The sequence below is a fragment of the Sphingobacterium sp. genome (assembly GCF_039596235.1).
Taxonomy (GTDB): Bacteria; Bacteroidota; Bacteroidia; order Sphingobacteriales; family Sphingobacteriaceae; genus Sphingobacterium.
In genome coordinates this window covers 230687-288357 of record NZ_JBCNKE010000003.1, presented here as the reverse complement: position 1 = coordinate 288357, position 57671 = coordinate 230687, and the positions used below count along the sequence as shown (strand labels likewise).

Here is a 57671-nt window from a genome sequence, read left to right as displayed (position 1 = left end):
TGCGTTAGTAATAAGTCCAGTCTTTTCCCTCAGACTCTTGTCGATCGCCTATTTTCAGATCATTAAAATTCTTTCTGTTTCCGTCGAGCTATCTGACTAAAGCTTGATTATGGACCGGTACAATAGGATTTGGCCTATTCCACAATAAAAATCTAAAATTATGAAACGATCTGGGACTATTTACTGTTATTCAACATAATTGCTATTAACAATAAAATTATAAGAGATTTTTTGAACGTAATTCACAATCCTATTTAATCCAAATTTGGGCAATTAGCATTTGTCATCAAAGCCATCAGGTTAGCATAAGCGCGCTTGTCGAACAAATAAAACAACACGAGAAATGACATTCCAGAATAAGATAAATCAACGGAACAAAAAATATACTGACGTAGGCGCGATTAATGCTAGCCAAAGAATTCTGGAAACGATGTGCAGTCATATCCAAATGAGGTATGGGTTGATCCGCAAAAAAAGGGGGGACAAATGGGACAATTGCTGTGTTTATGACTACCATTCCCAACAGGTCATCATTCAGGACAGTGATACCTATGTAAAAATCTATCAGGAAATAAGAAAAGGTTTTGAACCAATTTATATTGATAATGTAGATCGATGCACAAAACAGCAATGGGGTGAACTCCTTCAGGAATTCGGATTAAAAAGCTATATTTCCTATCCCATACTCAATAAAAATAACCGTATTGTTGGCCACTTAAGTTTTATGAACGATGAACCAGTTGAATTTGACCGGTCTAAATTAGAGACACTATTTCCATTCTGCAGTGATCTTATTGCTACTGACTTTAGTACAACAACTGAAACGCTACATCTCAAAAATATCCTCGAGCAGGAACGCATGTATTCCAAAAACAGAGATCTTATTTTGTTTTCTTTAGCCCATGACTTAAACAATCCTGTAAGTATCATAAAGCTATTATCTCAATATCTCGGACAACATCTAGAAAATGGAACACAAAAAATTCTGGCAAAAAAAATAGAAAATACTTCTAGCCGTATGAAAGGGGTAATCGATGATATTCTAGATTTTAGCAATACGCGATTTGGGCGTGAAGGTGAAAGCCATACCGAGCTAGTGAATATGGAACAGTTAATCAAACAGGTTTTGTCCGAATTTGAAGTGATACATGACAAAACAGTCTTAACAAATATGAGACTTCCGCTAAATGTGCACAGTGATAAAAACAAAATGGGACGAGCTTTTGTCAACCTGATCAGTAATGCGATAAAGCATGGAGCACCCCATAAAGAAATCGAAATAAATGCTTTTATAGAAAAGGACAATTTTATTTTCAGCGTAACAAATTATTTCTCAGCCACCCGTTTACCAAATACTTCGGATCTATTTAAGCCATTTTTACGGGGTTCGGGTAGCAAGGGGCTCGGTCTGGGACTGTATGTGACCAAAGAAATAGCGAAATTCCATCATGGGGATATTGAAGTAGTCATAGAGGACACGAAAATCACATTCAAACTCTTGATACCTGTAAAATAGTATTTTTTTCTAATGTGGCTCTAGTAGTACTGGATGTACTTGCCAAGAATCATACGATTCCTGACAAGTCTCCAAATAAAATAATTTAATGTATTATATCAAAAAAATGTTGTAGATGTCCATAACCGATTCTAAAGAAACAAGTTACCTCCAACCTAACAGTTCACTGAGTTTGATCTCCAATTCATGACCATGGAAATCCTTTCCGATAATGATGCCATTTGGATCCAATAATAGATTGGAAGGAATAGCCCGTATACCGTACTGCTTTGCAACAGTATTATTCCAACCCTGCAGATCAGAAACATGTGTCCAAACAAGCCCATCATCTTTTATAGCTTTCAACCACCATTTTTTTCCCTTTATATCGTCCAACGAGACGCCTAGAATGGTAAATCCCCTGCTGTTGAACTTATGGTAGGCTTTAACCAAATTGGGGTTTTCCTTGCGGCAAGGTCCACACCAGCTCGCCCAGAAATCGATCAGTACATACTTCCCCCGGAACTGTTGTAAGCTAACAGGAATACCCAAAGTATCAAGCTGTGTAAAATCGGGCGCTATATTACCTATTTTGGTTAATTGAAAGGCATCGACACGCTGCTTCATTTTTTTATAGCATGCATTTTCACGGGCGGTCGCCGTAAGTTGATTTATATCTTGCTCCAATTTTGCTACATCAGCTTCATGCACGTAGTAAGATAACACCATCGCACTGACAGGTGATGAAGGATGCGCAGCAGCCCATTGGCGATAAAGTGCAATATTTATCGGTTCCAGCTCTTGATAGCGAGGTCTAAGTTTTTTGTTCAATAGCGTGTCTTTCGCTAGTGTTGCTGCAGTCATAGCGGCAAATAAGCTGTTGGATTCCGCTACTGTTGGCGCTGATTTTTTGAAATTCGCCAGGTCATTCAGGGCATCTGCATATGGGCTGCCCTTGTAAACAACATCTTTTAACCAGTGCTTTTCTCCGACCAGTTGCAGCCGTCCCGGTTCCAAATAAAATAGTTGCCTACTGCCTTCGGCCATTGGGTTTCTCCCGATAAACAGCATATAAGTATTTCCTTCATCGACGCGCAGATCGATTCGAAACTGACCGTCCTCAGAAGCAATAGAATCGATATGTTCAAAATCATCTATAGCACTTAGGTAAACCATGGTTCCAGCCTTAAGACCGGCGAGTTTACCGGTTACAATGGTATTATGCTGCGCCTTCACCTGCGATAAGCCGGCAAATAGCAAGATCAGTATTAAATGTTTATATAGTCGCATTGGTCAGCTCCTTAAATTATCTATGGATTATTCTGCATGCCTGGATTTTCATCCATTACTTTTTGTGGGAAACGCATCACTAACCGCTCAGGTTTCATTTGATAGGTATCCTTTACGGCGCCTGCAGCCGTATATAATTTATGCGTATAGGATTGCGCTCCGAAAAGTGGGTCGACCGAAAGGCGTCTCATATCAAACCAACGATAGCCAAGCAGCGCAAATTCGCGTATACGTTCATCAATAATAAATTTTAATAAAGAAATTTTCTGCGCAGCTATACCATCGGGAACAATAGCATTGGTCGAAGGCATTCTATTTTTACGAAGAATTTCCAAATCTGATTTCGCTCCCGCGAGGTCATCTAACCTTGCTTTACATTCGGCGCGGAGTAAATAGAGATCAGGCAGTGAAACCCCGTATTGTACCCCTGCCGGCATGGTTTTCCGCATCAGGCCATTTGGATAGGCCGGTCCGGAAAATGCCTTCGCAGAATAAAATTTCAGTCTCATATCCGCAGGATCGAATAAGTCGGCCGCTTCCTTGGTCAGGACCAGCATATTATCGAACAAAGTCCATGGTAGGGAGGCTTGTTTTAGATATAGTACCTCTTCATTGGCCTGTGGAAGCGGATAATTAGGGCCAAAAAACATCATCGGAAAAAAAGCACCCCCACTTGAAAAATTGGTATTGTAATCATATAATCGTGCCGGAAGGCCAAGGCTGTTCAAGCCTGTCAAAGCAGCTGTTAACAATGGTAATGCTTTACCGCTTTCTCCCATAAAAAGATAAACTTTTCCAAGCAACCCTTCTGCCGCCCCCTTAGACATCCTCAACCGATGCCTTATCCCTGTGGGCAAGTTTGGAATAGCAGCAGTCAGGTCCTTGATAATGAAATCGTAAACCTCCTTCACGCTCGCACGGGTAAAACTATTGTGTGTTACATCCGCCTCCGTTACAATCGGAAACCCTGGGTCATTGGCAGCTGTTGCTGATTGAAAAGGTTTTCCATAATAATTAATCAGTAAAAAATAAGTCCATGCTCGACCAGCCCTGGCCTCTGCTTCAATAGATTTCTTCTGTTCTTCAGAGCCATCAATTGCCCCGGATACTTCATTAATGATCTTATTATACAAGTAAATATTCCGCATAGGCACAATCATCTCGTCTGCATATTGGCTGGGTTCATACACAATATCTTCCCAGCGAAAAAGACGCTGTATACGCAGATCTGTACCGCTAAAATAGGGATCAACAGCAGCCACTTCATCGCCCATTGGTCCTTCACCATTGGCGTCAATATTTAAAACACTCAAGTTGTTAAGCAGTTGATCGTAATCGACTACTTTCTGGGCGATCAATTTCCCTTTTGGACTTACTTCAAGAAATGACTTCTTACAGGCAAACAAAAAACTGCTCAGACTCACTACAATGAGAACTGTTTTTAAGCTATATATAGTTTTCATATCTTTTTCAATTAAAATTTAGCATTTACTCCAAATGACAGCGTACTTTGATTCATAAGCATACTCCTACGGCCAGTCACGGCATTTATAAATTCGGGATCAATCCCTTTGTTATTGGCCTTCCAAAGCATAATATTGGATAGTTGTACACGAAAACTGATCTGATCGGCCTTTAATTTTTGGGTTAAAAAAGTCGGCAGGCTATACCCCAGTGTAATATCTCTCATTTTGATGTAGGAGGCATTTAGCACATTCGTGTTCGCATATTGATAATAACCAACATCCCGCCGTGTCGAGCTCACAGAGTTGCTCGAAACATAGGATGGAATACTGGTATGATTTTCGTCGCCAGCCTGTTTCCAACGATCAGCAAAGTCGGCATGAAGATTACCTGTGGTAAAACCGAATATGCCGGTATGCCTGATCCTTCCCGAATAAAAGGTATTGATATCATCGCGCATAACATGACCTAGATTGAAAACCGCATTAGCGCTAAGACTAAAACTCTTGTAACCGAAGGTATTGCTCAAGCCCCCATTCCATACAGGCTGATATGTCCCTTTAAACTGCACATCATTCACAGTAGCAACATTCGGCGTCTTGGTAATCGTCCCGTCGGCAAGCCGAATCCTTGGATCGCCCATTTCGTCCAATCCTACAAAATCATAGGCAAAGACGGCAAATGCGGCATAGCCTTCTACATATTGCTGACGCACTCTTTCTCGAGCTGTTGTCACCGGTGCGCCCAAATTGAGCTTGCTGATTGTATTCTTGTTATAACTGATATTAAAAATAGTATTCCATCTGAAATTATCTTTTCGAACATTGACCGTATTCAGGCTAAGCTCTATTCCTTTATTTTCCAAATCACCCAGATTACCTAATATGGTTGAATAGCCCGTGAATGAATTGGTCGGCATATACCCTAGAAGATCTGTCGTTTTTTTACGGTATATATCAATAGCACCCGTAATCCTATTATAGAGTAAGCGGAAATCGAGACCGAGATTTACGGTTTTGGTACTTTCCCAGGTCATCTTTTTATTGGATGCTGTAGCAATCTCCAATCCGGTATTATCAGGCAATAAACTATGGTTGAATGCGGTAAGAATATCATAAGACGCTGCTGTTCCCGGCGCCGGGGAATTGCCTGTCAGTCCGTAAGTAGCACGTACTGCAAGATGATCTAGCCATGATAAATTTTTCATAAATTCTTCAGAGGTCATAATCCATTTTCCACCGACACTCCAGATGGGTCTGTTTTGCGCGGATTTATCCAGCCCGAACAGGTTGCTTTTATCGACGCGCAAGCTTCCATTAATGGAATACTTGCGCGCGTAGGTATAAGCTAAATTGGAGTAGTAGGATGTAAAACGTGTACGCTGTTCGGATTGGTTAAAACTATCGTTACGCAATACACTGGTTGAAACACTGGTCGGCATAATCGTATTAGGAACTCCCGTCAATAATCTATTATAGTCTACGGATCCATAGGTCTGGAGCATTTCGTTATAACCCCGCACCAGACTGCCATTGACATTCTGTACTTGTTCCTGCGCTTCTTGTCCAAGTAAAACATTTAATTGATGTTTATCTTCGGACCAGCTGTTGTTGTAGCTCAATTGATTCCTAACCGTCCAGTATTGTTGATTTATATTATTGATACCATAACGACCTCCTTTGTTTGGTAAATAATAAACCGGTGTCGAAGTCGTCGTGGGTGCAACTGTAAACTGTACAAGTTCCCGTCTCACCCTGTAGCTTAATGCATCGTCGTAGTTTTCTTCTTTACCATGCCCTTTTACATAACCATAGTTCCCTTCAAACCGCAGTCCATCAAGTAGCTTAACGTTTATACCCAAAATATTGCGGCTCAACAAGCTGTTGTTTTTTGTATAGCCATAATTGAATTCATCCAAAGGATTGTAATCCAGGCTCACACGACTACGTTTTTCGAAATCCTGTCTTGTCGGATCAATAAGTCCCCACATATAGGGCATGGATATATTATTCCCATTTGCATCCTTAAACAGTTGATAAGGGTAATAATTATTATTGATATCAACATTGCGCTTGGTGCCGAGAACATTGTTGCTAAGGTCTGTAATCAAATTTAATTGAACATATTTTCCTACTGATAAATCCTGACGTATATTGATTTTATAGGAGTCGTTCTTTTCCCCGGGTCTATTGCTGACAGTTTTGGTATAAGCTGTAGATCCGTAAACAGCATATTTGCTCGTACCGGTCGAAAAGGATAACGAATGGTTCATCAAAGAAGCATTGCGATACCATAGATCCCGGATCTGCTTTCTATTATCGATATTCGCCAAACTATCCAAGCTCATTTTGGCTTGCTCAGCGGAGATCAATCCTCTGTATAAGTCATACTGAATCATATCGTGGGGCGCAGGAGCAACTCCTTCAGAACCATAGCTATAAGCCGATACTGTAGCCCAGGGATAGATCACGGGATCGAAAACCTCCTGGGCTGCCTGTATAAATTGTTTACTATCCAGGGTTTTCATATTGTCTAAATCCGGTCGTCCCTGGAAATTGACAAAGGCATCGTAATTGATTTTTAGTTTTCCTTCGGTCGTTCCTTTCTTTGTCGTTATGACGATCACGCCATTGGATGCCCTAGCCCCCCAAATAGAGGCTGCCGTAGCGTCTTTAAGTACAGTGACATCCTCTACGTCTTGCGGATTGATGGAGGAGACATCATCCATGGCTATACCATCTACAACAAATAGGGGATTTCGGTTTGTGCCCGTTACAGTTCCGTTAACATCAACGAGGCCAATGGTTGTCACACCGCGCACCAAAAAACGGTTTTGACTTGCGGCAGCAGCATTATTTACGGTCAAGCCGGGAATAAGTCCATCCAGTCGTTGCAAGATATTCATGCTACTGGTGCGATTGGCAAGAATATTTTTATCGGGCTTTGCAAATGAACCTGCACTTCTTTCCTTGGACAAGGTTTGATAACCTGTTCGCACAATATTCAGTTCTTCCAGTTCTGCAGTAGCAATTTCCAGTATAATATTCAGTGTACTTTGTCCATTAAGGGTAAGTTCTCGCCCCGTATAGCCGATAAAGGATACTTGAATTGTCGCGTCCTGTGCAACAGCTTTTAGTTGAAATTCTCCTGTTTCATCTGTCACAGCTGTCCTGTCGCTTCCTTTGACTTTAATTGTTGCACCCACCAAGGGCTTACCAGCAGGATCAGTTACCCTACCACGGACATCAATCACATTATTTGATTTAGTAGTCTGCCTTTGAACCAATGGTCCTGATCGTTGTTTTAATACAACTGTTTTCGCCTTTATTTCATAGTCAAAAGGTTGATTGGCAAAAATCTTTTGCAGCACTGATCTTAAATCTTCGTCTTTTACATTGATATTGACCGGCCGGGCATTTTTCATAAGGTCCCCCGTATAAAAAAAGTGATAACCGCTTTGGCCTTTAAGTTCCTTAAATGTAGATTTAAGTGGTTGGTTTGTTCTTGATAGCGTGATCTTCTGCGCAAAACTGGATGCACTTACCAGTAAAGGCGATGCTATAAAAACAACCGAAGCTATTCTTCTAAGCATTGACATCTTAGGGCGTGACAACAAAGGCACACCATCTCTGTTGGTATCAGTTCTATACATTAGCGTATAAATTTGGTTAAGCTAAGCATCCAAATTTGTGGGACGTGGAGCTTGCTGGATTAACAATTGGTTTTGATTCATAGGCACTTACTGCATCAGATCATCGATGCTGCAGTTGATGTTAAAAAATTGGTTAAGGTTTCTTCATCGTGTTTGTTTAAGTTCAGTAATCGTTTATTTTGAGACGTAAATTCTACGTCCTTCTACTTTGAAATGTACCGCATCAGTGGCCGAAATAACCGCCAGCACATCGTTTATTTTATTAAACCGTGATATGCTACCATTAAATTTTTGCCGCGGTCTACTTCCAACATAAATGACCTCTGCATTATACCAGCGTTCGATCACTTTCATCACTTCTTCGATCTGTTGATCCTCAAAATTAAATTCGTTATTTTTCCAGGCGACAGCGAGATCGGTATCGACATTGCTAACGGACACTTTTAGGTCCTCCACTTTACCTTGTTGGCCGGGCTTCAGTACCGCCGAACTACCGGGAGTTCCGATTTTCACGCTTCCCTCGAGTAAAACAGTCTTCTCTCCCTGATCTCCAGCATAGGCATTAACGTTAAAATGTGTACCGAGTACTTCGATCTGTTGCTTATTGGTTTTGACAATAAAGGGATGACTTTTATCCTTTGCAATTTCAAAATACGCCTCACCGCTCAAGGTGACAGCCCGTTTTCCATTTTCATAAAGCGAACCACTATATGTTAAACTAGACGCAGCATTGAGCCAAACCTTTGACTTGTCAGGCAGTGTGATCATGTAAGTCTCTCCTCTGGCGGTCGAGAGAGTGTTTACTTTATAACTTTGATCGGCTCTATTCTCGATCACATAAATCAGTTGTCCTTCTTCATTTTTTGAGATGGAAATCCCGGCTTCCTGCGCGAGTTTTCCTTTATTAGCCGCGGATAAATTTATCTTTCGACCATCTGCAAGTGTTAAGGTAGCCCCAATTTTACCGGGAGACAGTTGACTATCGGTTGCTATAGCTATGTCCGTATGTTTATCTGAGTTCGTATAGTAATCTGATATACCATAAAAAATACCAATAGTGAATATGATGGAGGCGGCAATGCTGATTTTCTTCCAGAGTTTAGCTTCCTTTGGTTTAGTAAGTGCCAGAATTTCCATGCGCATTGATTCAGACATTTCAATATAATCCGTTTCATCGATTTCAGCCGAACCAGCCGTTGCTAGATGGATAAGCCAGTATTGGATCAGCAGTACCTCTGCTTCGCTCGCCTGACCGCGATTATATTTTTCTATAAGTAGTTCTGCTTCCTTGGTATCCATATCTTTTATTCAGTAGGATTGATCCTGATGTATAGATATTATCCTTGAACAGGCAAAGAGTACCGATTTTATAGGATGTTTTTTTAAAAAAAAACATAAAACACTATATATCAGCAATATATTTTTTTAAAAATTTCTATCCAACAAAACGATGATGAGCAAAGTACCAGCTTTATGAGGCCCGATTTTGTCTTTTAGGATTTTTAGTGCGATACTTACCTGATTTTTGACAGTCTGTTCGGCAATACCAAGCTGAACTGCAATCTCACGATAAGATAAATTAGCCTGCCGGCTTAATTCAAATATTATTCTGGTCTTTTCCGGGAGTTGACCAATATATCCATTGAGCAAGGTTCGCAATTCCTTTTCGTCAAGAGATTCACTTGTACTATTTTCAAGCTCAGTGCTAAAGCGGGCAAGCGATGCTAGGTAATCGTTCTGAAATTTGTTCCGTTGGATATATTTTAAGATTAAATTTTGAGCAGCCACGTAAAGATATCCTCCTATTTTTGCATCTAGCCGAATATGGTCCAGCCTTCGCCAAATTGTTAAAAAAAGTTCCTGTACCAGATCCTTGGCAGCATCGGAGTCTCTCAGCATCCGATTTGTCTGCGCCAAAATTTTGGGCGAATATCGATTGTAAATTTCAGTAAAAGCGCTATGATCCTTTTGCTTAAGCAAGGAAACCAGTTCTTCTTCTGAATATTCACTGTAGTTCTTCATAATTAAGTTGGTCGATCAAATTCTTAATTTCCTCACAAATATAGTTATTCGTCTGAGGTTCATCGAAAAACTTATAAATTCAGTGTTCTGGTAAGAGATGTTATCTTAAAACAGATTCCCCAGATTTCAATATTGTTCTGATTTGATCAGCTGTTAGATACTTGATCATAAATAAACTTATGATAAACGATTTGAGCAAAAGAATAGATAGATCGGCGGCTATCGCGGATATACCGAAAATTCGAGAATTGCCATACTCCAGCAAAAACACATCAATGGCCAAGTGTATTCGGAAAATTCCCGTCTGTTTGAGGGATTGATCCTTGCATTCATGATAGCCCTTTCTTGCCGCGCTATGCATCGGTATCAGTGTCGTGATCGTACGTGCCACTTTCAAAAAGGACAATCATAAACAGGAGTGATCTGTACGCTCCTGGATTTGTATAAATAAATTAAGGGTGCAAATTTCAAACCCTTATTTTAAACTATTATGCTTTTGGTACCGGTGCATTCGCTGCAATTAATTTTTCGTGCTTTAATTCTTCCCAAAAATCGGCGGGAATTTTAGCCTTGAAAGACTCGGCATTTTGTACAGCCTGCGCTACGGTATGTGCTCCGGGTATAACCCCTGAAACTTCACTTGGTGCAGCAGCAAATTGTAATGCTGCTGTCCGTAGGTCTACGGCATGATCGTCTGCCACCCTTTGTAAAGCATTCAATTTTTCTTTAACCCCAGCAGGAAACTTGCCATCATACAGATAGCGGTCTTTGCCAGACAGAAATCCAGCACACAAGGGTGCACCTACAACAATGGACAAGCCTCTTTCAGCAATTTTTGGGAACACCTTATTCAGATCATCATCATGTTTGATTAATGAATATTGGCAGGCTGAGAGAAAAATATCGGGGTCCGCCACATCTAATGTTTGCAAAATTGGTTCGATGGTATTGACACCTAGTCCCCATCCTTTTATTATCCCCTCCTGCCTCATTTTAGTCAGCTCAGGCATGGCTCCTTTCGCCGCTTGCTCGAAATAACTGGCATAGGTATCTTTCATATCGCCATTGTCGGGTGAAAGATCATGGATATATACGACATCTATGGATGATACCCCCAGTCGCTGTAAGCTATCCTCTACGCTTTTTCTGACACCGGCAGCACTGTAATCATATCGATAACTAAAATTCATCTTACCCTTCCATAGCAACTGCTCCATTGTAAAACCCTCTTTTGGCTCCAAGATTCGTCCTACTTTAGTCGACAGCGTAAAACTGTCCCGTGGCTGATCTTTTAAAAATAGGCCCATCCTACGTTCGCTGATGCCTAATCCATACCAAGGGGAAGTATCAAATAATCGTATCCCTGCATTCCATGCGGCTTCCACTGCTTGGAGGCATTCCAGATCTGAGTTTTGCTGAAAACCGTTCCCTAATGCCACTCCGCCAAACCCGGCTTTATCACTGGGACGAAACCGTTTATGTTGATCTAAATTTTCAGGTTTTACCATACTATGTTCTTTAATTGTTGTTGTCAAAATATCTGGTGCTGCTGCGCCCAAGATCAATCCCGATCCTGCAAGGCCTGTTTGCACTAAAAATTTTCTTCTTTTCATACCCTTCACATTATCTAAATCCGCTTGCCTGTAATAAAGATTCTTTGCTGCAGCCGGACAGGTCAAAAATTTAGTATGTACAGTGCAATCAGGAATCTTGCATAAAAAACCAATCTCAAGCCTGCTTTGTTTTAAAAGATTAGTAGTGGGACAGCAAGCGCTTCAGCTATTACCCGAATTCGATCCTATCCGCCATACTTGAGGCTGTATTTTGGTCGAAAATAGCGAATCGGGTCACGGTGAAGAGAAAGTTTATGCCCCTAATCATATCTCAGGTGAGCATTAATGATAGACAGTCCAACTTAGTCTAAGGCGGGTTCATATTCAATGCCATTTATTCCATCAAGTACACCATAATTGATTTTGGCAGTAATCGTACAAATTTCGTTAAATCTATTTTTCACTTCTAGATCAATGTATACCTTGGTCAGAAAACGCCCATTGACATCCCTAAAACTCCAATAATCCTTAAACCAGTGTTTTCTATGTTCAAAATTGCCTAATGACCGGGTTAAAACCTGATGTGCTAACAACTCGAGCTTTTGCTGTTCTAAATCAAAGCTTATGTATTCGTCCATCGCAATACGAACAATTTTCTTTCGCTGAAAATGGCCGTAAACCGACCAAGTCCCTGCTGTAATAGCCAAGAAAAAAACTAATATGTCCATAATCCGTCGTATAGATGATAGGACGAAAGGTAGCAAATTGTATGATTGAAAAAGAAAACACTGGTTCTATTTTTTGAAAGTGTATTTCTGGTTCGAGCACCTATATTATAAAAAAATCTTATTTTTAATCTGTATTTTTCTAACGATAAGAAAACAAAAAATAATAATCTAAATCTATAAAACTAAATGTTAAACATGATCAAATCTATGAATCCGGGACAGTGGATGTTAATCCTATTGATTTTTATAAGTAGTCAATCCAGCAGTTTTGCCCGCGCAGCAACCACTTATTTTCAATTGAAAGTTTATCACTTTCAGACTACAGAACAAGAGCAGGTGATCGATCGTTTTCTTGAGAAAGCCTACTTGCCGGCGATGCACAAATTAGGATTTAAAGAGATTGCCGTATTCAAACCAATTGACAATAAGGATAAAGCAGATAAATTGGTTTACGTCCTCAGTTCATCAACTAAACTTGAAAAATATGCAAGTCTTGACGTCGATATCTTAAAAGATAAGCGGTATTTAGAGTCTGGAAAGGAATACCTGGATGCCACACATACACATCCACCTTATTCAAGGATTGAAACGATTTTAATGAAAGCCTTTGAGGGTATGCCATTTCTTTCTCTCCCCAAATTAAACACAGATAAAAGTGAACGCGTTTACGAATTGAGGAGCTATGAAGCTCCAACAGAAAAGTTATCTGCAAATAAAATCTCCATGTTCAATAATGGTGAGATCGATATCTTCAACAAGTTAAAATTTAATGCCGTTTTCTATGGTCAGGTTATAGCAGGCAGTACGATGCCTAATTTGATTTATCTCACGACTTTCGAAAACATGACCGACCGCGATGCACACTGGAAAGCTTTTGGCCCTTTATATAAACCAATGGCCGATCTGCCCCAGTACCAGAATAATGTTTCTAAAAACGTAACCACTCTTTGTAGGCCAACGGAGTATTCAGATATTTAATCAAATTAAGTCCCACTGAGATTTGTTATCAGGTAAAAGATTTCATTTTTTTTTCATAATCGGGGTTTAGCTTTGATTAACAAATTATAAAAAATGAAAATTTTGGGATTACTCGCCATAGGCTTGTTGCTAGGTACAACAGGGATGGCACAGGAAACAAAGGCAAAAGTTCATTCATCACAGAACGTTGAGACTACCTTGCAGAACAATAAATCGAAGAAAACTGCAACGTTGAAAGCGGAAGGAAATGGGGTGGCCGAACAAGAAATCAAGGGTAAACAAGAAGTTGCGAGATCATTAGATGCTGCTGAAACAAAAGGCAAAACAGCAGTAAGCCAACTGACAAAAACGGTATCTGGAGCTGAAACAGGCAAAGCTGTCAGCGAATTGGCCACAGCTGGTAAAGTAGATGCAAAAACCGAGCATCCGGATAATCATGGTGCTGCTGTAAGCACTGTCGCTAAATCAGATATTGCAGCGGATGTTAAAGGAAGTACAATAAGCACTGTCGCCTCTTCTGTAGGGCAGGCTCACGCTACAGTAAAAACAGTGGATGTTGCTACGCAGGCGGCGGTAAAAAGCACGCCAAATGTAAAGGCAAACGTTAATGCCAAAACAAAAATTGACGTAAACTCAACCAATGTGCGTACCAATACAAAAATTCGTACCGGGGTAGGCATTAAATAAGCAGATAAAATCTAACTTTGAACTGAAGTAACTAGTTCAAAGTTAGATTGATCAGAATGAGCGGTATGTTTCACAAGGCATGGTTTACAGCTTTAATAATTTTCGTTATACGGATCAGCGTCGCTGCTGCGGCTATCCCGCAGGATACTATTGCACGGTCGGCATCCTCAAAACAAAAGAACGAGGAAACTAACCGGCCAGCCAGTCAGGCTAAAGAAACTGTTAGCCAAATGAAGGAAAAAGTGATAAAGTCTGTACCAAAAGCGCGAAATCAACAGATCCCCCGTCCTGTAATACCTCGAATTAATTCGGTAACCCCTGATGTTAGGGTAAAAGTGAAAACAAAGATCAACACAAAAATTAGAATAAAACTTTAAGCATCTATTTCCATGAAAACGCTATATTTTTTGATAGCAGCTTTTGCCATTACTCAACTATTCGGCAGCGTAACTTGTTTTGCCCAAGAGCCTGACAGTACAGCCAAGAAAACCACGTTTACCTGGACTAGCCTGCTAAGCAACAATGCCAATTATTATGGTCAAACTGCTTCGGAGAAACTTCCCTTTGCCTATACAGACCTACGCATGCTGACGACTTCAGGATGGCATATATCTGCAGGTGGCTACCAGCTGCTGAAAGAAAACTCCGCTCCTTCCGAGCTTCATGTGGGGACGGGATTTGAATTTAAACTGAACAAAGCCTTGTCGCTGGACATTGGTTATACGCGTTCTTTTTATAAGAAAGAATCTCCCCTGTTGCAGGCCTCCAATCCAAACAATGTTTCAGCTGAACTGGGATTCAGCCATATCTTTCAAACAGATCTGGAAGGAGATTACAATTTTGGCAAAGAGAACGATGTGTTTGTAACGCTTACTAATAGCAAAATTGTAAATATTCACAGTTTTACATCAAAAGATCTCCTCTATATCAAACCGAATATCGCATTGACCGCCGGTACACAACGCTATTATACGACATATTTGGAGGAGAAAAAACGGAGGCTTGGCCTTCCAGGATTTTTAGAAAACAAGTTGCCACCTGTCAATCAAAAACCGGAATATGAGGAAACGACTGTTGAGTCAACCGGATTTAAAATGCTGTCTTATAATTTCCAGCTCCCCTTGATCTGGCAATATGGTAATGGAGCATTCTTGGTCTCCTATCAACTCTCTGTACTGGGAAAGAATGCCGCCGCGGAGCAAAAGCATAATTCGTTTTTTAATGTGGGATATTTTTATCAATTTTAATTGACAGCTATTTTGCAAAGGGTATGAAGGTACTTATCGTAGAGGACGAACCGGAATTGGCCCGGGAGATTACCGATTTTCTCCGGCTTGAACAATACGATTGTCAGATTTGCACAACCATAGCAGATGCGATACGCGTTCTTGGGGATCGTTTCTTTGATGCCATAGTCCTCGACCTAAGCCTGCCGGATGGAAATGGCATGAACCTATTGGATATGATTAGAACCGATCATCCGGATAGTGCTGTCGTGATCGCCTCGGCGCGTGGTGCACTAGAAGACCGCATACTGGGATTAAAGAATGGCGCCGACGACTACCTTCCCAAACCTTTTTCTTTGGCCGAATTACACATACGCCTATTCGCTATCTATCGACGCCGTTTGGGCCATACCGCTCAGCCGCTACAGGTGGGTGAATTTAGTATTGATATTGAGAATAGGGCTGTCTATTACCAGGATCAAGAAATCGTTCTCTTCAAAAAGGAATTTGATATTCTGACTTATCTTCTACTAAACAAGAATCGTCCATTGAGCCGCTCGCAATTGTACGAACATGTGTGGGGAGACCTGAGCTTCCCGAATACGGACTCAAATTATATTGATGTCCATATCAAAAATATCAGAAAAAAAATGTCGGTTTTTGCACCTGTTCCCTGGCTACAGTCGGTTCGGGGAATCGGCTATAAAATTGTATTGCCGTGAAACTGAATACTAAATTTACGCTCTATTTTGCTTTTTCGAAACTGCTGATCTTTGGCTTTTTCTTATGCATCTTGCCGATAGTCTTCAGTTGGTACACGCAATACTCCATCGATAAATTCCTACATGGCCAGGAGAATAAAGTATTTGACAAGATCCGTGAAAACGGCATGGAATACTATCTGCAAGGGGAACAGAACTACGGCAGTTATACCATGCTCAAAGAAGATTATATTGCCATTCAGACGACCAGGGCTGACTCTTCCGATTTGGGCCCGTCACATATAGACAATCAGCGACGCATCGTGGAAAGCGACACCTTAAACTACCGGATTTTGCATCGTTTTTTTGAAGCTGATGGAAAAATGTACTTATTGGAAATCGGCAGATCGCAACATAGTATCTCGCTTTATGCGGCTATCCTGCAACAGGTCGCACTCGTTATTTTAATGGTATTGTTTTTACTGACCATCTCCGTGGATTATTTTTATGGACGCCATCTGCTGAGTCCGTTACAACGAATCATTCGCTATCGGCTTTCCGAGCAACAGTTTCCATTTGACTTGGAATTTAAAGCAATCCCAACGACGACAACAGACTTCCGCCTACTGGATGAACACCTTTGCGACCTGATGCAAAGGGCTACACACGCTTATACACGTGAAAAGGATTTTACTGCCAATGCTTCTCACGAACTGCTGACACCAATCAGCATACTGCGAGGTAAAATAGAGAATATGCTGATCCAGCCGGACCTTAACCTGGAATTGCAAGAAAAGCTACTTTCATCGCTACAAACTCTGGATCGTCTGAATGGAATCGTCAAGACACTGCTCTTTTTGGCGCGGGTCGATAGCGGTCAGTACCCGCGTACTCAGGAAGTTTTTATAAGGTCTTTGCTAACAAGGGTAACCGAAGAACTTGAACCACTCATGGGCGAAAAACAGATTCATCTGTCTATTGAGGTTCCTAAAGATCTTGCCCTAGCCCATCAACACGAAGAACTTCTTTTCCATTTGTTCCATAATTTGATCAATAACGCAATTGTATATAACCGGCCCCAAGGCTGGATCAATATTAGCCATAATTGTGATGGAACAAATCATCAAATAATAATTTCGGATAGTGGCGTGGGAATGACGGCTAACGAATTGGAAAACCTTTTCCAACGTTTCAGAAGTAAATATTCAAAAGGAAATGGGCTAGGTATGTCGATCGTAAAAAGCATTGCGGATTTCTTGCAGATCAACATACAAATAGATTCTAAACCCGAGGATGGCACCACGGTTTATCTTCACTTTCCTTCAAAAGAACCAATCAATTAGATTCCCTCAATTACAAACTTATCCGCGCCCAGAATCATCATTTTTATCCTATTTTCCGGCAGATGAACTTTGTTAGCTATATAGAAGTTAATTACGTCGCCATCGGAAGCGTTGGTTATACAAGAATACAATAAAAAACAAGGAATGAAAAATGGAGTTTGGTTATACCCTTATAATTGAACCCCAGTTTTTATTTGAATTCTTATAGTTGGGAAATTGAAAGCCCTCGATCGAAGGCGGAGGTTTTCAATTGACCAGCAATGCCACAATGTAACTTATCTCAAGGAAAAAATTCGTGAATACTTACTTCAGTCGGCGCTAGTTACGACTATCGGATATAGATTAACGGTCTGGCCAAAACTATTGTAGAAGCTTCTTCTGAAAGCCAAAACGAACTAGGTCAGCGGTATTTCTAGTATTTGTTTTTTCCATAAGATGTTGGCGGTGCCCCTCTACCGTTCTTTTGCTCAAAAATACTTTATTGGCAATCTCCGCATTTGTATATCCTTCAGAGATCATTTTCAATACTTCCAATTCTCTTTCCGAAATATCATAACGCTGCAGGAGTTCAGCTGGATCTACAGTAACAGGACAATGATCGAGATAGTCTTCTAAAAAGCGTAAACTTAGTGACGCTGTAACATATTTATGTCCTTTAGCGATCTGTAAAACCCCAAATAAAAGCTCGTCATAATCTGTTCCCTTTGATAAATAGCCATCTGCGCCCGCAACAAAGGCTTCGGTTACTTTAGCCTTATCTTCTATCATTGATAATATCGCCACTTTTATTTCGGGATAGATTTTTTTTACGATACGTACAAAAGAGATACCATCCATCCTATCCATAACAATATCAGTCAAAATAAGCTCTGGTTTTTTATTTTCTTCAAGATATTCCAACGCTTTTTCAGCACTGCCCAATTCGGTTACAATGGATAACCTAGGATGGGAATCCAGTAATAAACAAAGCCCCTCCCGCACCAGATGGTGATCATCGATTAACAATATTTCTATCATTCATTCTCCATATATAAAAAAATAACGCCGTTTAGATAAAAATATTATTCAATAAATATATTATTTTGTAATAATAATTAAGTTTAAACATGTAATTATCACAGTAATTTAATATCCATTTTAAGTTCTCGCTTATTTTTGCATCTGACTCATTCTCACATATCTTTCTTGCTCGCTTATCAAACTGTTTGTTAGTGGCCAGGGTTATATAATAATAATGGATCAAAAACACTTTGGTGATCAAATATTCAATATCTTTAATAAAGCAACAATATTCTCACCTTTAAATCCATCGAAAAATGACATCTCAGGAGGCTCAAATACACTTAAAACGGGAGAATGCCCAGCTCAAGCAACGGGTGTCCGAACTTTCGGAATTTATTGAAAATGCATCCATGCCCCTGCATTGGGTAAATGGAGATGGTATCATTATCTGGGCAAATAAAGCCGAGCTTGATCTGCTCGGTTACACGAAAGAGGAATATATAGGCGCTTCGATTTACGATTTTCATAGCGATCAGGATAAAATTACGGCAATCCTTCATATGTTGGCGAATAATGAAAAAGTAAATGATTATCCTGCGACGCTAAAATGCAAAAATGGATCATTTAAACATGTTATTATCAACTCAAGTGCCTTAATGAAAGGCGGCGAATTCGTTCATTCGATGTGTTTCACAAAAGATATTACGGAATCACTTATCGCCGAAAAAAGAAGAGCTAGCCTGACAGCCATGCTGGCGGAAAAAGAAGAACGGCTACGCCTGGCACTTGCTACCACAGAACTCGGCACCTGGGATTGGGATTCAAACGGCGAAATCGTACAGCTTTCTGATCGATCGCGACAGATACTAGGTCTAAAATCTGATGAAGAATTTGCAAACGTATTATTAGATCTCGTTTATCCTGATGATAGAACATATGTTTTCCAGCAAGTAAAACAGAGAAGTGATAGCAACTCGGATGGACACTTTGAGTTCACTTGTAGAATTATTAAGAAAGGTTCAAATTCCCTTATCTGGATAAAGGTACAAGGCGCTGCTTATTTCAGTAATGCTCAAAAATCAAGACGAATAATAGGTACGATCATGGATATAACAGACCAAAAAAAAGCGATCGCAAAAAGTGCTGAATTGGTCGCCATCATTGATTCCTCTTATGATGCGATTATAGGAAAAACCCTGGAAGGAATCATAACGAGCTGGAATAAGGCGGCAGAAAATCTATTCGGATATACCGCCGAAGAAATAATCGGTCGATCTATTTTAACCCTAATTCCGAAGGATAGACAACAAGAAGAAGACTATATCCTTGGCCGAATGCGCCAGGGAAACTCGATTAAACATTTTGAAACAATCCGTCGCACTAAGACAGGCAAATTAATTGATTTATCACTAACAATTTCCCCAATAAAAAACGATGCAGGAGAAATAATCGGGGTATCTAAAATCGCTAGAGATATTACAGAGAAAAAACAGGAAGAAAGAAGAAAAAATGCTTTTATTTCAATGGCAAGCCACGAATTAAAGACTCCTCTCACAACAATACTACTCAGTGCTCAGGTCATGCAGCAACACAAGGAGACCTTTGGTCAACCCGGCGCAACCCTAGGTGCAAAAATTGAATCGCAAGTCAAAAAAATGATGACAATGATCCAGGACTTCCTGAGTATGGCCGAGGTAGAGGGTGGAACATTACGACTCCACAAGTCGTCCTTCAAACTGGAAGCATTAATACAAGAATGCATAAACGATCTCCATCCGACCGGTTCAAACCATCCCATCGTTAATAACTGTGATCCTTCTATCACGATCTTTGCTGACAGAAATAAAATGGGTCAAGTATTGACCAACTTGTTGAGTAATGCCGTCAAATACTCGCCCACCGGCGGAACGATAACAACCGGCTGCATTATAAGTGGTGAAAAGGTAAAAATATATGTCCAAGACGAAGGACTAGGAATAGACAAAAAGCATCAGAAAAAATTGTTCAAACCTTTTTATCGGGTAGATAATTTAAATACAACAAATATTTCCGGCTTTGGGATTGGCTTATACCTAGTAGCAGAAATATTACGATGCCACGATACGCAAATCGAATTGGACAGTACAAAAGGAAAGGGATCGACCTTTTACTTTGAACTTCCCATAGACTCCCCAGCCCCTGAATCAAAAACTTTATTTACAATGGATAATAGCTCATTCATCTCAAAGGGTTTAGCAAGAAAATGATCTGCCCCAGCATCAAGCGCTATATCCCTCCCATCATAGGAGGCAGATATGCATAAAATAAACATGTCATCAAATGCTTTATGATGCCGAATTTGTCTAATCAGTTTGTCACCATTTAGTTCGGGCATCCACAAATCACAAATAAAAATATCGGGCTTCTCTCTCGAAATATAGTCAAAGGCTCGAGAACTTTTGCTTTCACTTACAATAGTTGCATCTGACATACTCAAAACCAACTCTAAGGTTTCTAAAATCGCCGCGTTGTCGTCACATAAATATATCTTTTTGTCCATCGTTATAAAAATCGTAAATCCGCAAAACAATCCATTTTTCCCTAAGCATGTTTCTGCGACATTCGATAAAAATACATTAAAAATTTGATCAATGATGTTTAATTCTATTAAGAAGTATTATAATGAACCTTTAGTTCAGAATATTTTAAATATAATCGTTATAAAGCGCTTCCCCAAGCCAGCAACTTGATTCTTAAATTAAATTTTCATTAGATATTGCTTGGTTATTAAATAACATTTTTAATCTTTTGCTAGTTCATTCTTCACATGAAGATCGATCTATCTGGAAACGTTGGCTATCCAAGGCAACATTACAAGTAATGAAAAAAACGTTCAGTTATAAGGAGTATAACTGAACGCTATATTTTATCGGAATCTTGGGATGCAGTTTTTGCAATTCAAAAAACCTAAATTTTCATCTGCTACCACATCTGCTGCAAGAAATTGCTTACCGATATTATTCTCTTAATATTGGTAAGCTAATTAGGGTTTATGAACCTTACTGGTTAACGGGAAAATAGAACTTTCAACATGTGCCTGTTCAATCAAACGACCTAATTCCTTTACTTTTCCGGGATTACCTTCCGCAATATTATGTTGCTCTTTTGGGTCTTGTTTAAGGTTATACAACTCTGTTGTTGGTGACCCGCTCCTAACTTTCTGCAAAATAAGTTTCCAGTCTCCTTTACGAACAGCCTGACGTCCGCCATCCTCATGGAATTCCCAATAGAGATAGTTGTGTTGCTTTTGCTTTTTATTTTTGCCTAACAGGGTCGGGACAAAGGAAATTCCATCTGTATATCTTGGCTTATCAGCCTTTGCCAGTTCAACCATCGTTGGCATGATATCCCAAAAGGCGCCTAAATAACTGGATGTTTTACCTCCGGTGATCTTACCCGGCCAGTACGCGATGAACGGAGTCTTTATCCCCCCTTCATAGAGGTCACGTTTTGTACCCCGTAATCCGCCAGAACTATTGAAAAAGCCGGGATCCGCTCCGCCTTCCTTATGCGCTCCATTATCGCTGGTAAATATAATAATGGTATTGTCGAGCAGGTTATTTTGCCGTAATCGCTCGACAATCTGACCTACATACGCATCCATGCGGCTTACCATACTGGCATACATCGCGTGGGGCTTTTCGACACTGGCGTACCCGGGAACAGTTGCCCTGGGACCGTAATCGTTCCCCCGATAAGGTTTTTCATCGAATTTGTGGGCGTATTGTTTGTAATATTCATCCTCCGGTCCAGCGAGTTCAGCATGTGGCAGTACAGTGGGCACAAAAAGAAAGAAGGGTTTATCTTTGTGGGCGTCGATAAATGCAAGGGTTTTCTCCTGGATCAATGCCGGAGCATACTGGCCCTGCGCCATCAATCCATTACCATCAAGTTCTATCCGTTGCTTATTATGCCAAAGGTGTGTAGGATAATAACGATGGGATTGACGCTGACAATTGTATCCATAAAATTCATCAAATCCCTTTTGGTCAGGCGCACCTGTGGTATGGACCATACCCAATCCCCATTTGCCAAATGCACCAGTGGTATAGCCGGCTTTCTGCAACAACATAGCGATAGTCTGTACCGAATCGGCCAATGGTTCTTGTCCCTCGGGTTCGATTTCTTTATTGCCTCTGACGTGGGTGTGTCCTGTATGCTGTCCCGTCATCAGCGCTGAACGTGATGGTGCGCATACAGAAGTACCTGCATAAAAGTTATCAAACTTCATACCCGCGCGAGCCAATGAATCTATATGCTTGGTTTCAATCTTGGTCTGGCCATAAGCGCCCAAATCCCCGTAACCGAGGTCATCGGCCATGATAAAGACAATATTGGGTCTTTTATTTCCACTTTGGGCAAAAATGCCCGTTGTTGTAAATAGAAGGGCAGCTAAGACTGCTTGTTTTAGTACGATCAGTTGTGATGCTTTCATATGTTCTAAATTACTGCTAAAATAGGAAGATTAGTACGATGTGACTACCATCCTTCGTTCTGTTTTAAGTTTTTATTCTGTACCAGTTCTGCCGCCGGTATCGGATATAAATAATAATATTCAGGAAACGGAGCTGGTGCTTTGCCTTCGTAAGCAATATAACCTTTTGTCTGTCCATTTTCGAGCGGTATAGGTGCATTTGAAGGTACATCTAGGCCCTTAGTAATATACCGTCCTAATTTTTGAGCGACAGCATAATCCATTTTTTTCCATCTTCTGAGATCATCAAACCGGAACCCTTCGCCCATCAGTTCAATAGTACGTTCCCGACGGATTTCCCATAGTGCCGGGCTTATAGCCTCATCACGGGTAGGGTCCTGTGGGATAGCCGACAGCTGTAGTGGAGCCACTCCGCCGCGTGCTCTCAATCTATTTATCGTTTGATCTATAATTTGTTGGCTGATTTCCCCAAGTTCATATTTTGCTTCTGCATATCCCACCAACATTTCCCCGAGTCTAAATATCGGAGCATCGTTAATATCCACATTTTGAATCCTATTAATCTTATTACTGAATTTGTAGAACCGGTATCCCGTGTAGCTGACACTAAATGGTTGTCCATTGGTGAAATCTACATAATGCGGCTCCTCTTTCAGTATCAGCCCTTCCCAATTCATCCAAGGTAAAGTTTTATGTTTGTCATCTGAAAGTGTGGACATCAAATCGATATACTCCCGATCCTTGGGATCATCTGTATACTCCCAAAGCATATTTGTTTTTCCCATTTTAACTTTATAAGGCGGTGGAATCGTGAAATATAAACGGTTGTCCCGATTCCGGAATTCATTGTATGCACTTTGATCCCCATCAAATGTCGGACTTATCCAACGCGTTTTTCCATCTTTCATCAGGTACATATCCACAGCTTTCTTTGTAAGATCCCATCTGCCGGAGGAATTACGTGCCAAAGACGCTAGACTATGCGTAATCTGATTCAACTCATACTGTTTGTAAAGGAATACTTCGGCGACATTCGCTAATGACTCACTATTGAACAGCATGTCATAATTGCTCAATAGCGGTATCGTACCGGATAAAATTTTTTCGGCCGCAGCTGTCGACAATTTCAAGTATTTTTCGGCGTCTTTAAGTTGATGGTATTTGCGCCATGTTCCCTCACGCAAGCCAAAGCGAGCGGTCAGCGCTAAGACGACCTTACGATTGATGGTATTGGGGCCATCGCCGTTTTCCTTGATATTTTCTCCAGCATAGTTGAGCATTTCTGTGATGTGTGCTGCAATCTCGTCACGGCTTGCCGGAGTGCCATACAGAATCTCGGTGTCACCGTCATCAATCGTGTGTTCTACCCAGATCGCCTGGCCAAATTTGTTCAGAAGATCCATATATTGGTAGGCCTTAAAAAAGTAGCCAAGACTACGGATATGCTTCTTTTCCGGCTCAGACAATTGACCTGCCTGCTCAATATTATCCAAAAGTACATTGATCGCGCGTATCTGTACAAATGGATTGCTATAGTCGCCACTCGTTGACGGAACTACCATCCGCTGCCAAATCCAATCAGAAGTGCTATTTGCCTGTGCTTTAGCAAAGAGGTCACTATTGACCTCAGCATCCGGCACAGAACTATTGTACCCCGGAAAGGTACCGTAGAACTGCCAGGCATACGAAATAAAGTTATTATAGTTTGTGAACGTACTTTGTTCGGTCAATGTGCCTTCCGGATCAAGATCCAGTAAATTGCTACAGCCCGTTAATGATGTAGACAGCCCAAGACAAAGGATATAGTGGATAAATTTCTTTTTCATGATATTCTGCGGTTTTTGAAGATTTAAAAAGTGATATTAACGCCAAAGCTGTACTTTTTCAGGAAAGGATAGATACCCCCTGATCCTATGTTTTCACCATCAGCCTCCATCCCTCTTGGCATATGATCAGCTTTAAATAAATTCTCACCCGAAACAAATACCTTGATGTTGTCAATCACTTTGCTCCGTAAGGTTTTATTGTCAACCGTATACCCCAAGGTAATATTCCGTACCCGAAGATATGAGCCATCAGAAAGATATTTGGTCTGCGTTCTACGATTTGAGGCTGTATTTAAGCCTGCATTGGCATATACCCGGGCGTAAGTAGCATCCGTATTGTCTGGTGTCCAGTAGTCCAGATTATTCTTATAGATCGTACCAAATTCGTTATTATACGGCCACATTAGGAAATTGCTCAACCATAGATCTCGCTTTCCTACTCCTTGGATAAATAAGCTCAAGTCAATATTCTTATACGAGAAATTACTATTCAGACCGAACTGAAAGCGACTATTACTATTGCCTATAACCTTCATATCGCCCGGATCGGATATGGTACCGGTGCCACTGAAAATAATACCGTCAGCATTTAAATCAGTATATTTAATATCTCCTGGATTCTGCGCTACACCTTTAAAATACGGAATTCCCTCTTTTAGTTTCCCGTTTTGCAAATTGGCATTTAAAGTATTTTCCTGAAAATCATCTACCGTATAATAACGATCTGTGACATATCCCCAGATCTCTCCGATTTCTTTTCCTTTGTAAAAACCATCGATCAATCCAGCACTGTTATTGATTTTGGTAATAAAACCTCTATTATCTGAAAGATTGAAAGTAAATGAATATTTAAAATCTTTAATCTTGTCTCTCCAAGAAAGTTCCAGCTCCCATCCTTTTGATTCAAGATCTGTAATATTTTGGAATGGAGGTTGAGCACCGAGAACAGCAGGTAAGTCTGCACCCTGATAAAGCATGCCTATTGTCTGCCGTCTAAACCAATCAAAACTTCCGTTCAACTTACTGTTGAACAACCCTATGTCAACACCAACATTTAAAGTACGTGCTTTTTCCCACGAAAAAGTAGAACTGATTAAATTAGGCGGATTGATTGTCAGATAGCGGATACCAGTATTTGGATCAATCCAATTGGCATTGCCTGCCCCCATCTGAGGTATCGCAGGAAAATAAACTTGATTTTTATTGGTATCAAATACGACCTGGTTGCCGATTTCCCCATAAGAAGTTCTGAACTTCAACATGGGGATACTATTTTTTAACCCCTCCATAAAATTCTCCTCGGCAACATTCCAACCGGCAGAAACTGATGGAAAAAAGCCAAACCTGCTATCTTTGAGGAATCGAGAGGAACCATCTAGCCGACCATTCAATTCCAATAGATAACGATTCTTATAATCATAGTTAATTCTGCCGAAATAACCTAAAATAGCATATTGGCTAAAACTGTCGGATGTATTTTGAGTTCCTGTACTTGTGCTCAGGGAAGGTGAACCTGGACTTAAAATTCCGTATCGGGTTGCGGAAAATGATTCTGTATAACTTTTTTCATAATTTGTTCCTACGAGCATTTTCAGATTATGATCATCCAATGCGCGACTGTAACTCGTATACAGATTTAAAGCATTATAGTCGGTCAAGGAATTTGAGCGGGTATAAAAATCTTGATTGAACAGGTATTCGGTATTAAAGTTATTTGGATTCATATACCTATTTCTGTTCTGTGCATTTTTATTGTTCAGATTATTCTTACTAAAGGTATATTCAGCAGTAATATTCCAGCCCGGTAAAGGATTATATTCCAGTTTTCCAAAGAGTCTAAGATTTTCCTCATACCTGCGTGAAGCATCTTCATATTTCAGATAATTGTTGGGCGTGCCGTAAGGAATGGATTTTCCATCGCTATCCGTAGTTTCCCCAGGATTAAGGTACGAACCGAAGGTCAGTGCCCGATAAAACATCTCACCCATATTGGCGGGGGTCAAACGATTATCTTTTTTATAAAAGACATTGACACTCGCATTAAAGTTCTTGAACAATTCAGCGTTTACATAGGCATTGAAATTATATCTACTATAGCTATCTTTTTTGGTAATCATAATACCATCTTCATTGCTATACATACCAGAAAGTCTATAGGCTATTTTTTCCGAACCACCTCTGATGGAAAGATTATGCAAGTGTTCAAATCCGGTCTGGAATACCTCATTATACAAATCGTATTCTTTAAGGGGGTATTTGGTATTATTGACTTCAGCTATTCCATTGGCATATTTAGCCGGATCCATCTGGTAGTCTTTTAATAAATCAAGCCAGGTATCCACGTTTTGTCCTGCCCAATTTGAGGTATTGCCGAAGTCTTTTAAAGCCTGCACAAACTCAAGTGGGCTCGCTTTCTCAGGAAGCGTAGATGGCCGGCTCCACGTCAAATTACTGGAATAATTGATGCTCGTCGGTTGATTTCGGGATCCTTTTTTTGTGGTAATCAGAATAACACCAAATGCAGCTCTGGCACCGTATATAGAAGAGGCGGCAGCGTCTTTCAGTACAGTGACATTTAAGATATCTTTGGGATTAATGTCGTCCATATTCATAGGAACGTTGTCGACCAATACCAAGGGGCCGCCGCCATTGATGGAAGTGACACCACGAATGTTGAGTTCGGTGGAGGTTCCGGGACGCCCACCACCAAATGTTACCTGTAAACCAGGCAAAGCCCCCTGCAAAGCTTGTGAGCTACTACTTAATGGTCGATCTCCCAATACTTTCTCCATATCAACGGAGGCAACGGATCCGGTAAGGTTTGCCTTTCGCTGTGTACCGTAACCAACAACGACGACTTCTTCCAGCGAAGTCAGATCCTCCTGTAGGATCACATTCATAAAGGCTTGACTAACCGGAATCTCCTGACTGATAAATCCCACATTACTGACAAGTAAAATCGCATTTGGACTGCTTACTTTCAACGTAAACTCGCCTTTATCATTTGTACTTGTACCACGATCCTTATCCTTTTCAACCACCGTGACTCCTGACAAAGGTAAACCCTGACGGTCTAACACCCTTCCCTTAATATCAAGCCCTTGAATTTCTTTGTTATTCACGGTGATCACATAGGTGTTTCCAGTCATATTTTCCATCCTGAGTTGAAATCTATTCAGCAATGGAACTAGGGCATTGTTCCAGTTTTGATTTTCAACAGAAATATAAGGAAGGCTTTTATTGGCTATTACATTGTCAAAATAGATGAATTTGACTTTTGTCTGCTTTTCAATCGTCTTTAAAATGGTCTTAAGATCGGTATTTTTTATTTTTAGGGATATCTTCTCCTGTGCTTTGGTACTTATTCCGAAGACCTTAACGGTAAATGCAAAAGTGAGCGCTAGGGTTAATTTTGTCATTAATGCATATTTAATGGTACCTGATTTTCGTGCAAAAAATACCTGACCATGTAAATTTTTTTTCATAGTTTTAAATTGATTATGGAACCATAGAGTGCCTTATCTTTCTCAGGGACTTCGCACTCTTATTTCATGAACGTGAAGGATACATCAATAGGTGTATCCTTTTTTGGAATTTTAGGTATAGTCTTTCATCATCGTTTTAAGGTTAATATAAAATAATTGATTCGTTTTCTTCTCTAATATGTAGCGTAGGATTAGCTGTCAAAATGGTCTTTAAAGCCATCTCCAAGCTGTAATTCTCCATTGTTCCCGTAAAGGTGATTTTCTCCAATTCGGTATTATCGATTACGACATTTCTGTTATACCATTTACTTATTTTGGAAGCAACAATACTCATCGGATCTGCTTCAAAAGAAAGTTTATTTTCCATCCATAACGCTTCGGAGGGCATCTTTTCTCCAGTCTGTACAGTCAGGGCTGTACGTTTTACCATAATTGTACTGCTCTTGTCTTTCGCAGGGTGGACTTTTCCGTTGCTTGCTATAGTGAGCTTCTCTCCAGGCACCATCCGATAGGTTTCGCCATTCTTTTTGCTTTTCAGTTCAATAGCGCCCTCCACGAGTGAGGTTTGTGTTTTGTTTTCGTCCTGATACGCTCTGATATTGAATTTAGTACCCAATACCTTTACCTCTGAATCATTATACGATACGATAAATGGATGTTGTTTATTTTTTGCGACAGCAAAAAATCCCTCGCCCTCTAATTTGACCCTACGTTCCTTTTTATTAAAATCTACTGCCAAATAGAGTTTACTGTCTCCGTTTAACCAGACGGTACTGCCATCGGGCAAATTAAGTATACGTTTCTCCCCTTTACCACTACTGTATTGTATTTTATATTCAATGCTACTCTCGTGGGATGAATACCACCATATGCCTGCAAGAAAGAAAATCATCAGACTGGCAGCTACCAAATAAAGGTAATAACGGCTTTTAAAGACACTTCTTTTTGGGACGGTATCTGTAAGATTTGTATCTCCTAGCTTCTGCCAGAGCTGATCAAATGCTTTCTCTGCTTTTTCGTTCGTCGATGGCTGAGTTCGATACTTATTTCTAATAAAATGATACAGGGCTCCGTTATCTGGATTGGCAGCCATCAACCTCTCCAACAGTAACTTCTCTTCGGCGGTCAGTGTTCCCTGAATCTCTTTGTTTAATAATTTTAGAAATTGATCTTGATCCATCTTAATTTTGAGTCTTTACAATAAGAGCCAAAAACCGACAAATATCACCAATGGAAAGTAGAAATAAATAACAACAAGCTGATTTTTAACTGTTTATTTTTTTTAGAATTATTGAATCTCTCAGGCGTCGGAGAGCCAGTTGTATATGTCGGTCGACAGTATTTGTAGAAATATCCATAATGGCAGCTGTTTCATGATAGGTACAACCCAATTCCTTTACTAAGGTAAAAGCCATCTTACATTTGGAAGGTAATTCGTCAATTACCTGCTGAATCATCTTAAGCTTTTCACCAGAGATATATTCTTGTTCTACGCTTGGATATTGATAGTTAAAGTCAATGATTTCTGAAATATCCACATGGGCATGTTGCCTTTCAAGATATTTTATCGCGTTATTTCTCACAGATCTAAAAAGATAGGTCTTAATATTCTCTATTTCCATTAACTTATCTTCCAATAGCCACAATTTCATGAAAATTTCGGAGATAATATCTTCGACAGGTTCGACCGACTTAATAATTGCATAGCCAAATTCATATAAATCGGCGTAAAATGTTTTGAACAAAGTTTTAAATGCGAGCTGGTCCCGGTTGAATACAATTGCGTAGCGCAATTCAATCCATAAAAAGGGTTCTTGATCCAACTTTTGCATTTAAATAAATTTATGAAATGGTCTATTAGAAATAAAGATATCAATTTTTGCAAGAATATAACAATTTTAAAAATCCACATTATGAACCGAGCGTGTGTGGATTGCTTTGAAATTTTTTAAAAAAGTAAAGAACCAGCAGAAACTGTGTGTATCCATAAACTGCATCTTCCACAGGAATCGTAAGTATCCTGATGCCCATAAATTGTGTTGGATTGTAGTTGACTATCGCTGACTCCAATCCCGTACCGGTAAGTAGACCATTGACAGGCAAAAATCCCAACATAAGCAAGGTAAAGACCAAAGAGGCCTGCGTAATCCATTGCACCCGGAGGACGAAGTGGAATAGCACAAGTGTCACGATAGTAACCGTAGCGGTGAGGACTGTATAGATTCTATCCGAATAGCGAAGTGCTACCACAGCACATACGATGATACTCACAAAGACTACAATATTGTTAAATGCGGAAAGAGACTGTAATCTGAAAAATTTATCGATACAGAAGTAAGTAAAAATACAGGAAAAAGGGATGAAGAAAAAGAATAGCCACTCTTCCAATGGCAAACCTCCCACAAGCAGACCTAGAGTATATCTTGTATCAAACCACCATACCCCCTTACTGGTAAACCAGACATCCCAGGCAATAAAAAATAGGGCAACAAGCGTCGCTGCCTTTAAGAAAGGGACAAACTCACGGTCGAATCGTAGCCGCTTGTCGAAGGATGCGACAAAACAGACTATGACCGTAAAAAATAAGATAAGCGAATAAGTATATTGCATCATTTCTTGTCATTGTGATTATACATTTTAAAGTACTTCATCGGAACATACAAAAAGCCGAAACATTCGCCCTCTTCCTTGCCCAAGTGTTTATGATGTTGTTTGTGGGCACGGCGAAGCGCCAAAAAATAGCGATTATTTGTTTTGCTCAACAATTTGAACCGCTGATGGATAAATATATCATGTACAAAAAAGTAGGCCATGCCATAAAGCATAATCCCTAGACCAATGTAAAACAAATAATTGTAATCCCTTAACGAGCCGTAATACATCAACGCAATGGTAGGCAGGGCAAAAATGACGAAAAAGTAATCGTTCTTTTCCAAAAATCCTTCGTTGCTATGATCATGGTGATCTCTATGCAAGATCCAAAGGAAACCATGCATAATATATTTATGAATCAGCCAGGTGGCGCCTTCCATGGCGATAAATGTAAACAGTATAATAATTAAGTTCATATCACGTAAAGCTGAGGAATTTATAGATAAGCTGTTTTATAGCGCAGATAGCTCTTAAATGCGACATAGGCTTTCTGGATATTGGGTATTCTGATCCTACTTTCCAGAATTTCCTTTGAAGATTTCTTCCTGATCTGTGCAAACAGTGAGAGGTAATATTTATACGCTAAATAAACGCCGAACTTAGCCGATGCAGGCAACTTCTTAATGCCCAGCAATGCTTCCTTAAATTCGTCATGAATTTCATCTTCGATCCGGCGTTTCATTGTATTATCAAAGCGGGTCAAATCCAGGTTTGGAAAATAGGTACGTCCAAGTACCTGATAATCGTCCTTAAGGTCCCGCAAAAAATTGATTTTTTGAAAAGCCGAACCGAGTTTCATCGCATAGGGCTTTAACTCTTCATAACGCTGACGGTTCCCTTCGGTAAACACCTGTAAACACATCAGGCCCACGACCTCTGCGGAGCCGTAGATATATTCTTTATAACGTTCAGAATTGTACTCAATCTTATTGAGGTCCATTTCCATACTATGAAGAAATTGATTAATAAGAGCAAGGTCGATATGATATTTATGTACTGTCTCCTGAAAGGCCTGCAAAATCGGGTTCAATGAGATACCTTCAACTAATGCACTGTTTGTTTCCAGGTAGAGACGCCCCAATAACCGTTGCCTATCATATCCGTGAAAACTATCTACAATTTCATCAGCCAGCCGCACATAGCCGTAGATCGCATAAATACTGGTCCGAATGCTAGGCTTGAGTGCCAAAATACCGAGCGAAAAACTTGTACTATACTTTTCGGTTGTTTTTTTGCTTACTTCATAAGCGAGTTCATCAAATAGTTTTTTCATGGTCTTATGTTTTACGATATAATTCAATGGCTTCTTTAGCGACAATTTTACCCGATATAATGGATGGCGGCACGCCGGGACCAGGTACGGTCAGCTGACCCGAATAAAAAAGATTATTGATTTTCTTGTTTCTGATCTTGGGTTTCGATACCGCTGTTTGTTTTAAAGTATTTGCTAATCCATAAGCATTTCCCCCATAGGCATTATAATCGCCAATAAAGTCGCGCACGCAATAACTTCTTTTGTATGTAATCTGTTTGTATAAGTTTTGTGTACCGGTATGCTTTTCCAGACGCGTTAACATATGGACCAAATATGCCTCACGTGTTTCTTCATCATCCGCAAGACCTGTTGCCAGGGGCATCAACAGAAAAAGGTTCTCACCGTCTGGAGGAGCGACCTGAGCATCGGTTTTGGATGGACAACAGGCATAAAACAAGGGATTTTGCGGCCATTTTTTTTCACCATAGATACAGTCAATATGATCATCCAGTGAATGCTCAAAGAACAGCGAATGATGTGTCAGATTAGGAACGGGTGATTTCATACCTAGATAATATATCAAACTGGAGGGGGCAAAGGTCCTGCTCTTCCAATAGTCTTCGTCGTAGTTTCGCAACTCCGGAGCTAATAATGTTTCGATATGGTGATAGTCGGCTGATGCGACAACAAGATCAAATGCATGATATGCTCCATTGATGTGCAGCGAGGTGATTCTATTATTTTCGATCTTAAGCGCATCGACATTATGATTGAAATGGAAAGTGGCCCCTTGCTTCTCGGCAACCTGCTGCATAGCCAGCACCAATTGATAAAATCCTCCTTTCGGATAATGGGTACCCAATGCATAACCGCCATAGTTCATCAGGCTATATAATGCAGGAATATCTTTGGGTGAAGCGCCCAAGAATATAACGGGAAACTCCATCAGTGTCCGTAACCTTTGATCCTTAAAGTATTTTGAAACATAGGATCTGAAATTGGAAAGTAAATCTAATTTAAAAGCACTAAGTGCAATCTTTGGAGAAAGAAATTCACTCCAATTGTGACAGGGTTTATTAACAAAATCGCGCATACCAACTTCATACTTGAATTTTGCTGATTCCATAAACCGATCCAATTGTTTACCAGCCCCAGGTTCGATCTGTTCAAATAATTGCTTCAACTCCTGATAGGACTCAGGTACCGGGATCTGCCCGGAATTAAATATCATTTCAAATTGTGGATTGAGCGAAACGAGCTCAAAAAAATCAGCTGTACTGCATCCAAAATCTGCGAAAAATGACTCAATAATGTCTGGCATCCAATACCAGCTCGGCCCCATATCAAATTTAAATCCCTCGGCTGTGGTAAACTGCCTCGCCCTCCCCCCGGGCTGTGTATGTTTTTCAAAAACATGCACAGCATATCCTGCCTGCGCAAGATAGGCCGCCGCTGAAAGCCCCGAAAAACCTGCACCAATAACCGCTACCTTTTTTTTCATTTTTATTGATTTAGCTACCTCCATATGAGTATTCCTACGATCTATTTACCATGACGTTTTCCCGTCTGCTGTTTCCTTCCGGCATTGAGCTGAAATCCATTTTTACAGATCAGCTTGAACATCTAGGCTAGGCTACATCTAGCGACGTTCAAACTATGGCCACACAATTGATCATCAGATTTCGCCGAATACAGTCAATCCGCAAAGCTGTTTTCTTTTATTCAATTGTGTCAATTATAATTTAACTTCCTCCAACAATTTATCTGGTGTGATATTTCTATCATAGATCACCTGATGAAATTTGCTTAATTTATCCAATAGACCAATGAGTGTTATTTTTTCACTGTAGGTCAGATCACCTGAAACAATTTGTGTAGCATGCCTTATTTTACCCATTTGCCTATCCAATGCCAATAAGCCATTTTCGGTTATATAAAGCACCTTACTTCGCCGGTCCGATTTTGAACCTTGTTGACCGATCCATCCTTGTTTGATTAAACGGTTAATAATGGCCATGCCGGCTGGCTTTTCATGAATATTCCTTCTGATCAATTCCATTTTTGTCATCTCACCAAATGACCGTAATGTAATAAGATAGATAAACTCCTCTTGCGTCGAAAAATCAGATTCCCAAATAGCAGCTTTTGAATAACTTTTTGCAAACCTGTTCATATGCACTATTAAAGTGCTGATAACACTCTCTGCACTACGCCCATTTTCCTTTCCTTCCCAGGAGGGTTCGACGGGACTACCGGTTTCCTTTGTTACTATCCAACGTTTAAATCCATCGACGTCAACGCTATAGCTACCGTCTAGATTCTCCTGCTCAAACTCCTCAAGTAATCCGATGAATTCTTTTAAAAGCTTATACTTCATATTTCCCAAACTAGAACATAAATATACTATATAAAGTTTTATTTATTTTAAAAAAGTGTTAATTTGGTATAAAAATAAACCAAACAAAGACTTAACATTACTATTTAGCCAATACAAACTTGAATCATTTGCATTTCAGTTCGTGTTTTACTTCCCCTTGCGGTAGGGTGTCCTGACATAGAAATATTTCATTCACTTCGATTTACTATCTTTGCTACAATTAGCTATTTTACAACCATTAGTTTATCTGTACATTACCGGGATTTATTTTATTTTTACTTCTCTAAAGTACTTACATGAACAGCAAAACAATCGCAATAAAGAATAAACTCGAACCCAAAAAATTGTTAAAGGTGGCAGCATTTGACAATTCAAAAGCTGTAACCAAACCACATCGACACAATGGATATCTTGAGCTTGTATTTTTGTCGGCTACATCAGGAAAACATGTAATTGATGGTAATGAAAGTCCCGTCAAAACCCCATGCGTTCTGATCATTCGAAAGGATTCTGTACATCATTGGGAATTGACTGTCCCCATAGCAGGATTTGTCCTTCTAGTCAAAAAATCGTTTATAGATCAGAGTCTAGATCTTGAAATCGCCAGGATGATCGATGAAATCAGTAAATTCGATACCATTTATTTACAAGAAAATGGGATTATACCGATCCTGCTTGAACTATTGGTGCAAGAAGAAAACAAAATATGTCAGGAAGGACTGTTTAGATCACTTTTGGCCAAGGTTTTCGAAAATATTGATAAAATGGAACAATCCACGTCGATATCCAACGACTTATATGTTCGATTTATTGAGCTATTAAATACAGATTCAAAAATCATAAATAATGTTGCATACTATGCAAATCTCCTACATACAAGCCCCCAAAATCTAAGTGCTGCCTGCAAGAGAAACGCCAATAATACGGCCTCTCAGATACTGGCTACCTATATTATAAAAGAAGCGAAAAGACTTATTTTCTATACCAACAACTCGATCGCCGAAATTGCCTTTTCATTGGGTTTTTCCGATAAATCGAATTTTTCTAAATACTTTAAACGGTATACGAGTTTCACCCCTTCTGAATTCAAGAAGCAACATGGCTAAAATTCCTTCTCACCAAACTCACTCTTAGGTAGTTTCGATGATTGATTTAGCTTGTGCATATTAAAATTGAGGTTGAGCATCAATATATTTTTTTCGTAAACATAGTTAGTCGTGGTGAAAAAGTCACTGGCGGATGTCGTAATACGCTGCTCATTGACTCCCCAATTACCAAGTTCGACAAACTGCCATTGGAGCTGTGCTTTGATCGCCCCTTTCAAAAAGCCCTTAGCCAGATTAAAATGAGGGGTAATAAATCGAGAATCTTTTCCTTGTACCGTAGGCCTTGCAGAGAGATAGTTTACCTGTAGCCCTGTACTCCAATCTTTGCCGAAATCTGCCTGAAAGCCCCCATTCATGGAATATACCCAATCACTATTGGTATTTACCTCTTTATAGGTCAATACCTGTCCTGAGATTTTATAACGGTACAGGTTCAGTCCACCATTCATTTTTAGCCAGGGTAGGATTTTCCCTTCCCCGCCTATTTCTGCTCCCCAGCGGGTCGCATAATCTGCATTGGTGAATACCCGATTGAGGATAGTATCTGCATAGACCGAATTAACACGTTGGATCGGGTTTTTAAGATGTTGATAATAGCTATTAAAAAATACACTTCCCTTGTTGAACTTCTTCACAACACCAGTCTCAATATTGGTTGTAAACTCTGGTAATAAGGTTGGGTCCCCCTGTTCCAAGGTCTCTGAGTGTTCTCGCTCGGGTATTGGATTTAGCTCGAAATTATTATTTCGTTGAACCCGCCGTGAAGCGGCGAACTTCCAGGACCAGTCCTCGCTCAGCTTATGCATCAAATTGAATGTAGGATACAATTGATGAACCGAGTACGGATATTCTACTCCGGTATTGAGCAAAAGGACATCCCGTCGATAATATTCGTAACGAAGTCCAACCGAAAATTGGGTTCGTTCAAGTTTATGATCATATTGGCTAAAAATAGCGTGCACTGTATTATTGGCATTTAACTTTCCTGTAAATTCGGGAATAAGTTTCATCGCTTCACCTGGCTTTTCGGTGGCGAAATATTCAAAGTTACCTTTCTGGCGGTCATTTCTCAGTTGGTAACCGCTCAATAGCTCACCCTGTGGCAATTTCCATTGATGTTGGACCGAAATTCGTAGTCCACGTAAGGGGTTGGTATAATTATTATTTGTCCATTGTACGGTATCGGTTCCACGTTCGATATTCGCATTTTTAGTCGATCCATATATATTGGCATATTCATAAATTGCAGCTGCCTGCAATAAATGCGCTTCACTGAACTTATACTGGTAATTGAAATCGATAAGATAGAATTCCCCTTGTTTATTCTGAAGATTAGAGTTAAAATAATTTATTGCTGAAAGTTCCCTGCCTGTTGACGGTTGAATCGTCCGGTTTGTATAATAGATATCCGCCAAACGGTCCTGAAATTTCCGTGACGCCAGCAGCCCCAGGTTAATCTGCTGTTTCTTTGAAAATGCGTAGGCACCGTTCAGTCTGATCCCAAAATTGTACTTGTCGAAACTCCGTTCGCCTTTAGATGGAAAGAACGTCTGCCGATCGCCAATAATTGTATAGACATCACCTTCCCGAAAACCCGCATTGTCATTCCGCAAATAGTTGGCAGAGCCGTTCAATTCAAGTTTATTTTTTTTGAACTGGAAAGAAATATCTCCACCAAACCGCTTTTGACTCTCATGATTTCCATAATTGTCTATACTGGGCAATCCGCCCTGAAGGTTGAGTATCCAGGCAAATCCATCTGATACAGCTTTTTTTGTCCTGAGATTTATAATTCCTCCTTTACCATCAGGATCGTATTGGGCCGAAGGGCTGGTAATATATTCGACATCGGTTACATCGTTTGCTGCGATCTGGTTTAAAATCGTCGCTGGATCCAAAAAGGAAGGTTTACCGTTAATAAGTACAATAATACCTGTATTTCCCCGCATACTTATATTTCCATTGCCATCCACAGAAGCTGAAGGTAGGTTTTTTACAATGTCCAAAGCGGTACCACCGACAGCATTTCTATACTGACTTGCCTGATAGCGCTGTCTGTCACCGGTATGTTTCTGTGTTATGGGCTCTCCCGTTACCGCGACCTCGCGCAACCGCTGATCCGTGTTCACAAGCGCAATTTCAGTAAGATTGGTCTGGTTTCTATCATCAAAATCCACTACAATCTTTTTCTGGCGATAACCAATAAATTTAACCATAAGAGAGTAGCGCCCTTTTTTCAGATCGAAAAACCGGAAATTACCGACCGAATCTGCAACCACACCATCGACAACCACACCCTGCGGATTAAGGACTGCAACGCTCGCAAAAGAGATCGGCGAACCTGTGATCGAATCCTTTATACTTCCAAAGAGGGTGTTTTTTTGCGCATACAACGTCGTTAACGCAAATAAAAGGTAGAGTAGGGTAATAAGTCTCTTCACTAGGGTTTAAGTTTATCCAAAAATAGCAAAGTTAATTGCTACGCCATATTTACTTTGAAATTATACCACAGTATTTTCAAATCGACCATTTTAAATTCTATCTTCTTTTGCAGTATACATCCGCTAAGTATTAGTCATATCGATGGAGCCACTAAACCTAAATAATCACAAACGCTATTACCAAACAAGAATTAGATAAAATATGCATGAATATAATAATCTATCCCATCGCCAAATAATACATTCTGTCGTAAAAAAATAAATTTAAAAACTCAGCAGATAATTAATTTTAAGATATTATTTTCATATTTGCTGTATATATATTATCTAATGAATTTTAACAGTTTTGGATTTTTTAACATCAAGCCGGTCTCGACTAATCATTTAATTTTTTTCAAGTGACTTTTGACCTTAACATACAACTATGTCTTATAGTAGGGTAATGAAAATATGCTAAAGAAAATCGACAATAGGCTTAATTTTTTGTCCGCAGTTGAAAAAGCTGCAATCCTTTTGAGCATATTACTGTTTATTATCTCGCTCACGCTGCCCGCTTTCTTTGTAAAGCGACCTAAAACCGAACCAGAGGAGATGGAAAGCTTATTAATCGTGTTAACGGGATGGATGTATCCATTGGGTGGAGCGATTATACCCTTCCTATTTTGGTGTGCCAATCCGATCTACCTATTTTCTATCTGCGCCCTATTAAACCGTAACAAAAAAGCCGGATTTTTTATAAGTCTCATTCCTTGCTTAATTGCGCTTGCATTCACACAAATGGACAAGATTATGACCAGCGAATCGGGATCTGAATCAGCCATCACATCGCTAGGTTCCGGCTATTTTTTATGGCTGAGCAGTTTCCTGATCCTAACGATCGGCATTGGAATAAAATTGAAGAAATGAGATAATATCACTGGGAAAAAACGGTGGAGCTGGAAATTTGATAATTGCAGAAGTGAAACGGATGCATATCAATGAAGCTATTTTGGATAACAATGGTAAAATAGATCCGCATAAACTAGATTTGGTGGCGCGTCTGGGTGGCGACTGGTACTGCAGGGTGACCGGTGATAATTTATTTAAAATTGCCAAACCAGCAGAAAAGTCTGGAATAGGTATCGGCGTAGATGCTTTTCCTCGTGAGGTCAGAAATTCCACCGTGTTAACCGGAAATAATCTGGGACTATTGGCTCTTGTTCATGCGCTACCTTCCTATGAAGAAATAGAAGCCTTTCGTAATACTGAAGAGATAAAAGAACTGCTTGATCCAAGAATCGAAAACCGCATCACGCAACTGCATTTAAAAGCAAAGGATCTGTTAGAAAATGGTCGTGTGATGGATGCATGGAAAGTGTTGTTGATGTAGCTGCCAATAGTTTCCTTTCTTAAATTGGACATTCAATAAAGATAGCGCTCAAGAAACACCTGTTTAATCTCGTCTTCGCAAGCCCGCCCTATCTGATAAGAAAAGTATACTAATCCATAGCAAACAACAGGATAGTGTTACCATGATAGTTAATTTAAGTATAAAGCCCGGAATAATTAGTGTACTCCAACCAGAAAGAACCAGATTCGGAAAAGAAATATACAATCCAATTATTACTAATATCAGCATCAATAATAATAGAATAAAAAATCGCTTCGTTACCTTCGACTTCATATCTTGATTTCAAAATCTTAAATATAAATACCTCAGTATAATTTAGCAAATATCACTATACTATTCATTATCTGAAAAACAGCTTCCAATCGATATTAAAGCGAGATACTGTGCTGATTGGGACTAGCTTTCAAAAAAGAATTTGTAAAATTGACATAAACCAATAATGATTTATTATTTTTAAAGTAAATGTTATTCATAATAGAATCAGAACATGAACAAAATCACTAAAGAAGACGTCGCCGAAGCGGAAAATCAGCTTTTTCTTGCCCAAAAGGCAAGCAATGTGGATATACTTGACCGACTCTTGTATGATAACCTCATAGCGGTTACCCCAGCAGGAGAAATGCTAACGAAAGAAATGGATTTAAATGCGCATCGATCGAAAGCAATGATTATAGAAGAAGCTTCAACAGAAATTGATCACATAAATATTATTGGAGATACTGCACTTTCTGTTGTTACGATGACTGCAAAAGGCAAAGTTATGGGCGCACCGTTAGCGGGAAAATTCAGGTATTTTAGGGTATGGAAGCATATCAACGGTTCATTACAAGTAATTGGCGCAAGTTTTATGCAATTGCCCGAATAAAAAAGAAATACTTACAGCTGGGAGGTGCTATATGATGCTATACGCTTGTAATTTGAGCCATCTTATTCAGTAGATCCGATTTCTTAAAACTGCCTCATTGGCTTCTGAGAAATACGCCTATATTACTCATTTCTAAAACTTTATCATCTATAATACCTTTAATTGATCGAGGTATTAGATCCATTTTGCCGAACATAAGGCTATATTAAGGCTGTCCCGACATGAATTTAATTAAATAGTCGAATAGTTATTGTTTCAATCATTGAAAAATAATATTTTTGGGCAAAATCCTAATTATGAAAAAGTTTTTCAAGTTTCTTAAGCTCACATTTGTTTCCATATTAACCGTTCTTTCGCTTGCTTTTTTTTATATCGTCATTTCCAATAAAATTTTCATCGGGATGGTAAATAAAAAAAATACAGATTACCTAGACCTGCACAAGGTAGACGTCACGGACAGTATTCCAAGTACATTATTCGACGATAATTTCTTTAATTCGGATATTTTTTTGCTTGGGGAAATCCACGGTTATGCTGATAACCAAAAACTGGATAAGGAACTCTTTTTATATTTGAATAAAAAACTGAATATTAGGTACTATATCGCGGAGATGGATAGTATAAATGCGGACAAATTAAATCTTTTTCTTTCAAAACCCATCAAAGACGAGATATTACTAAAAGACGTTGTGATCGCCATACGCAAGCGTATCCCTCAACAATCCAGTATCGAATTATATCGGAAATGGGATCAAATACATGATTATAATCAAAAACTAGCAGACACTGCAAAAATCAAAGTTATTGGCATCGACAAAAGCTTTACCAGTGATAAATCGACAGTATCAAGAGATTCGGCCATGGTGCAAAATCTAACGGACTATATCAAAATACATCATCTGAAAGGTGAAAAACTTTATGGGTTATTCGGCTTTTTTCATGTTTTACAACAAGGAAAAGACACAGCCAGCACTCCCTTCGCTGCAAAATTAAAGAACTGTGGCCTCAAAGTAACAAGTTTGGTAAGCTATCCTATTGACAGTGAAATGTATCTTCCGAAGAATCCACAATTCCCAACTCCATCGGATGAAAAAGTAAATTGGATAAATGCAGATGGGCCAGTTATGTTAGTAAAAGGAATTAACGATCTCAAGAAACTGAGTCGGCCAAATAGCATTTCATTATTTAAGCTAAATGGGCAAAAGTCACCTTATTTTACTTCCCAAGACCTAATTACCGTAAAATCAAGGATATTTGGCGAGAATATTACCCCTGGCAATACGAACTATACGACAGATTATTTTCAATATGTATTTTTACTCAGGAACTCAAAAGCACTTTCAAAATTGGATTAGGATATAGCGGTAAGGATTGTTCAAATTAAAGAAACTATTACACTATAAGCTATTCTATCAAATTTTAGGTATTTTTAAGTGAAAACTATAGCTAACACAATGAATTCAGTAAGAATCTTACCGCTAACCGGATTTATACTCATACTTACTGCGATCAATTTATTATTCGGTACAACGATTCTCTCTGCGCAGCAGCGATTTGAAATTGTGGGCAGTGGCAAGACGATGTCAGATAATGATATGATCTACCTAAGCTATAAAGAAGATGGAAAACTTATCATAGATTCAGCAAAGGTCAAACACAAGACTTACCGATTTAGGGGTAGAATCGGGAATTATCCCCTATCTGCTTCATTGTCCAGGAATCAGAATCCTACACATAATTATGATTTCATAAATGACTATAAGAGCATTTACCTAGAATCCGGGAAAATAATTTTAAGAAGCAATGATACACTCAGCAATTCTATTCTCTCAGGCACGGAATTGAACCAAACGCTTCAATTGAAAGACGAAAGGCTATTCCGTATCACAGACGAACGCAAACGCATAAAAGATCCTTACTTTTTTAGTGCGGAGGAATTGAAAGATACTCTTCTGGTCAAGATGAATCAACGGATTTTAGATTCGTTATTTTACATTTGGACAAATCAGGAATTGGATTTCGCGCGAGACTTTCCAGATTCGTATGTTAGCCTCGACCTGGTCAACCGGATTTCAAAGATAAATAGCCTAATAGATAAAACGGAAAGGGTCTTCGATGGGTTGAGTGAACGACTCAGAGGAATGCCCCAGGCAAATATCGCCAGAAATAATATCAACGGGAAAAAGAAAATACAAATAGGGAGCGACGCTCCTTTCTTTGAAATAAAAGACATCCAGGGAAACCCTGTGAAATTATCCTCCTATAAAGGTCAATTTGTATTGATCGATTTCTGGGCATCTTGGTGCTTGCCATGTCGAGAGGCGCATCCCACCCTTATTGAAATCGACAGATTATATAAAAAACGAAACTTTTCCATTCTTAGTATTTCCATTGACCGTAAAGAGGATAACTGGAAAAGAGCTGTCAAAGAAGATGGTCTCACATGGACGCAATTATCCGATTTAAAGGCTAGCGACAGTGATATTTATAAAAAATATGGTATTACAACAATCCCCGCTAATTTTTTGATAGATCCACATGGAAAAGTAATCGCAAAAGATCTAAAAGGGAATGCATTAAAAAATAAAATTCGTGAAATCTTAAAATGAATTTAAGTTACCATATTCATTATGCAAACTATTAGCAAGAATAGTTTGCATCGCGTTAAAATCCCCACTAATTCCTGAGTAGCATATTGTACGTCGCTAAATAATAATCATCAATCAGCTGCAAAATCAAATTATCTGTTTTGTTGCCCACCGCCAACCCTACCCAATTTTTGGTCGGGAGATACTTACTTCGAATCCATTGAACTGGTAGCTTATCTTGTTTTTCTGTGCGCAACCACTCCAATCCGCTCTCGTTAAAATAAATCTTTTCATTGGAGATGTCCATAACGACAAATGGTCTTCTCTTAAAATAAAAAATACTCATATCGAGATCAGCTAATTCATTGATGCTGATATATTTTTTTAGATGCATATAAGCATTGATTTCAGTTAACATAATGGTCTGTTTGTCTCTATTGGTTCTTTAAATCCTCCAAAGATTTCCATTAGCGATCACATCTGATTGATTGGTTCATCAACTCAAATTAACGGCTGCTTTCTCTCTCGGAATTTGGTTTATATTTCAGTTATGAATCAAATCTACCAGAATATACGCTTGGGGTTGGGGTAAATTTTGGTCTATTAGGTGGAAAAACAACAATTCTATTCAATTAATGAATGTCAAGTATAAAGCGCGTAACTGGACTTTTGATTAAAATGGTGGTATTCTTTAATTCAATTTTTCAGGATATCAAAAAAAAATAGATTTCCGCAATCCAAGCAATCGAAAAAGTCGTAAATGCTTATAAGTACAGAAAAAATTATAAACTAAAAAATTTTTGTTATGGAAAAGATAACATCAAACAATGCCTTATCATCGATCTCCGATAGTGAAATTGAAAAAAAGGATTTCAGACGAAGAGATTTTCTGAAATTAACAGGTGCTAGCATAGCATCAATTGCCATACTTGGTATGACAAGCTGTAAAAAAGACCATGATAATGACATGGACAATAGTGGTAAAGGCATGTATTTTGGCAGTGGAGATATTGCCATATTAAATTATGCATATGCATTGGAACAACTTGAGGCTGCATTTTACATCCACTTAGTCAATAATCCTTATTCCGGTATTTCGGATATGGAAAAAGCTTTCTTTACGGATCTCCGCGATCACGAGATTGCTCATCGCGAGTTTTTCAAAATGGCTTTGGGAGCGAAAGCTATATCTAGTCTTGAATTCGACTTATCAGGAATTAATTTTAGCAGTCGAGCGTCTGTCTTGGCTACCGCCAAAACATTTGAAGATCTTGGTGTTTCGGCCTATAATGGTGCAGGTTGGTTGATTAAAGATCCAAACTATCTGCTGTTGGCTGGCAAAATCGTTTCCGTCGAGGCCCGGCATGCCGCCTGGGTAAGGGATATGATCGACAATGGTAGTTTTGCGAATCAGGAAGTTGTCGATTCCAATGGACTTGATCTAGCCAAGAGCCCAAGCGTTGTTTTAAGTGCTGCTGCACCATTTATTAAATCAAAAATAGATGTTAAGGATCTACCAACTTATTAATTCACCTAAAATCTGACAATCATGAATCTCTTAAATGTTTTTGAACAAATAAATACTGTAGATCCTGAATTTAGCGATCGAATCAGTCCTCGTCGTGAAGCCATTAAAAATCTTGCTTCCATAGGCAAAAAAATCACTGTCACGACCCTCCCTTTTTTTATCAGTGAGCTCTTTAAAAAAGCTTATGGCGCCACTGCACCCACAGACGTCAACGGTGTGTTAAATTATGCACTGACCCTGGAATATCTCGAAGCGGAATACTATACAATGGGGGTGGCTAAAACTGGTCTTATTCCGTCGGGCAAACCCCTTGCTGCCATCAGCAGCATACGTGACCATGAAATTGCCCATGTCAATTTCCTCAAACAGGTACTGGGCAATAAAGCTGTTTCTAAGCCCACATTTGATTTTACCGCTGGAGGCACTTTTGGTAATGTCTTTAGTAATTACGACACTTTCCTAGCTGTAGCACAAGCATTTGAAGATACTGGCGTGCGGGCATATAAAGGGCAAGCTGGAATACTCCTCGGCAATCGGGTTGTACTGACAGCGGCTTTACAGATCCACTCAGTCGAAGCGAGACATGCCGCCCACATCCGCCAGATGCGGCGTGCCCGTGGCGGTGCCGCAGCCGATCAAAAACCTTGGATCACAGGAAGCAATGATACCGGTATCGGCGCAGTTGTAGACCCTATATATGCTGGTGAAAACAATATTACACAAGCTGGAGTGGACATCACAAGCCTCTCTGGTAATATGGGAAAAATTTCATCAAATGCCGCTACCCAAGCATTTGACGAACCACTTGCTGCAGAAGCTGTACTTAATATTGCAGGTTTATTTATTAAAGCATAACAAAAAAACGTAGTTTATCTGTTTAGCATGTCCTGATTTGTTTATCGAATCAGGGCATTTTTTTTAGATCCCCCCCATCACACAAAGTTCACTGAGCGTAGGTACATCTTTGCCACCCTCATCCTCGAGTGTGATCGCAAAAGCTTGCGCTTTGGGGATGTCTAGCATTTTGCTTGCACCATCTGCTTTTGCATCCAATGGAAATACACCAGCATTCACCGGCTTACCATCCACCATGGCCCACAATTGATATTGCTTACCTTTTGGTACGGTAGGCATCTGCTCAAGACTTAGGTAAACTGTTTTGGAGACCTGATCCCAAAATACCAACGCTTGGAGATTGGGTTTATTTTCGACCCCTTTTAGCGGAATTGTTTTAACGGCGGGATTTTGTACAAGACGCCATTTGTCCTGCAGACGAGCCAGGTTCGCTTGCTGTTGGTCAAACGACAAACTTGTTTGAGTCAATTGTTCCCTCACTTTATTCGTTTGCTGATACAACAGTACATTTGTACCAACACTGAGCACAAGCAAAACACTTGCAGCAATTCCCCAGCTATAAGACTTAGAAAGCACTGTTTTATTTCCCAATTCATCGTTGACGAGCGGTTCCGTGTTAATATCCGATCTGTTCTCTTGCTCCGCTGGTGAAGGATCGGAAGCAGCTAGGTTTTCTGCATTTAGCTTATTCCAAATATCCTCTTTTAGATATACATGCATAGTCATCGCTTGGATATCAGCCAAATCTTCAAGCGTTTTCTCCGCTTCGGCGATGGCCTGTTCCACTTCGACATTATTTTTTCGAATGCAGTTCAAGATGCTCACTTCCTCTTCCGATGCAAGCCCTAAAACATATGATTCAATAATCCCTGACGATATGTATGCTTTAATATCCAAAACTAACGATACTCCTTTAATAATTGTTGTAGCTGTAAAAATGCAGCTCTGGTACGTGTTTTGACCGTCCCTAAAGGGACGTCAAGCTGTTCGGCAATTTCCTGTTGCGTATAGCCTTCATAGTATGCCATTTCAATTAAGATACGCCATTCAGGCCTTAATTTATCCAAAATATTTCTGAATCCAATAAAATCTGCTTTAACATTTTGTTCGATTTGAGTCTGATCCAGTTCTTCCTTACTATTTACGATATTTGAAAGCGGTTGGTTTTTCTGTTCATTTAGCACAGCCTTGGATTTTCGGTAGTCTAATGCAGTATTTCGGGCGATATTGATCATCCAGGTATAGAGCCTACCTTTTTCAGGGTCAAAAAGATCAACGTGTTTCCAAACCTTTACAAATACATCCTGTATGACTTCCTCCGCATGTTCAGCCGAAGCTACAATACGGCACACAACTCCATAGAGTGCTTCTGAATAGTTGTCATAGAGATAACTAAAAGCCTGTTGGTTCTTTTTTTTCAATAAAAGAATCAGTGTCTCTTCGGGAAGGTTATGTAATGGACTCAAATTTTACGTTTATAACGTAATAAAGATGGAAATTATAAGTTTAAAAATCAAGCCGTTCAGATAAAACCAGTTAAAATACCTGATGAGCCAAATAAATACCTAATCCATGGTCTGCTTTTTAAGATTTATTGATCTCCGATAGGGCAGTGTGTACGGCGAATATTTTTCAAAATATCATTTAAAATCGCCTCATTTAATAATAATTACTCAACTTTGTATAAGTTGAATTCAAAAAAAAATGATGTTACATAAAGTTCTTATTTTGAGCTTAGGAATCTACAGTCTGATAAGTTGTACTTCGCAAAAGAATATTAAAGCAAATGAAGAAGCTACCGAGCGTATAGAGCTATCTGAAAGCCAACAAAAAATGTTGAAAGAATATCCTTTGCAAATTAAGTTCAATGGTATTTTAGAAGAAAGCCGTTGTCCTAAAGGGGTAGACTGTATATGGGCGGGAGTTGCAGTTGCCGAAATTGAAATATCGGAAAAGGCGGCCAAGCCTATTATCCTGAGTCTTGCTACAACCGATATGCAAGCCAGAGGATACCAGAAGCAGACTAATCTTAACGGGTATACTGTTGCATTACAAAATGTAGCTCCTTACCCCACAGCGGAACACGGAGCAAAAGAACTGAAAGGAAATTATAAGATTGTTATCACAGTACAAAAAAAATAAAAGACCTGTTTCACACTATATGGTGATATCACCCCCTTCTGTATTTCTTTAGAATTCGCTGATAAGCATCCTTCTAATTGATAAGGAGTATCCGTCATTCGATATTTGGAATACAACATTGATACAGTCATCTAGCGGCCGGACATCCTACCTGCTTGATCTAGGCAGTTCTTTGATCCAGATATTCCGGAAGTCTACAGGTTGACCTTCGCTCTGTAAGGCGATAAATCCACTGCTCAACAACTTACCGTCAATTTTCATTTTAGGGTCGTAACCGTTCGCAATCCCGCCCCCGATCTGCGGCTTTGCGTATTCAAGAACCGTGTCACCATTAATGATGTGTTTGATCAGTGAATCACCCAATACAATTAATTCGCCTTTAACCCATTGATCACCATCGTAAGTCTTGGACGTTGAATTTATACAATGTGAAGCGGCTATCTTACCTTGATAAACAACATTGGTTCCTGGAGAACACATATTTCCCGTAGGACGAGGCTGGCCATCACTTAATCCGCCTAAAAGTTGCATTTCTACAGAAATCGGCCAATCCTGTTCTTTCAACATTGTCCGGGGATCCTGTGAATGAAACATAATACCGCTATTGCGTAGCGTGTAAGAAGGAGCTCCTTTATGAAGTTCCCCTACAAACCTATACTCAAATTTTAAGTGATAATACGAAAAGGGCGTTTTATAATATAAATGACCAAACTGGTCATTGAAGTCATCGTATTGATCGTACCTGATTTTGATAATCCCATCTTCCACCCTAAACGTATTTCCATAGTTAACACCTACTTCGTGGTGATGAATTTTGACAAACCAATCTTTAATATCTTTACCATTGAATAATGATTGCCAAGCTTCGTTCCTATCCTGATTCTCTTTTATTCCTATGCAGCCCTCCAACAGCAGAATAACGGCTGAGATTATATAGATCAATCTTTTCATTTAATACTTATTTGGTTTAAATTGTATAGCAAGATACAATATATTCCATTAAGCTTCATTGTTCATTTTTAATTACTATGAGCAACAGCACAAAAAAAACTTCGAATGCCGTTAGCATTTGGGAAAGTCTTTCTATAAAAAGCAGCGATAATTACATAATTTAAAATAATGCTGTCTCTGAGCACATACCAGAATCATCGCTGATCGACCTACCGCTTAAGGTCGCTTCAACTTAACAAAGACTGTAAATCTACCGGGGCTCATGAAACCTCCCGAGAATTCGTTACAATATATCTTCCACAAAGAGGTACTCCCGAGATAGTAATCCCGGGAGTTTTTTGCATTAATAGGCGACTAATCTCTCTTCGATTTCTTTGACAGCTTTCACTGTTTTCATATAGGAATCGGGGGTAACGGAAATTGAATCTATACCCTCTTCAACCAGAAACTGGGCAAAATCTGGATAATCGGATGGGCCTTGACCACAGATGCCTACCTTGACTCCCTGTCTCTTTGCCGTGCGAATAAGGTTCGCAATCATTATTTTGACCGCAGCATTGCGTTCATTGTATAGATCGGAAACCAAGGCTGAGTCGCGATCCAATCCAAGCACCAGCTGTGTAAGGTCATTCGATCCGATGGAGAAACCGTCGATATGGCGGGCGAATTCTTCAGCGAGGATAATGTTTGAAGGAACTTCAGCCATCAAATATACTTCCAGCCCGTTTTGCCCCCGTCTAAGACCATATTCCTCCATCACCTGATAGACCCGCAATAACTCATCTACTGTACGGCAAAACGGGATCATAACCACCACATTGTCGAGCCCCATTATTTCGCGAACCTTTTTTATCGCCTTACATTCCATCCCAAAGGCCTCTTTGTACGCCGCTGAATAGTATCTCGAAGCTCCTCTCCAACCGATCATCGGATTTTCCTCTCCCGGTTCAAAGTACTTTCCACCAGGCATATTATAATACTCATTGGTTTTAAAATCTGAGAAACGAACAATTACCTTGTTCGGATAATAAGCTGAAGCGATTTTCCCTATTCCATAGGATAGTTTTTCAATAAAATACTGTTCTTCGTCTGCATAACCAGCAATAAGCGAGCGAATGTAGCTGCTCAATTCCATATCATTTAGCTCCCGGTGTTTTAATAACGCCATCGGATGAATTTTGATATAGTTATTGATAATAAATTCTTCCCGCGCCAACCCTACTCCTTTCGCTGGATAACCCGCATACTGAAAAGCGATATCCGGCGATCCGATATTCATCATTACGGGCGTACCCACATCAGGTAAGTCCGAAAGATTATGCTCATGCTTACTATATGGAATTATTCCTTTATAAATTATCCCTGTATCACCCTCAGCACATGAAACGGTTATTTCCTGTCCTGTAAGCAGCATCTCGGTCGCCCCGTCACAGCCTACAATCGCAGGCACCCCCAATTCGCGTGCTACAATGGCCGCATGGCATGTTCGGCCACCTTTATTGGTAATTATTGCGGCGGCCTTTTTCATAATCGGTTCCCAGTCCGGATCAGTTATCTCCGCGACCATAATATCACCGGTATTAAAATTTATCTCTTGTATATTTTGTTTATCGATACCTTTGAAATTATGAACTCTCCCCGAAGCAACCTTGTCTCCCACCGCGGTACCCTTAAGTAGAATCTGAGATGATCTGTTTTTTGCATTGATCCTATATTCTGTGATGCAGCTGGATCTTTTTAATGAATGAATCGTTTCAGGTCTAGCCTGAACGATGTATAGATCACCTTTCAGACCGTCAAGGGCCCATTCTATATCCATAGGACACCATTTTCCTTTGAGTGCTGTATAATACTCTTCAATTATACACACCCATTTGGATAACAGAAGAATCTGCGCATCACTTAGACAAAACCGTTTTGCGCTTTCTCCTGGCGTATCTATCACCTTCACCTTTTCGTTTTGCGAAGCACTGTAGATCATCTGTAATTGTTTGCTTCCCAGTTTCTTTTCTACAATCGATGCATAGCCTCTTTTCAGCAAGGGTTTATATACAATAAATTCATCGGGATTCACTACGCCCTGAACGATGAGTTCTCCCAGTCCATAAGATCCATTTATAATCACGGCTTCTTTAAAACCACTTTCTGTATCAATAGAGAAAGCGACTCCCGAACTCCCTAAGTCGGAGCGCACCATCTGTTGAATACATACGGAAAGCCCTATGTTAAAATGTCCAAAGTTAAACGCTTCCCGATAACTGATCGCCCTGTCCGTGAAAAGCGATGCAAAACAATTTTTAATCGCCATCAACAGATCCTGCTGCCCCCTAATGTTTAAATAAGTATCCTGTTGACCTGCAAAGGAGGCGTCAGGCAGATCTTCTGCAGTAGCAGACGAACGGACCGCGACCCCCAAGTCCTCCATATTTTCTAAACCGATAAGCGCTTGGTAGGCTGCGAGAATTTCCGCCTCCATCACTGTGGAGAAAATACCTTGCTGAATCAAAGTTCTTATTTTATACCCACAAGTGGTCAGCTCCCGCAGGTTTGTACTGTCAACATCCTTCAGTATGTCCTTAATCTTCTGATCTAGTTGATTGTCGGTGATAAATTGAAAGTAAGCCTTACTGGTCACAATAAATCCATCCGGAATATTTACCCCTAAAGGTTTTAAATGCTGTAACATTTCGCCTAGAGAAGCACTCTTCCCTCCCACCAGATCAATGTCCTCTATAGAGGCTTCAATCAGGCGCATTGTAAATCTGTTGTCGTTCATTATACAAATTATTTTACACGAAGTTAGGCCTCATTTTTTGAAGTCATTTGTTAAATATTAAGACAAACTGATATTATTTTAATAATTTTATTTACAACATAATCATATTCGTATTTATATTATATAAATGGAAAACTACTTTGGACAGACAATCCTAACGAAAAATTCAATCTTCACCTTAGCAAGCGCCGATGTTTATCATGCTGCTAACAGCTTCCACAGCCACCGTGAGCTAGAGCTGATCTATATCATATCGGGTCAGGGAACTTTTTCGATGGGTCAATCTTCCAAAAGAATTTCTAGCGGAACAATAATCCTTATTGGGGCTAATACCCCGCATATGTTCAAATTTGAAACGAACCGCTATTATGATTACGCGATGAAGCACGGCAGGACGCCAGTGCCGCTCAAACTATTGACATTACATTTTGATCCTTACAGATTAGGACATGATTTCCTGAATCTTTCTGAAAACAAACTGCTAAGTAAATTGCTGACAGCTTCAAAGGTCGGATTGCAATTAGAAGGGCGAACAAAAACGCGCGCAATAAGGACGCTCAAACGGCTAGAAAGCTGCGAAAGCTACGAACAGCTTCCCTTGCTACTATTGCTCATTAATGAAATCAGTGCTAACAAGAATATCCCCGATAGCTACACAAGTAAGGATGTCAGGCCTTTTAAGAAAATAGACGAAACACGTTTAAGTAGAATCTATCTATACACTATGGACAATTTTTACAAAGACATAAAATTAAGCGACATCGCAGGCATAGTATACATGGTTCCAAATGCTTTCTGTCACTATTTCAAATCTCGTACAGGGCGAAGCTATTTTGATTTTCTTATTGAAGTCAGAATCGAACATGCCTGTAAGCTATTGCGTGACGGAAACGAGAGTGTTTCTGCCATCTGTACAAGCTCAGGATTTAACAATCTTTCAAACTTCAATCGCTATTTTAAACAGCAAACCGGAAAATCTCCGATTGCCTATCGGCAGGAGCATAGACAATAAGAAGTATTGGCATAAATAGATAAATCTTGACACCCATAGACAACTCACCATAAGGATTACAAGGGAAAAATTCGCCAGACTTCATCAGAAAGCCTGAAGGTATGATCAAAGGTTAAAGAAGCTATTTTAAAAATATCTAGCTCATAATGTGCCCTGTACAACGAATATCAGCAGAATACTTGCAAGATATAGCTTAGCTTTATATATTTGCTGCATCAAAAGAAATCCTAATGCGGAAGTGGCGTAATTGGTAGCCGCACCAGACTTAGGATCTGGCGCCGCGAGGCGTGGGGGTTCGAGTCCCTTCTTCCGCACAAAAATCCTCCTCAGTATACAAACTCAGGAGGATTTTTATTTTAGAATATCTGAATTACCCGAATTCACTTCTACAGCCGGAATCTATCTCCTATTCAATAAGATATTTGGAATTACCATAAATCACAATAAAGCAAATAATTACAAAAATAAATTCATTATATTGGTATTAATGCTATTCGCTTAAAAACTAAGTATTAAGCGATAACCAATTTTAAATATGGATCTATTATTTCTAAATATCGGAGCACGAGAACTAATTCTTATCCTCTTTTTTATTCCACAATGCCTGGTCATTTATACGCTCTACAGTATTATTACAAACGATAGATTTGCCAGCGATAAGAAGATTCTATGGATAGTGATTGTTTTTCTTTTCAATATTATAGGCAGTATCTTATACTGGATGATAGAAACAAAAAAGCCGGAAGCTTATTAACAATAAATAGTTATTTTTCGAGCTATTGACAAGAGGCTGTCATCAGTACTTTTATCTTTGACGTATTCAACTAAAATTATATTATCATGGCATTATTACACGCGTATTTAAACTTTAATGGCAATTGCGAAGAAGCATTTGACTTTTACAAAACAGTATTTAATACTCCATTGATTGGCGTTCATCGTTTTGGCGACATGCCAGCGGATCCTGAACATCCTATTGCCGATGCTGACAAGAATAAAATTATGCATACGGCAATCCATATTAACGATTCGGTTATGCTAATGGGATCAGATTGTCTGGAAAGTTTCGGACAGAAAGCGACCTTTGGAACTGGCAGTTATCTGATGCTGGATGCACAATCTGCGACAGAGGCCACAGAACTTTACAATAAGCTTTCAGAGGGCGCCCAAAATATAGAAATGCCTTTGGGTGAACAGTTTTTTGCTGAATTATTTGCATCCTTTCAGGATAAATTCGGCATTGCATGGATGATCCACTTTGAAGGAAATAAAAAAATGGGAGCGTAAGGAATCCTTTAAAACATTAATAGCGAAACATATACTGTCCAATACGCTATTTCCTGCAAATACATAGCTATTTGGTGCTAATGCAAAAAATCAGCATAGGAAATTCCATGCTGATTTTTTGCATTTATCGATTCGTACGAGTTTTAGCCCCTGTCGCCCATGATTGTTCGCCGTAAACTACGCGGACCAATCAAATGGTTTAGTACAGGGATCGCACTCAAATTTTAATACCTTGCCTAAACTCTTTGCTTTAGTGCCTTTTTTCACAAATACATACGCTAGATCTAAATATTCTTCTACATCCTTTCCATTTTCATCTCTACCTTTTAATATGACGGAATAATATTTCCCATCACTATCTTTTTTAAAAAACACCTCATTAACAGTGACCTTTTTTGGAGTCTCATTATCACAACAGCTGCACCACAAAATAACAACGGCTTCTTTTTTGAGATATCCAACGGCTTTCTCCGCCTGTGCCTGAGTTAGCGCCTGGAGCTGATCGGCTTTTGAAAAAAAAGCTGTACAGAGCAATACAAAAAGTAAAATAATCTTTTTCATCTATTTAAATTTGTGTTTTAATTGTTCAGAAATTTTTCAATTTCTAAAGATTACGTTCAGCAAATATTATGCCTTTTGATTGTGTTTTCCACATTTATCCCTTACTTTCCCAAACTAAAGCACTTGCTCCAAGAATAGCGGCATCTGCTTCTTCCAGTTCGCTAAAAACCAGTTTCACCTTATTTCTAAACAAGGGAAAAAGGTTTCTTTCCATATGTAATTTCGCGGGTTTTAAAATAAAATCACCAGCTTTTATTACCCCTCCAAAAAGGAGAATCGCTTCGGGAGAGGAGAACATTACAAAGTTGGCCAAGGCCTCGCCCAATTTCTGTCCTGTATAACGGAAAACTTCAATAGCTATCGGATCGCCCTGTAGCGCACATTCATGAACAGTTTTCGAATTGATCTCGTCCTCTGGATATTGATTCAGCATCGATTCGGGAAACTCCGCTCGCATTTTTTTGGCTGTAATTGTGATCCCCGTTGCAGAGGCATATGCTTCCAAACTTCCCTCAGATCCTGTACTCCAATGTTTTCTACCTCCAGGTTTGACAATTGTATGCCCCAATTCTCCGGCAAACCCATCGTGTCCGTAGATAAGCTTTCCTCCAGCAACAATACCGCTTCCCACACCTGTTCCCAAAGTGATCATAATAAAATCCTTCATTCCACGTGCTGCGCCAAAAAGCATTTCACCGTAGGCAGCAGCATTTGCATCGTTGGTAATGGTACAGGGAATATTGAATTTGGCAGTCATTAAATCACTAAATCGAATCACACCCTTCCAGGGAAGATTTGGAGCATGGTCTATTGTTCCGGTATAGTAATTTGCATCGGGAGCCCCCACCCCAATTCCATCAAAATTCTCTTTACCACCAAACATGTCGATCAAAGGATAAGCTTTCTCATACAGAGCATCAATGAACTCCTCAACATGCCCATAATCATCCGTTCTTAAACTTCCTTTTTCAAGGACTTCCCCCCGATGATTAACCACCCCAAATTTTGTATTGGTACCTCCAATATCTATTCCCAGCGCTACGCGTTTTGATAAATCTATTAATGATGACATTGCTATTCCTTGTTTCTTAGTTTTAATTTTATAAAAAAGATAGTGTTTTATGAGGAATTAAACAAGAGGTCAGCGTGAGTTTACTTACTAAGTGATTTTAGTTGCTGTTTTGGGCATAGTATAAATCTGAAAAAATCTTTGCTAATTTCAAAGGATCTTCCCGCCAGTTGCTGTACATCTCCTGCCCCATTGTATCAGGAACAACATCAAGTATACCCTCGGATACATATCCCAATATTTTTAGAGCCGTGCTATCCGGATCTGGCATATCCCAATCACTTCCTTTGTTCATATCCGTATCAATTGCACCAGGATTGACCGCATAAACAGTAACTCCATCTTTAGCCAGTTCTATGCGAACAGATTGTGTTGCAGAAAAAAGTGCTGCTTTTGAAGCAGCGTATCCAGCAATGGAAGGTAAAGGTGAGTAAGCTGCAATTGAAACGATGTTGATCATTTCTGACGGCTTATTTTTTTTCAGAATAGGTGTAAACGCGCGCATCATTTTTATTGTTCCAAAATAATTTACGCGCATATCGTTATTCATTCCTGTCAGATCGCCTTCCAAAATATTTCCCGCGCTTAAAACTCCCGCATTATTGATCAGTATTTCAGTGTCCTGCGCGGTCGCTGTAATCATTGAGATCTGCTTGTCGTCGGTAATATCGAGCGGCAAAGTAACGACTCTATTGTCATCAAATGCGGGCATTGTATTCAAATTCCTACAGGTAGCATAGATTTTTTTTGCACCATTCTTCAATAGCGCTTTTACAAGTGCCCGGCCTATACCTCTATTAGCACCCGTAATGAGAATGACTTTATCTTTAAAAATTTGCATATCGCTTGATGTATTAGTTTATACAAAGCTATCCCGCGAGATAAAAAGATAAAATCCGAAACTTGCTACATTTAATATTCTTCGCTTTAAAGTCAATAAAATTCCTTGCAGAAAAATCGAGCATTAGAGATCACAGCACTGATTTTGCTTATCTGCACACTGTGGCCCTATTTTTTAAAAGTCCAAACCTGTGTTTTTTTATCGTATTGACCTGATTTATCATTTTGTTTTAAATCCGTTAGTTTATAATCTTTGCAAGGATCACCTTCATCAATTTTAGCTGTATAGCTTATTCTGTCTATTACACCCGGTTTGAGTTGCATATAGTATGTTCCATTTTCCATTTTTTCCAAATTAACAGCAATAAATTTTTGCGCTCTATTTATTGTAAATGAAAGCGGAATATGTTGGTCGTTTGGCGCTATTTTATATAATTCGATTCCTTCGATAGGATAAAGTGGGCTGTCACTAAATATTAAATCCTTTCCATTTTCATTGACATAATTTATATTACTTACCATTGGAATATAAATCTCGGCACAAAACACATTATTATCATTGCTTTTGCATGCTCCGACAGTAAGAAAAATAATGGGGAGGACAAATAATTTAAAGTAATTTACCATAATGTATCTATTTGATTAGCATAATATTAAACGGTAATCCTATTTGATTCGCTACAAGATTAAGCAAGGAATAGATTTGCACTCTCAATAGAAATATCTGCATTAAAGTTACTGTTAATAGTCTCTCAGCTTAGTAGTTATTTGCTTCCAATCCCATATGTAAGATCGGATATTCTTTACCTTGTCCGTCCAATGGAGACCTTTTAAGAACTTTAAATCCGATATGCTTGTAGAAATCCACAGCTTGGATATTTTGTTCATTTACATCTACATTAGTTACTTCCAAATGTCTTATTGCATGGTAAATAAGTTGTTTTCCAATTCCTTTACCACGATAATCATTATGAATAAATAACATCTCAAGGTTTTCTCCGGAAATTCCCATAAACGCAACTAATACTCCATTTTCCTCATAGCCCAATAATAAAACATGTTGAAAATAGGTTGGAATTTGCTCCTTATAGTAATTAAAGTCCTTCTCTTTTAGAAAATCATGAGTGTTCAATACAGCGCTCTCCCATATTAGAACTAGATTTTGATAATCGCTCGCTTCAATTTTTCTAATCATAACCGTAAATTTTTAAAGAACAAAAGTCTGATTTTATTTACACATTATACTGTCCAAGTAAAAAAGCACCCCAGCCTTTCTGTATTCAGGCTGGCAATTTATCGAATTGTAAAAGGGATATTACGGATTGTAAATAGATAGATTTAATTTTAAAGTAGTCATTAATTTTAGGTTTGTAAAGGCTGATCTTATTCGTTCAGCCCATTAGACCTTAGACAAAATGACAACAGCAAAAAACATTCAGGCAATTGCAGAAAAAATTAAATCCTTCGCGATGGGATTTATTGGCGCATTTTTTTTGGCCCTTGGAGTCAGGTATTTTAGTGCGCAATCATCTTATAGAATCCCAAGAATATTACTTCCTGTCTATGAATTTTTAGGAAATATAGGTTTAGCAATCGGTTTACTTATATTGGGAGGTATACTTTTATATTATGCTTACATCAAATTTAAAAAATATGGCGGCAGACCAGTTATCATGCTGATTGTTCTACCCCTGTTTACACTACTAGCTTTTGGTGTAAATACATTGTTCAACAATAATCAGTCCGGCAAAAGTGTACAAAATAGACAAGCAACAACACAGGTTGGAAGTGCAAATCGTCCTGAGTTAAACAACGAGAAAGCTGAAAAATATTTGGATAAACTGGAAAACCTTCTCGCTGAAATGACCAAGGCTAAAGAGCGTGCTGATGAAAATAGGTTTAAGCTTCTTGAGAAACAGTTTTTAGATTTGGGTACCGAATTAGCCGTTATTATCCCGGAATTGGCTAAAACAGATCAATATCCAAGTTTCATACAGTATAACGCCTATGTTTCCAACAAAATTCAAAAAATGCGAATGAACTAACGCAT

At 39.4% G+C, this 57671-nt stretch carries 50 protein-coding genes and 1 tRNA gene; 22 read left to right on the top strand and 29 right to left on the bottom strand.

What is annotated here, in order from left to right:
- Positions 1–343 precede the first annotated feature (343 nt).
- The gene (locus ABDW32_RS08660) at positions 344–1516 is read left to right on the top strand and encodes a GAF domain-containing sensor histidine kinase (protein WP_343561418.1); all 1173 of its coding nucleotides are present in this window, start codon (positions 344–346) and stop codon (positions 1514–1516) included.
- 144 nt (positions 1517–1660) lie between these two features.
- On the opposite strand, the gene ABDW32_RS08655 is transcribed toward ABDW32_RS08660, so the two are convergent.
- From ABDW32_RS08655 to ABDW32_RS08625, 7 genes are all read right to left on the bottom strand, one after another.
- Entirely contained in the window at positions 1661–2785 is a 1125-nt protein-coding gene (locus ABDW32_RS08655; protein WP_343561416.1) for a TlpA disulfide reductase family protein, read from the bottom strand.
- 20 nt (positions 2786–2805) lie between these two features.
- Positions 2806–4248: a RagB/SusD family nutrient uptake outer membrane protein gene (locus ABDW32_RS08650; RefSeq protein ID WP_343561414.1), complete on the bottom strand. Its 1443-nt coding sequence runs from the start codon at positions 4246–4248 to the stop codon at positions 2806–2808.
- A gap of 11 nt (positions 4249–4259) precedes the next feature.
- Positions 4260–7901 carry a SusC/RagA family TonB-linked outer membrane protein gene (locus ABDW32_RS08645; protein ID WP_343561412.1) on the bottom strand — a complete coding sequence of 1214 codons (3642 nt, stop codon included), beginning with the start codon at positions 7899–7901 and terminating at the stop codon, positions 4260–4262.
- 174 nt (positions 7902–8075) lie between these two features.
- On the bottom strand, positions 8076–9200 hold the full coding sequence (locus ABDW32_RS08640; protein ID WP_343561410.1) for a FecR domain-containing protein: 1125 nt from the start codon (positions 9198–9200) through the stop codon (positions 8076–8078).
- Positions 9201–9326: 126 nt separating this feature from the next.
- On the bottom strand, positions 9327–9923 hold the full coding sequence (locus tag ABDW32_RS08635; protein WP_343561408.1) for an RNA polymerase sigma-70 factor: 597 nt from the start codon (positions 9921–9923) through the stop codon (positions 9327–9329).
- Positions 9924–10411: 488 nt separating this feature from the next.
- Complete coding sequence (locus ABDW32_RS08630) at positions 10412–11536, bottom strand: aldo/keto reductase (RefSeq protein ID WP_343561406.1); 1125 nt, start codon at positions 11534–11536, stop codon at positions 10412–10414.
- A 302-nt stretch (positions 11537–11838) separates the two neighbouring features.
- Complete coding sequence (locus tag ABDW32_RS08625; RefSeq protein WP_343561404.1) at positions 11839–12204, bottom strand: hypothetical protein; 366 nt, start codon at positions 12202–12204, stop codon at positions 11839–11841.
- Positions 12205–12399: 195 nt separating this feature from the next.
- On the opposite strand from ABDW32_RS08625, the gene ABDW32_RS08620 reads away from it, so the two are divergent.
- The 6 genes from ABDW32_RS08620 to ABDW32_RS08595 all read left to right on the top strand — a co-directional run bounded on the left by ABDW32_RS08620 (position 12400) and on the right by ABDW32_RS08595 (position 17139).
- Positions 12400–13182 carry an NIPSNAP family protein gene (locus tag ABDW32_RS08620; RefSeq protein ID WP_343561402.1) on the top strand — a complete coding sequence of 261 codons (783 nt, stop codon included), beginning with the start codon at positions 12400–12402 and terminating at the stop codon, positions 13180–13182.
- Positions 13183–13275: 93 nt separating this feature from the next.
- Positions 13276–13869, top strand: a complete 594-nt coding sequence (locus ABDW32_RS08615) for a hypothetical protein (RefSeq protein WP_343561400.1) — start codon at positions 13276–13278, stop codon at positions 13867–13869.
- A gap of 65 nt (positions 13870–13934) precedes the next feature.
- Positions 13935–14246 carry a hypothetical protein gene (locus ABDW32_RS08610; protein WP_343561398.1) on the top strand — a complete coding sequence of 104 codons (312 nt, stop codon included), beginning with the start codon at positions 13935–13937 and terminating at the stop codon, positions 14244–14246.
- Between the two features lie 12 nt (positions 14247–14258).
- A complete protein-coding gene (locus tag ABDW32_RS08605; protein WP_343561396.1) occupies positions 14259–15116 on the top strand; it encodes a hypothetical protein in 858 nt (285 codons plus the stop codon).
- A 23-nt stretch (positions 15117–15139) separates the two neighbouring features.
- Positions 15140–15817, top strand: coding sequence for a response regulator transcription factor (locus ABDW32_RS08600; protein ID WP_343561394.1), 678 nt, complete (start codon positions 15140–15142; stop codon positions 15815–15817).
- Complete coding sequence (locus tag ABDW32_RS08595; RefSeq protein WP_343561392.1) at positions 15814–17139, top strand: HAMP domain-containing sensor histidine kinase; 1326 nt, start codon at positions 15814–15816, stop codon at positions 17137–17139. The genes ABDW32_RS08600 and ABDW32_RS08595 overlap by 4 nt, the downstream gene beginning before the upstream one ends.
- A gap of 360 nt (positions 17140–17499) precedes the next feature.
- On the opposite strand, the gene ABDW32_RS08590 is transcribed toward ABDW32_RS08595, so the two are convergent.
- Positions 17500–18156, bottom strand: a complete 657-nt coding sequence (locus ABDW32_RS08590; RefSeq protein ID WP_343561390.1) for a response regulator transcription factor — start codon at positions 18154–18156, stop codon at positions 17500–17502.
- Between the two features lie 299 nt (positions 18157–18455).
- Between ABDW32_RS08590 and ABDW32_RS08585 the strand changes: the two genes are divergently transcribed.
- Entirely contained in the window at positions 18456–20387 is a 1932-nt protein-coding gene (locus ABDW32_RS08585) for a PAS domain S-box protein (protein WP_343561385.1), read from the top strand.
- Between the two features lie 776 nt (positions 20388–21163).
- Here the strand turns inward: ABDW32_RS08585 and ABDW32_RS08580 are convergent.
- From ABDW32_RS08580 to ABDW32_RS08535, 10 genes are all read right to left on the bottom strand, one after another.
- A complete protein-coding gene (locus ABDW32_RS08580; RefSeq protein WP_343561383.1) occupies positions 21164–22615 on the bottom strand; it encodes an arylsulfatase in 1452 nt (483 codons plus the stop codon).
- Positions 22616–22659: 44 nt separating this feature from the next.
- The gene (locus ABDW32_RS08575) at positions 22660–24441 is read right to left on the bottom strand and encodes a RagB/SusD family nutrient uptake outer membrane protein (RefSeq protein WP_343561381.1); all 1782 of its coding nucleotides are present in this window, start codon (positions 24439–24441) and stop codon (positions 22660–22662) included.
- 23 nt (positions 24442–24464) lie between these two features.
- The gene (locus ABDW32_RS08570) at positions 24465–27926 is read right to left on the bottom strand and encodes a TonB-dependent receptor (protein WP_343561379.1); all 3462 of its coding nucleotides are present in this window, start codon (positions 27924–27926) and stop codon (positions 24465–24467) included.
- Positions 27927–28068: 142 nt separating this feature from the next.
- A complete protein-coding gene (locus tag ABDW32_RS08565) occupies positions 28069–29106 on the bottom strand; it encodes a FecR domain-containing protein (protein WP_343561378.1) in 1038 nt (345 codons plus the stop codon).
- Between the two features lie 85 nt (positions 29107–29191).
- The gene (locus tag ABDW32_RS08560) at positions 29192–29758 is read right to left on the bottom strand and encodes a sigma-70 family RNA polymerase sigma factor (protein WP_343561377.1); all 567 of its coding nucleotides are present in this window, start codon (positions 29756–29758) and stop codon (positions 29192–29194) included.
- A gap of 79 nt (positions 29759–29837) precedes the next feature.
- On the bottom strand, positions 29838–30539 hold the full coding sequence (locus tag ABDW32_RS08555) for a lycopene cyclase domain-containing protein (RefSeq protein WP_343561375.1): 702 nt from the start codon (positions 30537–30539) through the stop codon (positions 29838–29840).
- Positions 30536–30994 (bottom strand): beta-carotene hydroxylase, encoded by a 459-nt coding sequence (locus ABDW32_RS08550; protein ID WP_343561373.1) that lies wholly within the window; start codon positions 30992–30994, stop codon positions 30536–30538. The genes ABDW32_RS08555 and ABDW32_RS08550 overlap by 4 nt, the downstream gene beginning before the upstream one ends.
- Positions 30995–31014: 20 nt before the next feature.
- Positions 31015–31851 carry a phytoene/squalene synthase family protein gene (locus tag ABDW32_RS08545; protein ID WP_343561371.1) on the bottom strand — a complete coding sequence of 279 codons (837 nt, stop codon included), beginning with the start codon at positions 31849–31851 and terminating at the stop codon, positions 31015–31017.
- Between the two features lie 4 nt (positions 31852–31855).
- Entirely contained in the window at positions 31856–33334 is a 1479-nt protein-coding gene (gene crtI, locus ABDW32_RS08540; protein WP_343561369.1) for a phytoene desaturase family protein, read from the bottom strand.
- A 234-nt stretch (positions 33335–33568) separates the two neighbouring features.
- Positions 33569–34210, bottom strand: a complete 642-nt coding sequence (locus tag ABDW32_RS08535; RefSeq protein ID WP_343561367.1) for a helix-turn-helix domain-containing protein — start codon at positions 34208–34210, stop codon at positions 33569–33571.
- 296 nt (positions 34211–34506) lie between these two features.
- Between ABDW32_RS08535 and ABDW32_RS08530 the strand changes: the two genes are divergently transcribed.
- The gene (locus ABDW32_RS08530) at positions 34507–35316 is read left to right on the top strand and encodes a helix-turn-helix transcriptional regulator (protein ID WP_343561365.1); all 810 of its coding nucleotides are present in this window, start codon (positions 34507–34509) and stop codon (positions 35314–35316) included.
- Here ABDW32_RS08530 and ABDW32_RS08525 read toward each other — a convergent pair.
- On the bottom strand, positions 35313–37757 hold the full coding sequence (locus ABDW32_RS08525; RefSeq protein ID WP_343561363.1) for a TonB-dependent receptor: 2445 nt from the start codon (positions 37755–37757) through the stop codon (positions 35313–35315). The genes ABDW32_RS08530 and ABDW32_RS08525 overlap by 4 nt on opposite strands.
- Positions 37758–38207: 450 nt before the next feature.
- Here ABDW32_RS08525 and ABDW32_RS08520 point away from each other — a divergent pair, with 450 nt between their 5' ends.
- From ABDW32_RS08520 to ABDW32_RS08500, 5 genes are all read left to right on the top strand, one after another.
- On the top strand, positions 38208–38663 hold the full coding sequence (locus ABDW32_RS08520) for a hypothetical protein (RefSeq protein WP_343561361.1): 456 nt from the start codon (positions 38208–38210) through the stop codon (positions 38661–38663).
- A gap of 61 nt (positions 38664–38724) precedes the next feature.
- On the top strand, positions 38725–39126 hold the full coding sequence (locus ABDW32_RS08515; RefSeq protein WP_343561359.1) for a hypothetical protein: 402 nt from the start codon (positions 38725–38727) through the stop codon (positions 39124–39126).
- A gap of 508 nt (positions 39127–39634) precedes the next feature.
- Entirely contained in the window at positions 39635–40012 is a 378-nt protein-coding gene (locus tag ABDW32_RS08510; RefSeq protein WP_343561358.1) for a nuclear transport factor 2 family protein, read from the top strand.
- A gap of 401 nt (positions 40013–40413) precedes the next feature.
- Positions 40414–41367: a hypothetical protein gene (locus tag ABDW32_RS08505; RefSeq protein ID WP_343561357.1), complete on the top strand. Its 954-nt coding sequence runs from the start codon at positions 40414–40416 to the stop codon at positions 41365–41367.
- A 99-nt stretch (positions 41368–41466) separates the two neighbouring features.
- Positions 41467–42621, top strand: a complete 1155-nt coding sequence (locus ABDW32_RS08500) for a TlpA disulfide reductase family protein (protein ID WP_343561356.1) — start codon at positions 41467–41469, stop codon at positions 42619–42621.
- Positions 42622–42688: 67 nt separating this feature from the next.
- Here the strand turns inward: ABDW32_RS08500 and ABDW32_RS08495 are convergent, their stop codons facing one another.
- Positions 42689–43018 carry a hypothetical protein gene (locus ABDW32_RS08495; RefSeq protein WP_343561355.1) on the bottom strand — a complete coding sequence of 110 codons (330 nt, stop codon included), beginning with the start codon at positions 43016–43018 and terminating at the stop codon, positions 42689–42691.
- A gap of 387 nt (positions 43019–43405) precedes the next feature.
- Here ABDW32_RS08495 and ABDW32_RS08490 point away from each other — a divergent pair, with 387 nt between their 5' ends.
- Positions 43406–44128, top strand: coding sequence for a ferritin-like domain-containing protein (locus tag ABDW32_RS08490; RefSeq protein WP_343561354.1), 723 nt, complete (start codon positions 43406–43408; stop codon positions 44126–44128).
- A gap of 21 nt (positions 44129–44149) precedes the next feature.
- Positions 44150–44983: a ferritin-like domain-containing protein gene (locus tag ABDW32_RS08485; RefSeq protein ID WP_343561353.1), complete on the top strand. Its 834-nt coding sequence runs from the start codon at positions 44150–44152 to the stop codon at positions 44981–44983.
- A 63-nt stretch (positions 44984–45046) separates the two neighbouring features.
- Here the strand turns inward: ABDW32_RS08485 and ABDW32_RS08480 are convergent, their stop codons facing one another.
- Together ABDW32_RS08480 and ABDW32_RS08475 are read right to left on the bottom strand one after the other, a co-directional pair.
- Complete coding sequence (locus ABDW32_RS08480) at positions 45047–45880, bottom strand: anti-sigma factor (protein WP_343561352.1); 834 nt, start codon at positions 45878–45880, stop codon at positions 45047–45049.
- Positions 45881–45882: 2 nt separating this feature from the next.
- Positions 45883–46449 (bottom strand): sigma-70 family RNA polymerase sigma factor, encoded by a 567-nt coding sequence (locus ABDW32_RS08475; RefSeq protein ID WP_343561351.1) that lies wholly within the window; start codon positions 46447–46449, stop codon positions 45883–45885.
- A 238-nt stretch (positions 46450–46687) separates the two neighbouring features.
- Between ABDW32_RS08475 and ABDW32_RS08470 the strand changes: the two genes are divergently transcribed.
- Positions 46688–47125, top strand: a complete 438-nt coding sequence (locus ABDW32_RS08470; protein ID WP_343561350.1) for a hypothetical protein — start codon at positions 46688–46690, stop codon at positions 47123–47125.
- Positions 47126–47272: 147 nt separating this feature from the next.
- On the opposite strand, the gene ABDW32_RS08465 is transcribed toward ABDW32_RS08470, so the two are convergent.
- Together ABDW32_RS08465 and ppsA are read right to left on the bottom strand one after the other, a co-directional pair.
- Complete coding sequence (locus tag ABDW32_RS08465) at positions 47273–48076, bottom strand: DUF1080 domain-containing protein (protein WP_343561349.1); 804 nt, start codon at positions 48074–48076, stop codon at positions 47273–47275.
- A 343-nt stretch (positions 48077–48419) separates the two neighbouring features.
- Positions 48420–50852 (bottom strand): phosphoenolpyruvate synthase, encoded by a 2433-nt coding sequence (ppsA, locus tag ABDW32_RS08460; protein WP_343561348.1) that lies wholly within the window; start codon positions 50850–50852, stop codon positions 48420–48422.
- A 127-nt stretch (positions 50853–50979) separates the two neighbouring features.
- Here ppsA and ABDW32_RS08455 point away from each other — a divergent pair, with 127 nt between their 5' ends.
- The 4 genes from ABDW32_RS08455 to ABDW32_RS08440 all read left to right on the top strand — a co-directional run bounded on the left by ABDW32_RS08455 (position 50980) and on the right by ABDW32_RS08440 (position 53151).
- On the top strand, positions 50980–51864 hold the full coding sequence (locus ABDW32_RS08455) for an AraC family transcriptional regulator (RefSeq protein WP_343561347.1): 885 nt from the start codon (positions 50980–50982) through the stop codon (positions 51862–51864).
- A gap of 232 nt (positions 51865–52096) precedes the next feature.
- Positions 52097–52178: transfer RNA gene (locus ABDW32_RS08450), tRNA-Leu, on the top strand.
- A 221-nt stretch (positions 52179–52399) separates the two neighbouring features.
- Positions 52400–52618 carry a PLDc N-terminal domain-containing protein gene (locus ABDW32_RS08445; RefSeq protein WP_343561346.1) on the top strand — a complete coding sequence of 73 codons (219 nt, stop codon included), beginning with the start codon at positions 52400–52402 and terminating at the stop codon, positions 52616–52618.
- Positions 52619–52704: 86 nt separating this feature from the next.
- Entirely contained in the window at positions 52705–53151 is a 447-nt protein-coding gene (locus ABDW32_RS08440; protein ID WP_343561345.1) for a VOC family protein, read from the top strand.
- 177 nt (positions 53152–53328) lie between these two features.
- Here ABDW32_RS08440 and ABDW32_RS08435 read toward each other — a convergent pair whose 3' ends face one another.
- The 5 genes from ABDW32_RS08435 to ABDW32_RS08415 form a co-directional block, all read right to left on the bottom strand.
- Entirely contained in the window at positions 53329–53712 is a 384-nt protein-coding gene (locus ABDW32_RS08435; RefSeq protein ID WP_343561343.1) for a hypothetical protein, read from the bottom strand.
- A 94-nt stretch (positions 53713–53806) separates the two neighbouring features.
- Positions 53807–54784: an ROK family protein gene (locus ABDW32_RS08430; protein WP_343561341.1), complete on the bottom strand. Its 978-nt coding sequence runs from the start codon at positions 54782–54784 to the stop codon at positions 53807–53809.
- A gap of 97 nt (positions 54785–54881) precedes the next feature.
- Positions 54882–55622: an SDR family NAD(P)-dependent oxidoreductase gene (locus ABDW32_RS08425; RefSeq protein WP_343561339.1), complete on the bottom strand. Its 741-nt coding sequence runs from the start codon at positions 55620–55622 to the stop codon at positions 54882–54884.
- A gap of 167 nt (positions 55623–55789) precedes the next feature.
- Complete coding sequence (locus ABDW32_RS08420; protein ID WP_343561337.1) at positions 55790–56248, bottom strand: hypothetical protein; 459 nt, start codon at positions 56246–56248, stop codon at positions 55790–55792.
- A 130-nt stretch (positions 56249–56378) separates the two neighbouring features.
- A complete protein-coding gene (locus ABDW32_RS08415) occupies positions 56379–56816 on the bottom strand; it encodes a GNAT family N-acetyltransferase (protein WP_343561335.1) in 438 nt (145 codons plus the stop codon).
- A 220-nt stretch (positions 56817–57036) separates the two neighbouring features.
- Between ABDW32_RS08415 and ABDW32_RS08410 the strand changes: the two genes are divergently transcribed.
- The gene (locus ABDW32_RS08410; protein ID WP_343561333.1) at positions 57037–57666 is read left to right on the top strand and encodes a hypothetical protein; all 630 of its coding nucleotides are present in this window, start codon (positions 57037–57039) and stop codon (positions 57664–57666) included.
- Positions 57667–57671 lie beyond the last annotated feature (5 nt).

What these genes read in the sequence shown, in the direction of transcription:
- ABDW32_RS08615 (WP_343561400.1), top strand. Translation starts at nt 13,276, where the DNA reads ATGAAAATTTTGGGATTACTCGCCATAGGCTTGTTGCTAGGTACAACA.
- ABDW32_RS08510 (WP_343561358.1), top strand. Translation starts at nt 39,635, where the DNA reads ATGAACAAAATCACTAAAGAAGACGTCGCCGAAGCGGAAAATCAGCTT.
- ABDW32_RS08645 (WP_343561412.1), bottom strand. Translation starts at nt 7,901, where the DNA reads ATGTATAGAACTGATACCAACAGAGATGGTGTGCCTTTGTTGTCACGC.
- ABDW32_RS08465 (WP_343561349.1), bottom strand. Translation starts at nt 48,076, where the DNA reads ATGAAAAGATTGATCTATATAATCTCAGCCGTTATTCTGCTGTTGGAG.
- ABDW32_RS08585 (WP_343561385.1), top strand. Translation starts at nt 18,456, where the DNA reads ATGACATCTCAGGAGGCTCAAATACACTTAAAACGGGAGAATGCCCAG.
- ABDW32_RS08550 (WP_343561373.1), bottom strand. Translation starts at nt 30,994, where the DNA reads ATGAACTTAATTATTATACTGTTTACATTTATCGCCATGGAAGGCGCC.
- ABDW32_RS08470 (WP_343561350.1), top strand. Translation starts at nt 46,688, where the DNA reads ATGATGTTACATAAAGTTCTTATTTTGAGCTTAGGAATCTACAGTCTG.
- ABDW32_RS08505 (WP_343561357.1), top strand. Translation starts at nt 40,414, where the DNA reads ATGGTAAATAAAAAAAATACAGATTACCTAGACCTGCACAAGGTAGAC.
- ABDW32_RS08590 (WP_343561390.1), bottom strand. Translation starts at nt 18,156, where the DNA reads ATGATAGAAATATTGTTAATCGATGATCACCATCTGGTGCGGGAGGGG.
- ABDW32_RS08515 (WP_343561359.1), top strand. Translation starts at nt 38,725, where the DNA reads ATGCATATCAATGAAGCTATTTTGGATAACAATGGTAAAATAGATCCG.
- ABDW32_RS08425 (WP_343561339.1), bottom strand. Translation starts at nt 55,622, where the DNA reads ATGCAAATTTTTAAAGATAAAGTCATTCTCATTACGGGTGCTAATAGA.
- ABDW32_RS08565 (WP_343561378.1), bottom strand. Translation starts at nt 29,106, where the DNA reads ATGGATCAAGATCAATTTCTAAAATTATTAAACAAAGAGATTCAGGGA.
- crtI (WP_343561369.1), bottom strand. Translation starts at nt 33,334, where the DNA reads ATGAAAAAAAAGGTAGCGGTTATTGGTGCAGGTTTTTCGGGGCTTTCA.
- ABDW32_RS08625 (WP_343561404.1), bottom strand. Translation starts at nt 12,204, where the DNA reads ATGGACATATTAGTTTTTTTCTTGGCTATTACAGCAGGGACTTGGTCG.
- ABDW32_RS08620 (WP_343561402.1), top strand. Translation starts at nt 12,400, where the DNA reads ATGATCAAATCTATGAATCCGGGACAGTGGATGTTAATCCTATTGATT.
- ABDW32_RS08575 (WP_343561381.1), bottom strand. Translation starts at nt 24,441, where the DNA reads ATGAAAAAGAAATTTATCCACTATATCCTTTGTCTTGGGCTGTCTACA.
- ABDW32_RS08630 (WP_343561406.1), bottom strand. Translation starts at nt 11,536, where the DNA reads ATGAAAAGAAGAAAATTTTTAGTGCAAACAGGCCTTGCAGGATCGGGA.
- ABDW32_RS08435 (WP_343561343.1), bottom strand. Translation starts at nt 53,712, where the DNA reads ATGAAAAAGATTATTTTACTTTTTGTATTGCTCTGTACAGCTTTTTTT.
- ABDW32_RS08650 (WP_343561414.1), bottom strand. Translation starts at nt 4,248, where the DNA reads ATGAAAACTATATATAGCTTAAAAACAGTTCTCATTGTAGTGAGTCTG.
- ABDW32_RS08420 (WP_343561337.1), bottom strand. Translation starts at nt 56,248, where the DNA reads ATGGTAAATTACTTTAAATTATTTGTCCTCCCCATTATTTTTCTTACT.
- ABDW32_RS08600 (WP_343561394.1), top strand. Translation starts at nt 15,140, where the DNA reads ATGAAGGTACTTATCGTAGAGGACGAACCGGAATTGGCCCGGGAGATT.
- ABDW32_RS08545 (WP_343561371.1), bottom strand. Translation starts at nt 31,851, where the DNA reads ATGAAAAAACTATTTGATGAACTCGCTTATGAAGTAAGCAAAAAAACA.
- ABDW32_RS08660 (WP_343561418.1), top strand. Translation starts at nt 344, where the DNA reads ATGACATTCCAGAATAAGATAAATCAACGGAACAAAAAATATACTGAC.
- ABDW32_RS08485 (WP_343561353.1), top strand. Translation starts at nt 44,150, where the DNA reads ATGAATCTCTTAAATGTTTTTGAACAAATAAATACTGTAGATCCTGAA.
- ABDW32_RS08555 (WP_343561375.1), bottom strand. Translation starts at nt 30,539, where the DNA reads ATGATGCAATATACTTATTCGCTTATCTTATTTTTTACGGTCATAGTC.
- ABDW32_RS08610 (WP_343561398.1), top strand. Translation starts at nt 13,935, where the DNA reads ATGTTTCACAAGGCATGGTTTACAGCTTTAATAATTTTCGTTATACGG.
- ABDW32_RS08635 (WP_343561408.1), bottom strand. Translation starts at nt 9,923, where the DNA reads ATGAAGAACTACAGTGAATATTCAGAAGAAGAACTGGTTTCCTTGCTT.
- ABDW32_RS08415 (WP_343561335.1), bottom strand. Translation starts at nt 56,816, where the DNA reads ATGATTAGAAAAATTGAAGCGAGCGATTATCAAAATCTAGTTCTAATA.
- ABDW32_RS08495 (WP_343561355.1), bottom strand. Translation starts at nt 43,018, where the DNA reads ATGTTAACTGAAATCAATGCTTATATGCATCTAAAAAAATATATCAGC.
- ABDW32_RS08455 (WP_343561347.1), top strand. Translation starts at nt 50,980, where the DNA reads ATGGAAAACTACTTTGGACAGACAATCCTAACGAAAAATTCAATCTTC.
- ABDW32_RS08580 (WP_343561383.1), bottom strand. Translation starts at nt 22,615, where the DNA reads ATGAAAGCATCACAACTGATCGTACTAAAACAAGCAGTCTTAGCTGCC.
- ABDW32_RS08570 (WP_343561379.1), bottom strand. Translation starts at nt 27,926, where the DNA reads ATGAAAAAAAATTTACATGGTCAGGTATTTTTTGCACGAAAATCAGGT.
- ABDW32_RS08655 (WP_343561416.1), bottom strand. Translation starts at nt 2,785, where the DNA reads ATGCGACTATATAAACATTTAATACTGATCTTGCTATTTGCCGGCTTA.
- ABDW32_RS08560 (WP_343561377.1), bottom strand. Translation starts at nt 29,758, where the DNA reads ATGCAAAAGTTGGATCAAGAACCCTTTTTATGGATTGAATTGCGCTAC.
- ABDW32_RS08520 (WP_343561361.1), top strand. Translation starts at nt 38,208, where the DNA reads ATGCTAAAGAAAATCGACAATAGGCTTAATTTTTTGTCCGCAGTTGAA.
- ABDW32_RS08605 (WP_343561396.1), top strand. Translation starts at nt 14,259, where the DNA reads ATGAAAACGCTATATTTTTTGATAGCAGCTTTTGCCATTACTCAACTA.
- ABDW32_RS08445 (WP_343561346.1), top strand. Translation starts at nt 52,400, where the DNA reads ATGGATCTATTATTTCTAAATATCGGAGCACGAGAACTAATTCTTATC.
- ABDW32_RS08640 (WP_343561410.1), bottom strand. Translation starts at nt 9,200, where the DNA reads ATGGATACCAAGGAAGCAGAACTACTTATAGAAAAATATAATCGCGGT.
- ABDW32_RS08430 (WP_343561341.1), bottom strand. Translation starts at nt 54,784, where the DNA reads ATGTCATCATTAATAGATTTATCAAAACGCGTAGCGCTGGGAATAGAT.
- ABDW32_RS08490 (WP_343561354.1), top strand. Translation starts at nt 43,406, where the DNA reads ATGGAAAAGATAACATCAAACAATGCCTTATCATCGATCTCCGATAGT.
- ppsA (WP_343561348.1), bottom strand. Translation starts at nt 50,852, where the DNA reads ATGAACGACAACAGATTTACAATGCGCCTGATTGAAGCCTCTATAGAG.
- ABDW32_RS08535 (WP_343561367.1), bottom strand. Translation starts at nt 34,210, where the DNA reads ATGAAGTATAAGCTTTTAAAAGAATTCATCGGATTACTTGAGGAGTTT.
- ABDW32_RS08500 (WP_343561356.1), top strand. Translation starts at nt 41,467, where the DNA reads ATGAATTCAGTAAGAATCTTACCGCTAACCGGATTTATACTCATACTT.
- ABDW32_RS08440 (WP_343561345.1), top strand. Translation starts at nt 52,705, where the DNA reads ATGGCATTATTACACGCGTATTTAAACTTTAATGGCAATTGCGAAGAA.
- ABDW32_RS08530 (WP_343561365.1), top strand. Translation starts at nt 34,507, where the DNA reads ATGAACAGCAAAACAATCGCAATAAAGAATAAACTCGAACCCAAAAAA.
- ABDW32_RS08410 (WP_343561333.1), top strand. Translation starts at nt 57,037, where the DNA reads ATGACAACAGCAAAAAACATTCAGGCAATTGCAGAAAAAATTAAATCC.